Origin of the sequence: Aliivibrio sp. S4MY1 (genome assembly GCF_028765545.1) — a bacterium.
Classification (GTDB): domain Bacteria; phylum Pseudomonadota; class Gammaproteobacteria; order Enterobacterales; family Vibrionaceae; genus Aliivibrio.
Window position 1 is genome coordinate 1 of the sequence record NZ_JARACP010000013.1, and the last position, 57,671, is coordinate 57,671.

The following is a 57,671-nucleotide window of genomic DNA, read 5'->3' on the forward strand; positions in this document are numbered from 1 at the left end:
CTTTGGAGTATAATATTAACAGCGACATTTAATGCCTTATTGTTACTTTATAAGCTATTCTTATTATTACCTGTAATGTATATTACAGGCGTGTGTTATTTTTTAAAAGTAAGAGTCACATGTGACATACTTGTATTGTTAATGTAAGTAGACATGGATTTGTACGTGCTAAGTAATAATTTGTTTAATTTTTATGTGGTTTAACGTTTTATTCTTAGCGTTGATTATATATGTTGATTTTTGTAAGTATGATATTGAGTAGTGGTTATGTTAAAAAAAACAATTGTTTTCGTTTTGTTTTTATCTTCATTGTTTATGGCAGAGTTATGTGTCGTTAAAATAAATGGGGTTGATAACGAGAAACGTATTAATGATGTTATTTATGAACTTAACCAATCTATTGGTCTTGTATTTAATGATGCAGTGATTTCTTCTGAGGTGTTAAAAGAAATTGTTAGAACATCTAAAAATAGTACTATTGCATTGACTGAATTTAATCGAGTAAGTGAAATTTTACTAGCAGATTATAGTGATCTCGATTCAATACTTTTACTCCCTAATGGTGTTGTTTCCTATGTGTACCCTTATGACGAAAATAAAAATGCAATAGGTCATGATGTTCTAAATGATGAAAATCGAAAGCGAGGAAGCTTAGAGTCCATTTTAAAGAAAGATACAACTATCATTGGTCCTGTTAAGTTGGTACAAAATGGAAAGAAAGCTTTTATCATTAGAAAAACTATTTTAAGCGGAAATGATTTTTGGGGGTTTACATCCTCGGTCGTATACTTAGACTCGATTATTAATATGATTGACAATATACTTTTAAAGCATGGCTTTGTTGATTATCTTATTGTTGGTTATAATCCTGATGGTCAAAGTCTTAATGAGAAGTTAATTAGTTCTAAAGGAAACTTTAGTAATAAATCATTGAAAGGTGTAATTTATGTTTTTAATACTAGTTGGGAACTCTATACTGCTAAAAATTCGCCAAAACTTAGTATTAGAATGTTTATGTTTTTTTTAGTATCAATTGTTTTTATTATAACAGTACTGGTTTTTAGATATTTTAAAAATAATAAAAAAGAAAATAAATTGCTAAAAAATGAAACGCATACAGATTTTTTAACTGGGTTGATAAATAGGCGAGGGTTTGAATATAAACTAAAATTACTTAAGAATAACGAATTAATTTATGGGTCGATCGCTATTTTCGATATCGACTTTTTCAAAGCAGTCAATGATAAATACGGTCATGATGCTGGAGATGAAATTCTCGTTAAATTTGCGAATGTTTGCATGATGAATTTACCTGCTGAATATATCCTTTCAAGGAGTGGGGGGGATGAATTTATACTATTAATGCCAGGTTTGGATATAATAAGAGCAAAAGAGGTATGCGAATGTTTGAGGCTTGCTATATATAAAGAACGATTCACTACTAGTAAAACAGAATTAGAAATAACGACAAGTATAGGCGTGTCTTCATATTCTAATGTTGTAAACATTAGAAGTGCATTAAATATAGCCGATAAAGCTCTTTATATTGCGAAAGAAGATGGTCGAAATCGTGTATTTACTTTTTAGAATAAAGAGGATAGCGTTAATCCTCTTTATATAATTTCACTTTTCTATATTTTGTTATAGGGTGGGATATGAAAATAACAGATTTACGTTGTCGTACTAAGTTTTAATTGATGATTTTCCTATGATTAATTTGTTTGAAAATAATAAATTATAATTTTCAAGGTTAAAACCATCAGGGTAATCGAATAAGAATGTGGACACATCAATTGTATGAATGTGGCTAATTGGCATATGCTTAATATCCTCTGTTCGATATATTAAATACAATTCAGTATTGGTTAATATTAAACCTAAAGGCTCTACATTTTTGTGAATACTATGATTGTGTTTTTTTATTGTGATTAACCGTTGGCAAGTTAAAGCCAAGCAAATACGCTCAAAAATACTATAAAGTTGAACGCTTTGTAAATGTGATGAGATATCTATATCAGCATGTACCTTTCTGGTTGATAATAAAGGTGGAAGTGTTGATATTGATGAGTTCTTTATTTGAATAAATGCAGAATCAATGACGGAAGAAAGCTCATTAGGAAGTGCTGCCCTCAAATATACTTCGGCTAATCCAAGTATGATGCTTTCTCTTAGGCCTAAAACCATTTTTTGATGCAACTTTCTGCTATATCCGTATGGCTTATCTCTTGTATCTTTGTCTACATCAAAGTAATTACTGATTAGCTCAAGATTTCGTTGAATAGTTCGTATATCTCGCTCAATACCTGCCAGTGCTAACTCCTTCTGAAGTAATTGTGCTGTTGTTTTCCGTCCTTGTGGTATTCGGCAGTAAAGCTCTAATATCAACGAAAGATGTTCTTGAGTATTTGATTTTATTTTTTTCGTCATTTTAATTAATTCAAATGTACAAATAATGGGCCTTCATCCTAGCGGGGTATGTGGCAGTAGATGCCACATGGTTTATGTATAACTCAAATTGTTTAGTGGATTGGATTATTTCTTAATAAGTAAAGTATGCTCCCTATATAAATTCAATGAATAAAAGAGTGCTAGTATATAGATATTATACTTATGGTGTTCTCTATCATGTTAGGTATAGATGTTGGGTTACATCAAGTGAAACTAGTGGCTTTCCTTATTATTCAAATGATTAAATAGAAAAAAATAAGCAAAACTTCTCAATAAAGCTATTTATTGCTTGTACATACATTCTATTTTTATGACAATGGTCGTAGTTATTTATCAACTAGATGAAGTTGTGAGAAAAGTATGAAACAGAAAAAAAATATAATTCTACTGGCGTCGCTAATGTCTTCATTAGTTCTTACTGGTTGTGCTTCAAATGATGAGCTTATTGCCCAGCAAAAGAATCAGACAGAACAAATGAATGTATTAGAATCAAAAGTTAGCACGTTAGAATCTCAGGTTGGTACATTAGAAGCTGAGCTACAAAAGCAAAAAGAAACGGACAGTGAAATTTATCAAACTGTACGTAAGTTAGATGTAGCACAAGGCGAACTAAAGGCGCAAGCACAGCAACAAGCTGACAAAGCGGTGATGTACTACACAATTAAACAAGATGATACGTTATATAGTATTGCAAGAGAGCAAGGGATCGCATTAGAAGATTTACTTCAACTAAATCCTAAAATTGCTAACCCTAAGCGTTTGCTTATTGGCGATGTCCTTAATATTAAATAATTATATTTGCTTAGTTAATACTAAATCATGATAAAGGCCACTAAATGCAGTGGCCTTTTTTTGCGATAAAATTAAGTATCCTAACTATTCACTTGTGTTCTATTAGCATTATTTTAACAATATGTTGAATCCTTACTTTTTATGTGTGTTTGTCACAAAATAAGTATGGGAAAAATTAATTCCCTTGAAAGTATCATTGCATTAGTGGAAATATATCCCATAGATTAAATATTTGGGAAATAATCCCCGTGGATAAAAAAGACTTCATCGATGCAGTAAATGGATTAGGGGCGCTAACGGCGGCAGAGCAGCGTATTACCGAATATTTCATGAAACATTACACCATGCTGCCATTTGCCAAAATTGATGAGTTATGCAAACAAATAGGGGTAGGTAAGGCTACGTTAGGTCGTTTTTTACAGCATTTGGGTTTTAGTGGATTTTTAGAGTTTAAAAAGCACGTAGCAGATGATTTAGCATTAACACTTACCACGCCAGTAGAGCGTTACGAAACACTTCAACCTACTGATAGAAAAGATAATGTTTTGCAGTCGCATTATGATGAAGTGATGTCGAATATGGCTAAAACCTTTGCGACAATCTCTGAGAGTGATTTTGAATTAGCCATCGAATATATGCAAAACCCGAAAGGGAAACTCTATGTTATTGGCAGCGCATCATCAGAGGCATTGGCGAATTATTTTTACCTATTAGCTAGATACTTACGTAAAGATGTTGTTTGGTTAAAAGCCGATATATCCACGCTGCCACATCAACTGGTAGACGTAAGTAAAGACGATGTTTTATTTGCCATTTCTTATCATAGGTTCTCAACTATAACGATACGGTTAGTGAAATGGTTTCATCAATTTGGTGGTCGGATCATCTTAGTGACGGATCAACCCGTAAATCCTTTTGTCGCATATTGCGATATTCAATTCTCAGTAGAGAGTGCCAGTCAGGGCTTCTTTAATAATAGAGCATCAGGGTTTGCATTAATTGAAGCATTTATTAAGGGGTTATCAAAACAGAAGGAAAGAAATAATCGATTTAATCGCATCGAAGGATTGTTTGAAGAGTTTAGTATTTTTGATAAATAAAAATACAGTGTCATAAATAAGGGAATGTATCTATTTTAAAATAATTTTGTTTTAAATAACTCTGGTATTTTAAATTCAGATAAGAACCCGCATATTCATAATATTTATTAATTTAAGTTTGTTTATTTTTAAATGGACTTACCTATCTATAGTTATAATATATTGAGGTTGTCATGATTACTTTTTTAGCGTTACCAATAATATTGGGTGTCGGATATTTTATAGTGAAAAAATATAATACTCAGGCAGTATTATTTCTTTCTGGTTTATTAATGATTGCGTTGGGTGTTTTAAACGGAACTACGGAGTTTCTACCTAAGGGCGGTACTCCAACAGGGTCGATCATTGTCGATTTCTTTGAAGTGATTAAAGTGATTTCGTCATCTACATTAGCGAAATTAGGTCTGATCATCATGGCGGTTGGTGGTTTCTCTAAATATATGGGCCACATTGGTGCTGCAAACGCTATGGTACAAATTGCGACTAAGCCGCTTTCATACATCAAAAACCCATACTTAGTCTTAGCGCTTGCGTACATAATTGGTCAATTAATTAATATCTTTATTCCAAGTGCTACAGGCTTAGCATTATTGCTATTAGTTGCTATGTACCCAGTATTGGTAGGGGTTGGTTGTAACCCTGCGGCAGCGGCGGCGGTAGTAGCGACGACAGGTTGTCTTGATTTAGGCCCTGCCTCTTCTGCGGCAAATAAAGCGGCGGAAGTATCAGGTATTGATGTTGCGACATATTTTGCTAGCTATCAACTTCCTGTAGCTATTGCTGCTATGGCTGTTATTGCAGCTCTGCATTTTGTTTGTCAGCGTTATTTTGATAAAAAAGATGAAGAGAAGGGCGTTGTTCATGAGTTTAATCTTGATGCGAAAGACCAACGTAAAGCGCCTAAATGGTTTGCAATTTTACCTGTTCTACCATTATTACTGTTATTAACCTTCAGTAAATTTGCGGTGACATCTGTTCGCATGGATGTAGTAACGGCAATGTTTATCTCTTTATTTATCGCTATGGTGTGTGATTATCTTTATACCCGTAATGGCAAGGAAGTGGCGGCTTCTTTAAAAGTGTATTTAGAAGGTATGGGGAACGTATTTACGGGCGTTGTGAGCTTAATTATCTCGGCACAAGTTTTTGTTACCGGGTTAACCACTATTGGTTTTATCGCTCTACTACTTAATTCTGCTTCTAATATGGGATTGGGCTATATTGCTATGGTTCTTGTTCTTGTTGTGATTATTGTTTTGGTTACTATGTTATCTGGCTCTGGTAATGCTTCGTTCTTCAGTTTCTCAAACTTAGCACCAGATGTTGCAGCACAAGTAGGTACGGCTGCTGCTCATGTTGCTCTTCCTATGCAATTAGCGGCAGGTTTAATGCGCTCTGCATCGCCAGTTGCGGGTGTTGTTATTGCGTGTGCGGGTGTGGCAAACGTATCACCAATTGAATTAGCTAAACGAACGATTATTCCAATGTCTGGTGGTTTAATTACTGTTTTAATTTGTTCTCAAATTTTAGTGTAGTTTGCGGTTATACCAATTCGGATAAGTTGTTATTTACATGCTTGTTCGGGTTGGAGTTAAATATAAATTAGATCCAAGAATTGGAGTTAACTATGGATATTATTGAACGCTTTTTAAGTTATACACGTATTAATACAACGACTAGCCGAGAAAAAGGGGCAGCAGGAATAATGCCTTCTTCAGATGGTCAGATGAAGCTTGCCAAGTTATTAGCAAAAGAGCTAGAAGTATTAGGGATGGAAGAGATTGTTTTACGTGATACGGCAATTTTAACAGCAACACTACCATCAAATATTAAGGGTGAGCAGACAATACCAACGGTGTCATTTTTTGCCCATCTTGATACCAGTGCAGAGCAGACAAACGATACCAATGCGCAGATTGTGAGTTATCAAGGAGGTGATATTTGTTTGAACCCAGCATTAGACATCATTCTAAAAGAGAGTGAGTTTCCTGAGCTTGTTAATTACGTCGGTGATGACATCATAGTTACCGATGGGACGAGCTTATTAGGAGCAGATGATAAAGCGGCAATTGCTGCAATAATGAATGCACTACAGATATTGAAAGCCGACCCAAGTATTCCTCATGGCACTGTGAAAGTCGCTTTTGTTCCTGATGAAGAACAGGGTTTACGAGGTGCTAAGGCGTTTGATGTAGAAAGCTTCGGCGCTGATTTCGGTTATACGCTTGATTGTTGTGGTATTGGTGAGTTTGTTCATGAAAACTGGAATGCCGGTGATGCAATCATTACGTTTACTGGGCAATCTGCACACCCAATGTCTGCAAAAGGAAAATTAAAAAACTCTCTATTAATGGCTCATCAATTCATTAGTATGCTACCTGGTGGTGAAGCGCCTCAATATACCGAAGGTCGTGAAGGCTATTATTGGGTGAAAGAGTTATCTGGCAACAGCGCTAAAACAGTACTGAAAATGGATATCCGTGATTTTTATAAAGATGGATATCGTGATCGTATGGCATTTTTACAAAATCTTTCAGACAGCTTTGCGAAATTATGGGGTGATTCAAGTATCTCTATCAACCTAAGTGATCGTTATGAAAACGTAGCGAACAGTTTAGAAGGGGATGCAAGTTTTCCTATTACTATCGCCAAAGAAGCGTATGAGAGAAATGGCATTACAATGAAAGCCGTACCGATGCGGGGTGGCTATGATGGGGCGGTATTGTCACAGAAAGGATTGCCGTGCCCGAACATATTTACAGGTGCACATAACTTCCATTCTATTTATGAATATTTGCCTGTTAACTCATTAAAAGCGGCAAGTAATGTAGTGGTAGAGGTTATAAAAATCACGGCAGAAGGGCAAAACTAGGTAATATTTAGTGACACCGTAACCTATTTGAATAGTAGAGTATTAAAGAGTATGTTGATAATTTCAATATGCTCTTTTTTTATTATGAGTAAATGATAAATTAGTTTATAAATCTGTATGTATCGCTTGATGCGTATTAAAATACCCACCATTTTCTGTCTTCATCACTATTAAGTGTCTTTATGCTAACTAAACTTCGTGCAGAGCCTGTTTTAATTATAACCACTCTTTTGGCTGGCGCTGGATGGGTGTTCTCAAAAGAGGCAATCCAAGAGCTACCTCCGTTTGCTTTTATTGGTATTCGTTTTATTTTGGCATCATTGTGTTTATTACCATTTTGCTTTGGCGCGTTGAAAAAAGCATTATTGCAAGACTGTGTTCGTTCAATGGGGGTTGGCGTATTACTTTCTTCAGCCTTATTTTGTTGGATCCATGCAATATCAATCAGCGACACTTTGGGTGAAGGGGCGTTTATTATGAGCCTCTCTATGCTGTTTGTTCCTTTGCTTGCATGGCCACTGTTTGGTTCTAGGCCTCCAAGAGCATTTTGGTTATCTTTACCCATTGCGATTTCTGGTTTGTTTTTATTAGCATGGAACGACGGTTGGAATGTATCGGCAAGTCAAATATGGTTTATCTGTGCAGCAATAGGGCTTGCGACGCATTTTAATTTTAACAGTAAGTATTCGGCCAGTTTACCGACGATTTTATTAACGACACTACAATTATTCACAGTTGGCTGCTTAGGTGTGGTGTTGTCACTGTTTTTAGAAACATGGCCACAAGAGGTGAGCCTAATTACGTGGAAGTGGGTCGTACTAAGTGTGTTGCTTGCAACGAGTCTGCGCTATTTATTGCAAACGGTAGGGCAAAAATGGGTAACACCGACTAATGCAGCTATCCTAATGTTGCTTGAACCTATTTGGACAATGCTACTTAGTGTTTGGATATATGATGAATCGATGCCGTTAAATAAACTGATTGGTTGTGGCTTGTTACTTCTGTCTTTGGTTTTCTATCGCTTTAGCCAAGTGAGACATAAGTTGCGGTCGTAGTATTTATTACTACTCTGGAGTTATAAAAATACCCGATGAAGTTCACCGGGTATTTTGTTTAAACTAACTTATCTAAAGCCGATTAGCTACTCAGCGCAACGTTAATTCGCAGCATCGCTTGAACTAACACTTCACGAGGACAACCTAGGTTTAAACGAATAAACCCAGAGCCTTCACTGCCAAATGCAATCCCCATACTTGGAACAATGCCAGCCTCGACTAATTTCAATTCTAGCTCTTTGTCCGTTAATCCAAGAGAGCGGCAATCTACCCATGCTAAATATCCAGCTTCTGGAGGCGTAAAGCTCAGATCTGGCAGTTCGCGTTCAATAAAAGTTTCTAGGGTAGTAATGTTCTCTTGTAGATAGGTTTTTAGCTCGTTTAACCACGGGGCAGAGGTTTGGTAAGCAGCAGTGGCAGCACACATAGCCAAGCTATTATAAACATCCATACCATGAGCATCTAAACGACGAACTAAACGTGCTTTTAATTCTTGATTTGGGATCATGAAATTAGAAATACGCACAGAAGACAAACCAAATGTTTTACTCGCTGCTGTTGCTACAATCAGTTTTTGTTGCAGATCTTCTGGTAATGACAATGCTGAATGGTAAGTGTTATCTCCCATCGCTAAATCGCCCCAGATCTCATCACTTAACAACCACACATCGTATTGATGACATAGCTCTGCTACCGCAGTTATCTCTTCTTTTGACCATGCTTTACCGACAGGGTTGTGAGGATTACAGAAGATCATCACTTTAGCACCTTGTTGGAAGCAAGATTCTAAATTAGCAAGGTCAATAGTGTAGTTTCCTTGTTGCTCAATTAATGGGTTTTCAACTAATACGCGGTCATTAAATTCTACGATTTTACGAAACGAACCATAACCCGGTGTTTGCATTACCACTTTATCATTGGTATCTGTTAGCAATTGAATTGCCATTGAAAGTCCTGGTAACACACCGTGTACCGTGGTTATCCATTCTTTTTTAATACCAATATTATGCTGCTCTTGATACCAGTTGATAACGGCTTGGTAGTAGTCATTATTACGTTCAGCGTAGCCAAAAATACCATGGTCGATGCGGTTATGAAGCGCTTCTAATACTTGTGGTGGCGCTTGAAAGTCGTAATCAGACACCCACATAGGTAATCGGTCAGTGCCATCTAATCCGAGCTTTTCTTTCATGAAATCCCATTTTAATGAGCCGGTGTTACAACGGTTGTGAATGCAGTCAAAAGAAGTTGTCATGAGATAGCCTTATTTTACGTCAACTGGAGATAATGAGTCGTTGTCTTGAGTTACTGGCGCTTTTGCAATACCAAAGCCAGTGAAACCATAAATGATGGCGAAGATAACACCGGTGTAGCACTGAATCGCCCATGGTAGATAATCAAGCGTTGCTACGCCTAGTGTGCTTGCCATGTAAATACCTGCGGCAGTCCATGGAACCAGTGGTTCGATAATGGTGCCGGCATCTTCAATCGTTCTTGAAAGGTTTTTTGTGTCTAATCCCATTTTACGATAAGCGTTTTGGAATAATTCACCAGGGATTAATAGGGCAAGTTTGCCATCAGAAGTTGTGAATACCACAGTAATCGTAGCAATCACGGTTGATAGAATTAACTGGCCTGTGCTGTGGATCAGGTGTAAGAAGCGACCTAATACTACATTTAGCGCGCCAGTTAGACTTAAGATACCCGCGAAAGCGAAGGCACAAAACACAAGAAGAATCGTGCTCATCATAGAGAATAAGCCACCACGATTAAGCAGTTTTGCAATATCAGGAACCAAGCCGTCGGTTGCATGACCATTTGCATTTAACATATCGATATTGAAACCATTAACAAACGCTTGAAGTGCTTGTTGTAGGCTGAAGCCTTGTAAAAACACACCGATAAGTAGGGCAAGAGCAGAAGCCGCAAGCATCAATGGAAGTACTGGTTTTTTAGTGAATGCACCCCATAGGATCATCATTGGTGGCACAATTAATAGAATATTAAGGTTATATAGACTTTCTAATCCCGCAAGAATATCGAGTACTTTTTGAGGTTCGCTTACATTTGCCACATCACCGTATTGGCCAGCAAAGAAGAAGACAACAGAAGCGATAACAAAACCCGGTAGCGTTGTATAAAGCATGTGTTGAATATGTTCATATAAGGTTGTGCCAGAAACAATAGGTGCAAAGTTAGTTGAATCAGAAAGAGGGGAGATTTTATCACCAAAGTAAGCACCAGAAACCACTGCACCAGCTGCGGCTGCCATTGATACATCAAGACCTGCGGCAACACCCATTAGAGCAACACCGACCGTGCCTGCTGAGCCCCATGATGTACCTGTACATACAGAAACTACGCTGGTAACAAAGAAAGCGGCAATTAAAATATATTGAGGACTGATGACTTTTAATCCCCAATAAACCATATAAGGAATGGTACCACTGACCATCCAACTTGCGATTAGGCCACCAACCGACACTAAAATTAAGATAACAGGCATTGCTTTCGCCAGTTTCTCAACAATGGCATTCATTATTTCATCCCAGTTATATCCCATTTTATAAGCGATAAAACCGGTGAAGGTTGCTGAAGTAAGTAGCAGCGCTTCAATTTGTAGACTAAAGAGGCCGTATCCAATTGCTAGTAGACCAAACATGACTGCAATAGGTGCTATTGCGAGTGCAAATGATGGTAGAGGCTTTGATTGTGTCATTGTTGTATTCCTCGTAAACAGATGTAGGGTTGTTTTGTTTTTATGAGGTCATAATAAGAGTTCTATTAATTAGAATATGAGAGATAGGTAACGCACTCATGTAAGCGCTTACATGGGATTGTTACCTAAGATGTTCATCACACTTTTAGGGCTTGCTTTGTTGAATAAGGTGCAGCAGTCTGGCGCTGAACTAAGGTGGCATTAAAGCAATGTTTTTGTGGTGGAATATAACCTGTGTTTTTTATTTTTAATGCTAAATCAGCAGCATAGCTCGACATTTCATCAATAGGATTGTGCATGGTGGTTAAGCGTGGATAGAGATATCGAGCCAATAAAACATCGTCAAACCCAATAATAGAAATATCGTCTGGAACACGGATATTATTTTCATGCAAGCTTGCCATTAAACCGGCGGCCATTACATCGTTAAAGGTAACTACCGCTGTGATCTCGGGGCATTGAGTCAATAATTGTTCACCAGCCAGTTCTCCACCTTGTTCGCTAAAGTTCTGATTAATAATCCAATTAGGCTCAATAGTAATGTTGGCCTCTTTCATCGCATCACGATAACCGTTCAGTCGCTCTGTTCTGTCTTCAATAGGGAGATCACTGGTGACACAGGCGATCTTTCGATGGCCTTGCTCAATTAAGTGAACTACAGATTCTTTTGCTCCTGCTCTATTATCGATATAGACAGAGCGGTTGGATATTTGCGGTATAGTGCGATTAAGCAATACCATTGAGGGTAATTGGGCGCTGTATCTAAGTAGGGTGGCATCGTCTAGCATTTTGGCGTGAACCACCATGGCTTCACATCCTTGGCTGATTAAAAAATCCAATCCTTCTTTTTCTCTTTGTGCGTCATGGCCGCCGCTTACTACAACTAATTGGCATTTATGTTTACGGGCGACTTCTTCTACGTTTTTGGCTATTAGGGCAAAGAAAGGATCAGCAAGATTACCCGTTAATAACCCAAGCGTGTTATTGGTCTTTTTTGCTAGCGCACTGGCTCGTGCATCTCGTTGGTAATTGAGTTCACGAATAGCATTTTGTACTCGTTCAAGAGTGACAGGCTCAACATAAGCAGAGTTATTGATTACGCGGGAGACGGTAGCAGTAGAAACCCCTGCTAATTTTGCAACGTCACTGATTGTCGCCATGATTACAACTTAGGTGGTTAACATTAAGCCGGAGTGTAGCGCGGATTTATCGGTAAAGATGTTAGGAGTATCAAATTCTGTGGAGCATGTTGCTTATAATTACTTTCTTATCAATAGTATTAAATATTTAATACTCCATTCATTTATCTCATTGTATTATCTGACTGAGCACAAGGGTGTGCGACTTTATTAAGGTTAGCTATGTTTAAAAATAAATTAGCAGTGTTATTTACGTGTTTGTCTGTGTTTTCTTTTTCGGCTCAATCAGCGGTTTTTGATACCGTTACGTTAGGGAGTAAAGGGGGGATTCAAGATGGCAATTTAACGGCTTTTTTAATTAAAAGTGAGGTGGATTCTAATTTTGTTATGCTTGATGCAGGCTCTGTTGTTAATGGGTTAATTGTGTCAGAGCAGAAAGGAGCATTTAAAGATATTACTGTGCCAGATGACTCACCCTATACCAAAGTAGGTTACCTATTAAAGGATAAGATTAAGGGTTACTTTATTAGTCATGCGCATTTAGATCATGTTGCCGGTCTAATTATCTCTTCTCCTGATGACAGTAAAAAACCGATATATGGATTAGAGGCGACAAATAAAGATCTCATGAAGAATTACTTTAATTGGTCAGCATGGCCTAATTTTGGTAACAAAGGTGAAGGCTTTAAGCTGAACAAATACAACTATGTGGATCTTCAACCGGGTGTTTGGAGTCCGATAGCTGAAACAACAATGAGTGTGATGTCATTGCCTTTGTCTCATTCTGGTGGGCAATCTACGGTCTTTATTCTAAAAGATAGTGAAGGGGATGTATTTGCTTATTTTGGTGATACAGGGCCTGATGAAGTAGAGAAAAGTTCGGCAATGAAAACGGCGTGGTCTGCTTTAGCTCCTTTTGTAAAACAAGAGAAGTTAAAGGGGATTATTATTGAAGTTTCTTTTACCAACGAAACTCCTGATAAATCTTTGTTTGGACATTTAACGCCAAACTGGTTAGTTAAAGAATTAAGTGTGCTTGAAGGAATTAATGGTAAAGGCTCTTTAAAAGATCTAAACGTAGTCATAAGTCACATCAAATACAGCTTAAAGAATAGTGAAGATCCTAAAGTGATTATCAAAAAGCAGTTAGCAGAAGCAAATAATCTAGGTGTAAACTTTATTTTTCCTGAGCAAGGTGATTCATTGCAGTTTTAAAAAAGTCATTGTAAAAATGGATATGGTCAATACAAAGACCATATCCACGCATTTGTTTTTTATCTCTTAAATCGTCGTCTCTATCTTTTTAAGCACGGCGATCTCATTGGGTACATCAATGTTATAAATATGTCCTTGGTCAGTATAAATAGTAAACCCTGTTTTATGTGGGAATACTTTATCAACTTTTCCAGGTAATTTTATATTTGTTAAACCAGCACCAAGCTCTTTAAATCCCCATGAGTTAAGGATAAAGTGAGGAGAGGATTCTCGCTTTGCTTTTTCTGTTAATAAATAAGCGCCTTCATTTGATGTGAAAGAGGTAACATTATCTGGAGATGCTTTTATAAATGCATCAGAGAACCCTACATGACTCGGTCTATTTTGGTCATAATAATAATATTTAATATATTCACCAAATTGTATCTCGGCTGCAATATCCCATATTCCTTGCCATGAAGTAATATCACCATCTTGTCGTATGGTTGAATACCCGCTTGTGTTTGTTTTTATATCTACGATATTGGTTAATTCATTTGCATGGTTAACTTTATCTGAGTAAATATTACCTCCACTGAAGATAGTTCCCCATGTAATAACATCACCATCAAGAGTTAAGGCCGCAAAAGAACCAGACGCGCCAACGATTTTTTTAACATTGGTCAGTTCAGTATCTAATTTATGCTCAGAGTGTTTTTTTTCTGGTGAATAATACGCAGGAATAGACACTTGCTCATAACCTCGGCCACATATCGGATCATAAGCTGGTTCATAGTCAGGATCATATATATCGCTTGAGTCATAGTCTGGTTCATTATTTTTTACAGGTACGCATTTCTTACTGGCTTTAAAGTAAGTTTGCTCAAAACTATAATAATCATAGATGAATTCACCACCTTGAGTTCTGCTTCCCCAAGCACCAACGGTTCCATCTAGTCTAAGAAAAGCAAAAGCACTATCATTTGCAATAATATTCGCTACATTTTGGCTAACTAATTCGCCTTGTGCTTTTGCTAGTTTTCCCCATCGATATAGATTACCTTGTTCAGTTAAAAGCGCGTAGTTACCTTTATAATCGTATTTTAGCTCTACAAGATTCTTTATATCGCCTTGTATATCACTGCATGATATTTTTCCGCTATCTTCAATTAAGCAAGCTTTGTCTTCTTCTGTTTGAATAATAGTACTGCTTTCACTCGTTAACATATCAATACCATTATCGATAGTTAACTTTTTAGTTGTGCCTTTAGTATTACCAATAATATAAACATTACCTGTATTTGTTAATATTGAAAAATAGTTAGTTGCTGCAGTGACTTGTTTAACGCCTTCAGCGTTGATTGCATCAATTAAATCAACATTATCTTTTATTTTTGGACCCCAAAGGTAGAAGTCACCATTATTTTTTATACCAGAGAAGGCATTAGCATGTGCATAGATGGCGATAAACTGATGATTATCCATTGATGGGATTTTTTCAAAACGTCTTTCTGCTTGATAAGCGTATTTTCCATCAAGAATATGGTTCCATTCTATAACTTGACCAGTATTAAGCAGAGTCACTTTACTATAACTATTTTCTACTTGTTGAATAGGAAATGCCTTAGTAAATGTTTTAATGAATGGCTCGGTTACTTGTTCTTTATAATTAAGTTGAGCTGATACAACAATAGGCGAAAGGTGTTCATTTTCTTTCAACTGATATTCACAATCATTTGAAACAGTAATGTTATCTATCATCCAATTGCAAGATATGGTTTCTGAACCATCTGTAATATTATCTGTAGAAAATACGACTTTTAAATGGTCTTGGTTAGAGTAATCATTTATTTTGTCTGGATAAATAATTGACTTTAAACTGATGCCATCAAGATTTACTGTTTTTTCTGGCGTTGTTACATGATTAACTACGGTTTTATTGTCGGAGGAGCTGTCACCACCACACCCAAATAAAGATAAAGCAAGCAAAGCAGTTAAGGTATATTTCATAATATGTAATTCTATTTTAATTTATATAAGTATATGTTCATATTGTGAACAAGCAGCGTTATTATCGACATGCTACATTAAGGCTATTATTTATAAGTGCCTTTTGGTGAATAGTATTTTATAAGCGAGGTAAATGCTAGGTATAAATTACTTCACTTGGTGAATGTAAAAGTAATTGAAAAATGATAATACAAAGTATTGATAGATTTGGGTTAAACCAATTAAAGAGGACGAAGTAAGTCACCGTTTCCAAGTGTGTGAAGCAACCTTTAATTACGTAGCAATTGATTCAAACGGAAAACCACGCGCAATTCCAAAGCACTCTTAATGGGTATTGGTCTTAAGTAGAGCTTACACATGCAGTGGTGATCTCTATTTAATATCAAAAAAAATAACAGCCTGCTCAATGAGGATTGAGCAGGCTGTTTTTTATTAATTATGCGTGTTTTTTATTATGCTCAATCACTAGTAATGATATAGAGATAAACACAATGTCTTTAAGTAAAAAGAAGTTGGTTGTTAATACGCCATCAACGACTTTCCATGTATTCGGTGTAGTTGCTAAGAAGCTAAGTGTCGCAATAAATGTAAGTAAGGCAAGGATCCCTGAATAGTAACCAATTTTAGGATTAAAAAAGCCTGCGATAAGTCCTATTGCAATTACAATTTCAGTCAATCCAATGATATTCGATACCATTTGTACTGACATAAATCCGTATATCCAGCCCATTAAAGGGTGATTTGCAACTAACGGCTCTATAGCTGCCGCTTCTGTTGGGGTAAATTTAAAAATACCTATCCAAAGTAGGGTAAGTACGACACCAAAGACCCCAATTTTATAACCTAACGAGGTTTCTGCTGAGATGGCTTTATAATTTTGAGTATTCATTTTTATCTCCTGATTAATAAACTAAACTGTTTAGTTTAATTTAGCGTTTATTTTGATACTGTCAATCAGTTTTTGAACTAAACAGTTTATTTTGCTAAAATCACAGCATTAATGGAGAGTGATGTATGAAAGAAGAAAAAAGAATAAACGCACTTAAAAAGACGATAGAACTGTGCGCATTACATGGTTTTCATGGTACGAGTATGGATAAAATTACCGCAGCGACGGGGTTATCTAAAGCGACCATATATAAGTATTTTCAATCTAAAGAGAATTTAATTGCCAACGCATTAGAGTTGTTTAGCCAACAATCTCTTTCTCATGTTCAAGCTTTGTTTGAAAATACAGAACTAACATTAGAAGAAAAAATTGCGTTTCGTTTTGAAGGTCTTGCTGGCTGTATTGATATCGAATCATTTAATGGTTGTTATTTTCAATTGGCATACAGTGAATACAGCAGTGAAGATAAAGGTATTACTGAGGTAAGCGCACAATACAAACAACGCACACAAGAGCTATTAATCGAGTTATTTAAAAGACACTATATTAAAGATGCAGAATTGAAGGCCAAAAAAGCAGGGTTAGTTTATAACGGATTATTGGCATCGTTACAGTTAACAAAAGATGCAGAGCTTATTGAATTAGCTCACCAAATGTTTTTAGGGATCATCTTTAAATCTGAATAATGTTTTACGTTTTTGTTTCATAGGGAATGAATAATGAAAGTTGCACGTTTAGATCATCTTGTTTTAACGGTTAACAACATTGAAGTGACGAGTCAGTTTTATTCAAACGTACTCGGAATGGATATTGTTACCTTTGGTGAGGGCAGGGTTGCTCTTACTTTTGGTGAGCAAAAGATAAACCTTCATCAATTAGGAAATGAGTTTGAACCCAAAGCCGTAGAGGTTCAAAGCGGCAGTGCGGATCTGTGTTTTATTACTCATACACCCATCGATGAAGTTCAAAGTCATATTGAGTCACAAGGCGTGGCTATTATTGATGGCCCAATTCAACGAACAGGTGCGATGGGCAAGATAATCTCAGTCTATTTGCGAGATCCTGACGGTAATTTAATTGAACTCTCTAATTATTTGTAACTCTTAAATTAGCAAGAAGCATTACAACACCTCAAAACTATTTTTCTTAGCATATACTTATATCGTGTAACACTAATCAATCGTAGTAAATAACGGATCATAAAGGTTGACTTAAATTGAAATTCGACTAAATTAAACTAAACGGTTCAGTTTAATTTTGATAAATCAGTTTGCTGATAGGGGAAGTCGCAATGAAACCAATAAAAATCACATTATATCGTTGGGCTGGCAGTTGGGGGCCATTTAAAGTTAACATTCCATGTGGAGAATGCACCTTAACGAAAGACATTCTGGAAGATACATTTAACACCGAGCTTGATGGTATTCCTATTGAGCTTGAAGTGAAAGATTGGCTGTCTTACTGGTGGGAGCCTTTAAAGCTCAAAGCTTGGCACGCACCGATTATCATTGTTGAAGATAAAGTGATAAGCCAAGGTGAAGCGCTAAATCGTGGTGTTTTGGTTCAAGCTGTTATTGCTCAAGTTGCTAAGCGTGATGATATCAAAGGCAATGTAGTGTTTGGTAAAGCAACATGTCCTTATTGTATTAAAGCGAAAGCTGCATTGGATGAGGCAGGTGTTGAATATACCTATCACGATGTGGTGAAAGACAGTGCGGCTCTATATCGAATGATCCCAGAAGTTAAAGCCATTATTGGTGAGAAAACGCCTGTGACAGTGCCTCAAATTTGGTTGGATGGTAAATACGTTGGTGGTTTTGATGATTTATCAAAACAGATGAACACTGATGTGAATGCGGGGCATTAATATGAATAAAAAACTGATTTTATTACTTATTCTTCTTGCGTCATTTGCTGCTGTCTATGCTAATTTCGGGCATTTATTAACACTTGAGCAGGTGAAAGCATTTCATCAAAACGTGCAAAATGACATACAAGCCAATTTGTTTGTATACAGTGTCGTTTACTTTATCTCTTACGTTGTTATTACGGCTCTGTCTATTCCTGGTGCAGCAGTTGTTACTTTGCTTGGCGCTGCATTGTTTGGTTTTTGGTGGAGTTTATTACTGGTGTCGTTTGCTAGCACTATTGGGGCAACCATTGCGTTTTTAAGCAGTCGTTATTTATTAAGAGAGTGGGTAGACAGTAAGTTTAAAGATAAGTTGGTAGCGATTAATGAAGGTGTGGAAAAAGACGGAGCGTTTTATTTACTGACGTTGCGATTAATCCCTGTGTTTCCGTTTTTCTTAATTAACTTACTTATGGGATTAACCAAAATATCAGTAGGTCGTTTCTATCTGTTTAGTCAGCTGGGTATGTTACCGGGGACAATGGTGTACTTAAATGCGGGTACACAACTCTCAGAAATAACTTCGTTGTCTGGGTTAATTTCACCACAAATTTTAGGCTCACTCGCTTTACTTGGTTTGTTCCCAATTATCATTAAATTTATTATGGGACAGATCCAAAAGCGTCGCTCTCAAGTAAAAGAGTAGTCGATAGAGAGACCTATCCCACAATCTTATCTTTTGGTGGGCAGAATCATCTCGTAATCGTTATATTTATCAATTAAATTAATTAAGAAGAAGTATTTTCCCCAATGCTTCTTTTTTTATTTTCGGGGGCATGATTAAGGTTTAGGAATGAAGCTTAAAAGCTTGGTATTGAGTATTAGCGCTGTCTTGCTATCTGGTTGTGGAACAATGGCAAAACAACAAGAATATAATGCAGATTTGATCATTAATAACGGACAAGTGTTAACCGTAAACGCCGATATGCAAGTGATTAATGATGGTGTCGTGGTGGTTAAAAACGATAAAATTATTGCTGTTGGTGACGAAAAACTACTAGAGCAATATTATGCACCAAAAAATATTGATGCTAATGACGGTATTGTAATGCCGGGAATGATTAATGCTCACAACCATCTTCCGATGATCGCATTTCGTGGTTTAGGTGAAGAGGGTATTTCTAATCGATTATTTGCTTACTTCTTCCCATTAGAGGCGCAGAAGTTAAGTCGTGAGCTGATTTATAACGCAACCAAACTTGGTGCTATCGATTTGGCACAGAGTGGCGTTACCACTTATGCCGATATGTATTATCACATGGATGAAATGGCCAAAGCGACCAAAGAGGTTGGGTTAAGAGCCGTATTGGGTGAAACTGTCATTAAGTTCCCTGTGGTGGACGCAAAACAACCGTACGGTGGTATTCAATATGCACAGTCATTTATTGAAGAATATCAAAATGATCCATTAATCACGCCAGCTTATGCACCTCATGCCGTGTACACGGTAAGTAAAGAAAAGCTTCAAGAGATCAATCAACTTTCTGAAGATTATGATGTGCCTGTTTTAATTCATGTGGCTGAATTTCCAAATGAAGAGACAAGAATTAAAGATCCAACCAAAGCGGAATCTCCAGTTGAATATCTAGAAGAAATTGGTGTTCTGGACGAGCGAATGGTGATTGCTCATGGCATTCATTTATCTCAACATGATCAAGCGTTATTAAAACAAGCGGATGCGGGAGTGGTTTATAACCCAATGGCGAATGCGAAAGGGGCAACAGGCATTGCTCCTGCTTGGGATATGTTTCGTGCGGATATGCGAGTTGGTTTAGGAACGGATGGACCAATGAGTTCAAACCAAGTGGATTTATGGCGCACCTTAAGTTATGCCGCAAATATGCAGCGTTTAAAACACTCAGATAGAACCATTATGATCCCAGAACAAGTGATCGAGATGGCAACTATTGGTGGTGCAAAAGCCTTGCACATGGAAGATGAAATTGGCTCTTTAGAAGTTGGGAAGAAAGCGGATATCATTATTGTTGAAACTCAATCAGCGAATATGATGCCAAGTTATGATCCTTACGCTACGCTGGTTTATCAAGCTAACCCAAGTAACGTAGAAACAACGATTGTAAATGGCAAAGTAATCATGGAACAGCGTCAGATGCAGACCGTTCAACTGGATGATATTCGACAAAGTGTTGAAGCGTTTGAATCAGATATTGCTGGTTTTGCCAAAGAACTGTCTAAAAAAGCGATAAAATCAAAAAGTTTGATGGATTAGTTTTATATAAAAATCTTAATTTTTAGATGCTTAGTTAGGCTCTAAAATATTATTATTTTATGAATAGAATAAGATGATTATTTCCCTTATTATTCAACTTTAAATCGGTTATCGGATAAATAGGGTGTTTAAGTATTTATTGTTAGTAGGTGTACTTTTTAGTAGTACTTCTTTTAGTGATGAATTGTTTGAAAAAGAAGCTGAGATATATCGAGTTCAGGCTTATGCTTTTTCATCCATGCCAGAGCTAAATTATAAAGTGTGCAGTAGTAATATATTGACGCTATATAAAATAGAAGATACGTATTATTTAGTGACTGATTTTACTACCTATGAAAATGCAAAAGACATAGTAAGTTCTTTAAGAGTAGAGTGCGGATTTAAATCATGGATCCGACCTCAAGCGATGGATTTGTCATTTACTCAGGATAACCGAGCTTACTAATAAAATGGGCAAAGGTATTTATTTACTTTTGCCCATTTTTATTTGTTACGATTGGTATTAGATAAGATTGAACTTGGTCCAGACTTTAGATCGCCAGCGGCGAGCCATAATGATCCCACGGACCCATTCATCTGCTGCAAATGCTAGCCAGGCACCAAGTACACCGAATCCAAAATGAACACCAAGCAGATAAGTGAGGCTAACGGCCACTCCCCACATGCTCAATATTCCCATTTGAACTGGGAACTTAATATCTCCAGCACCTTTAAGAGCGGATATAAAGACAAGGTTAAATACCCGTCCCGCCTCCACTAAAATAGAGCCTGCGATTAATCCTGCGGTTAAGGTTATAACCTCTGGATCCTGTGTGAATAGGCTAAGTAATTCATAGCGAAAGAAAAAGACGATACAAGTAAGGGTAACAGACACGGCAAGAGAGACCAAAAAATAGAGTTGTACGCGAGTAAGAATTTGTTCAATCCATTTTTTTCCTACGTAGTAGCTCGTTTGTATTTGGCTTGCTTGACCAACAGCTAATGCAAAAGCAAAAGAGACGCGAGCAATATTTTGGGCGTAAGTAAAAGCGGTTAACGAAGCGGTACCCATTCTTACTACTAAGTAAACAATGACCATTTGTGACAAGTTATATGAGAGCATCTCACCTGCGTTCATTACTCCAATGTGCATTATTTTTTTATAAGTCGTTTGCGGTATCTTCTTAAAATTCAGCATTGGTAATGCGATGTGTTTTCTATGGATCATTATCCATAAAATAATCGTATTAATGACTTGGCTAAATGCAGTCGCAACGGCTACACCTTGCACACCATAAACAGGTAATCCAAAAGGTTGATATAACGCACAATAGTTACCGACAATATTAAGTCCACCAGTGAGAAGGTTCACTATCATTGGAGTACGAGAGTATCCATTACTACGTAATATGGTAGAAAATACGATACCAAGGGTTACCGTTAAAGTGAAAGAGCCAGTAATGATTAAATAATCGTGTGCAAAAGTTGCAACGTCACTTTCTAGTCCATACATGATGACAATAGGATTTGCGGCAAAAAAGGCAAATAAACTGAGGCCAAGTCCTAATATTCCACCAAGCACAACACTGGCTACTGCAATATCGGTTGATTGTTGAGTTCGTCCAGAACCATTGTATTGACCAATAAGAATGCCAGTACCAGTACTCACCATCATCGAAATGATCATTAAAAAGAAAATGATTTGAGAGATAACCCCAATAGCAGATACTGCCAAATCAGAATAGCCACTTAGCATGAATACATCACTGGTACTAATGGCTGTACGAAGTAAAATTTCGACTAGGATCGGCCACGCTAATGTAGTGATCTGCATTCGGCGTTCAATCGGGTTGCTTTTATCAAGCATAGTTTGTCCTTAAAAAAGGGAAGAGAGGATGTTCTTCACCATACTGCTGGGAAGGAAGTTTAGATTTAAAGGTGCCTACTTTGAATAATTTCATTCTCCCAATCTGGGAGCTAGAACTCGTTTTTGGATAGTATACTAATTTAAGTAATTATCGATAAAAATAGTTGATAGAATTAGTATCAATTATAAAAATATTTGTTTTTAATATCACTGCTTTTTATTTATCAAATTAACTAACAAAAAAACATCGTTTTGCAAACAAATCAATCAAGTTACTTTAAAAGTAACAGTAAAAAAACATAAGTATGTAATATTTAAAGATGATATTTATGTTTGTAAATTAAATAAATCCACTTTATAACAATTAAATGTAAAAGAAATGAAGTTATTGTTATCTATTAAATCGACGGCAACTTTAGTGCATAAGGGGGATCTGGTTTTTCTCACTAATCTGAATTACTATCCCCGACATTATTTCAGCTATGTGATGTATCAATGACTGTTTTATTATTTTTACAAATAGGCCTTATTATTGGAGGCCTAACATTCCTTTTTATGCTGGTTTTATTATGGCTTAAGAAAAAGGATTCAGAAAAAGACACTAATATATGGGCTGTTGGTCTAATTGGTGGTTTCGCAAACTTTTGTGACACTCTTGGTGTGGGAAGTTTTGCTATTAAAACGGCTGGTTATAAGCAGTTTAATTTAATTGATGACAAAGTATTACCTGGCACCTTGAATGCTCAAGCAACCATGGCAACGGTTTTTCAATCTTTGATTTTTCTGACAGCGATTAATGTCGATCTAACGACGTTAGTGAGCTTGATCATTGCCGCTTGTGTTGGAGCAACAGTAGGAGCTCGATTGGTATCTGGTTTTGACCGTCAATTGATCCGTTTGATTATGGCAGGGGCTTTGTTGGTTGTTGCGTTATTAATGTTTGCTGGGCGTCTAGATTTATTCCCATTAGGTGGTGAAGCGTTGGGATTAAGTGGCGAAAAATTGGTTATCGGGATAATTGGTAACTTTATTTTTGGTGCATTAATGACTGTAGGGATTGGATTATATGCGCCGTGTATGACGATGATTTACTTGCTAGGTATGAATCCATTAGCGGCATTTCCTATTATGATGTGTTCATGTGCATTTTTATGTTTCTTCTCTGCTGGTGGCTTTATCAAACAGAAAGCGGTGAACTCAAGAGCATCTCTGGTGGTGGCGATTACAGGACCGATTGGCGTGTTAATTGCGGCGTTTATTGTTAAGTCTCTTGATGTGGATATGCTTGCTTGGTTAGTGGCATTTGTGGTTCTTTATACTGCAGTTATGATGTTACGTTCATGGCAGCAAGGTCGAGTGACAAATAAAGCGCTATAAAATGCGAGTTTCTGTCACATAGTTATTGGAGATATAAAAAGTTCGTGGTATTTTCCACTTACCAATTATTTATGGATTTTTTATCATGCCAAAGGCAAGTGACATCAAAAAAGGTTCAGCAATTGAACACAACGGTAAAGTATTTTTCGTTAAAGAAATCAGCAAGCTAACTCCAAGTGGCCGTGCAGGTGCAACATTATTCCGTATGCGTATGTACGATGTAGCAACTGGCTCAAAAGCAGACGAAAGCTTCAAAGCTGATGACATGATCAATTTAGCTGACTTTAGTCGTCGCAGCGCAACGTTCTCTTATGTTGATGGTAATGAGTATGTATTCATGGATTCTGAAGACTACACTCCATATAACTTTAACAAAGAAGCGATTGAAGAAGAGTTACTTTTCATCACTGAAGAAACTCAAGGTCTTCAAATTCTTATCGTTGATGGCGCACCAGTTGCGATTGAATTACCGTCTGCTGTTGATCTAGAAATCGTAGAAACAGCACCGTCAATTAAAGGCGCTTCTGCAAGTGCTCGTACAAAACCTGCAACAATGTCAACAGGTTTAACTGTACAAGTTCCTGAGTACATCGCTAACGGCGAGAAAGTGAAAATCAACACGACTGAACATAAGTTCATGAGCCGTGCTTAATTGTTTTAAATAGTATTATTTAATACTGTTAAAAACATAAAGAAAAGGCCAGTTATTATTTAATAGCTGGCTTTTTTTATGTTTTTTATTTGGCGTATTACAAGTCTCGTTCGATTTTTGGAGAGTAAATTGAATAAGCGGTAATTTGTCCTGCAACAATAGCAGAGAACATAAATAGAGCAGATAATCCAATGCTAGGAATTGGAAGTATGGATTGCTCAAACACACTTTGACTTGCACTCACTAAGACACGACTTCCCGGAACAAGAATAATGATCCCTTGTACTATGAATATAATCCCAGTTAGGTTTAACTGTCTAGCAATCCAAGTTCCATAAAGGGTGATTAATACGGTTGTAACCCATGTACCGACAACCCAACCACCATCAAATCCGAGATAAAATGGTCCCCACATACCTAATACCGCTACAGGCAAGCTATAAACGGTATCAATAGGGCGGGCTTTAAACATTACGCCTAATGAGAATGAAATAATCGGTAAACCTAGTATTTGTAGCCATATTGGAAATTCATTTTGATAATCAATGGATTCGGCTGTGCCAAAAATAGCTTCGCCAATGTGTAAACCAATAATGATCCCAATAAGAAGTTTTATTAAAGTGAGAAAGCACTGGCCAAGTAAGCTGGTACCAGAGACGAGATCATTAAAAGCCAAACACTCTAGAGCGTTTGAGATGGAGAGTCCGGGAACAAAAAGAACCACGGCGGCGATACAAAGTCCAAGAATAGGAATTGGGACACCAAGGCTAGCAATAAACGCAACGCTAAAGGCAACAATTAAGGCACCAAAAAACTCAACAGCAATACTACGGCGTTTACTACAAAAAACTTGAGACAACCAAACTAAAAATCCAAGTAAAAAGCTCACACATAAAGCTTCGTATGTTGATCCAACTAACATAAGAAAGGCAGGGGGAATACACATGTTTGCTAAACAAACCGCCCAGGAAGGATAAGAGATCCCTTCGGCTGGAGCGAGTGGGACAGGGGTTAATGGTTGTTGTAATTGAATAATAGTATTTGCGAGTAAACCCAAATCAATACTTGCGGGTTTATGACGTTTCATGATGACGGCGTTATTATCATCAGGAAATTGATAGTTAATGGAAGTTGGTGTTGCTTGGATCATACAATTAACGCCATATTTATTGGCGTAAAAGGTAGTGTAACGTTCTACTTTATAAGGAGCACAACCGCAACGGTGCAGTGTATCTCCAATCTCTACAATTCGATTGATACGATATTGTGAAGGCATATCCTTATTCCTACAGCTTGATGTATGGTACCAATCTAAGTGTGTGTACGATTTACTTAGATTGGCACTAATTTAAAAACGTATTATTTAAAATAAGTTTCCATCACGAACAAGTTCACGAGGTAATCCATTTTTAATTCGGTTACCCACCCATTTCCCTAAGCCAATAACTGCGCCTTTATAAGTAACAATTGTCTCACCTTTTCCTGAAAAATCAGGACGTACATCTCGTCCCATATACCACTCACGTGCTTGTTCTGTGTTCAGTTCTGCACAAGTAGGGTTATCAGCTGTCGCCAATGCCATGATAGCTTCATGTTGCCAGCGATATCCTTTTTTATGAGTTTCAGCAAGTTTGAATCCAATTCGATGATAGCGCATTTCGCCAATTAATGGCTTCATGCGTTTAGGAAAAGCCCAGACTTCTTTATCTCGGATCCAAAACTCATTATCTTCAGGAATTTCTAATTGTAATGTCGATTTTAATTCTGCTTCAATAGCCTGTGCTTCTTTATTTGAAGCCGGTGCGAAAGGAAATTTTCCTAAGCGTTTTTTCACTTCAGGGGGCGTAGTTGAGCTATTTTTACGGATCTTAGCAACAAAGAAGCCTTCACTATCAAAAATTTGTGGGTAGATATGTAAGAAACCTTCTTTGGTTAATGCTTTTTCTGCATTCTCAAAAAGATCGCCTAACGGTTCAAACGTGACCGCGTCACCAAATTGTTCTACTAAGTGATGGCAGATATTCTGGTTTTCTTGGTGATTCAATGTACAAGTTGAGTAGACCATGACACCACCTGGTTTAAGGGCATGAAAGGCACTTTCAATTAGGTCACGTTGAGTATCACCAATTTCGATAACTGATTCAGGGCTCCAGTTATGCATCGCATCAGGATCTTTACGAATCGTTCCTTCACCTGAACATGGAGCATCTAAGAGAATAGAATCAAAAGTTTCTGGCAACCAACCACCAAAAACACGACCATCAAAGTGGGTAAGTGCCACATTACTTACACCGCAGCGTTGGATATTAGAGCACAGCACTTTCACGCGACTTGAAGAAAACTCATTAGCGACTAATGCACCTTGATTTTTCATGCCTGCGGCCAGCTGTGTTGTTTTAGAGCCCGGTGCAGAAGCCATATCTAAAGCCATTTCAATACTGTCATTGTCTTTTAATAATGCTGTTACAGGCATCATTGAGCTAGCTTCTTGAATATAAAATAACCCTGACATGTGTTCGGCAGTGCTGCCTAATTTTACCGTGTCGGTTTCTGGTCTTGTTATCCAAAACCCAGTATCACACCAAGGTACTGGTTCTAGTAACCACAGCTTTTCATCTGCACGTTGTTTGAATTCTTCTACACTGTTTTTTAATGTATTAACGCGAATACTACGGCGTAAAGGGCGTTTACAGGCAGCAACAAAATCTTCCATTGAAAGATGGGAAGGCATGGTTTCTTGCACTTGTGCTAGGAAGGCTTCAGGTAGAAAAATATTATCGTGCACGGATGAATCTCATAGGATGATGTTATGGCAGGGAGTGTAAACGCAATTAGTGCTGTTGTCTAAATGGAATCTGTAGTTATAGGGCAAATTAAGGACTTAAATTAAAAAAGGCAGCCAATGTGAAGATTGACTGCCTGAATTTGATTATTTGTTTGGATTAGGAATCGCGGCATTCCACAAAGGCCAATCTTCTTCTGCTGTTTTATACAGCAGGTATGATTTATTCTCTTTTGCTTGTGGCTTTAGCTCTTCGTCATCAGGAGTAGAGAATGCAATACCGCCACGTAGAATACTATCTACAGTACCCGCTTGAACTTTTGCTCCACTTAATCCTATAGACATATTTACACCAGAAACATTCCAAAAAACCGTATTTTGGCGAACAAGATAGCTAAAGTCTGGATTAATACCAATAGTGAAAATAACACGGTCTGATAAATCGCCTAACTTAACATCTGTCACTTCACCCACTTCCATTTCTCTAAACAGAATAGGGGTTCCGACTTTAACTGAACCTCGAGTGATGGACTCGAGAGTATAAGTGGTTAACTTATCACCTTGAGATTGGTCAGTGAGTAAAAATTGAGTTTTTGTTTTTCCATTCCCAGGCGTTACTTGAATGTAGCTACCTAATAATGTATCAAGGTTTTCAGCACCTGATAGGCTAATACTTGGTTTTACTACCCAGAAATGACTGCCTGAAATTGCTATTTGGTTAACGTATTCAGGGTAAATACGTGCTTGTATGTAAACATTACTCTGTTTAAAGTTTGGTGATACTTTACTGACTTCACCAACAGAGACACCTTTATATTTAATGAGTGTTCCTTTAGAGATTGAATCGCTGTCTTTTGCAGTAAATGCGATAATTCGACCAAACTCTTGAGCTTCAGATAGATTAGAGTAGAGCTTCCATTTTTTACCTAATTTATTTTCTACACCTTGCATATTATCAAAGCCAATACCACCGCGGATCATCGACATTAATGGAGCCGCTTGAATATTAACGCCACTTAAACTAGCTTCAACATTCACTCCCGAGTAATTCCAAAATACGGTGTTATCTTCGATTAGATGTGCGTATTGTTTTTCAATATTGATCTTAATGTTTACACCATCATTACCTAAATCAAAGTCCGTCACTTTACCAACAACGAGATTACGATAGAGAATAGGACTATTTTTGGTAATAGGAGGGAGCTCTGGGCTAAACAGGGTAAGTTCAGTACTTTTTACTGTTTTGAATTCCGCTAATTCAGCCAATGAGCTGTTTTTAAATAAAGTATAGCTTTTTTGTTTATAGCCTTTACCTTCGCTAGTAAAGCTAATTGAGCCTGAAATTAGGGCTTGAGTTGGTGGAATATCAATATTTAAGCCAGAGTCAGTTAACTCTGCTGAAACACTGCCAGAAACAAAGAATTTGTTCTTTGATTTAATGAGATGTTTGTACTTCTCAAGGATCATGGCATCAAATTTAACTCTGTCATTAACTAACGCGACATGAGTAACTGAGCCGACTTTAATGCCTTTGTATGAAATAGCGGTATCTGGTGTTAAACCAAAAGATTGATCTGCATATAACGAAAAGGTGAGCGCTTTTGTATCTTGTTTAATCAGTTCTTGTTTTCGTATGGCTGTAAATGTTCGAGATTTATCTCCTTCACCTGGGATTAAGGTTAAGAAGTTACCGCGAACAAGGTTGCCAATATTTTCGACACCAGATAAACCAAGTTTTGCCTCTTCTAGAACAAATCGAGAACCATCGTTTAAATAATCGATAAATGCAGGCTCAACCGTTGCTGATGCAAGAATATCTTTCTTATCATCAGACAGTTTTAAACTGTTAATCTGACCAATTTCAAGGCCTCTATACATAATGGCCGAGCCGTTTGGGCTGATTTGGTTATTGTCTGGTAGAGTAATTTTAATTGAAATACCGCGGCCAGCGGTTTTGATATTACTGTATAGCCGGAATTCTTTCCCATTTTCAATGGCTTTACCGTCATCAGGAGAGTCTACCGCGATAGCTCCTCCAATTAAGGCTGATAAACTTTCCAGCTGAACATCAACACCATTAAATCCAATACTTGCCCCAACGCCACTGGCATTCCAAAAACGGCTTTTAGAGGTAATTAGATGAGCATATTCTTCTTGGATAAGTGCTTTTATTCGTACATTATCGGTTTTTTGGTCTAGCTTGAAATTGTACACTTCACCGATAGGGATCTTTTTATAGTAAATCTTTGAACCAACAGAAATAGATCCTAAGTCTTTAGAACGTAAGGTAACGCTTAACCCGCTAGAGTCAGGTTGAATGGCCGGAGAGTTGGCAAGAGCCGTGAATTTTGTTTTTAGATCGCCATTTCCAGGTAAAATAGCAATATAGTTACCCGATACCAAAGCATCTAGTCCTGAAATACCCGTTAACGAAGCTTGCGGCTTAACAAGCCAAAATTGAGTATTGTCTCTTAATAAGTTAGAGGCTTCTGGGTAGATGTCAGCATCAACATAGATATTAGAAAGGTCTTCAGATAAAGTGATGTTTTTCACCATACCGACTTCTAGACCCTGATAACGAATGGTTGTGCGGCCTGCGATTAGCCCTTGAGCATCCTCAAAATAGATTTGAACGCGTTGGCCCGCTTCAATAATAGCGGAATAGACGAGCCATCCACCAAGGCAAAGTGCAAGAAGTGGTAATATCCAAAGTGGGGATATCCCTTGTTCATTTTTGATGTTTACTTGTTCAACAGTAGAATCAAGATTTGTCGGTTCGCTCATAATTATCCCAAATTAGACGAGAATCAAAACTTTCAGCGGCCAGCATGGTAAATACCACAACTAAACCAAAGGCAACGGCACCAAGGCCTGGGGTAAAATCTAAAATTTGTCCGCGATCAATCAATGTCATCATAATAGAAATTACGAATAAATCCATGACTGACCATTTTCCAATCCATTTGACAGCACTATATATCGCCATTCTTTGCTGATGGAATACACTGCGTTTGAATTGAACACACAATAACAAGTAACCTAAACCAAGAATTTTAGCGACCGGAACTACGATACTTGCTACAAAAATGATAATGGCTATACCGTACATATCCGTTTTAATTAATCCTGCAACGCCGGAAAAGATTGTATCTTCTAGTCGCTTGCCGTTGGTTAGCAGAATCGAAATAGAAAGTACGTTAGCTGGTATGATAAAAATGGTTGCAGTTAATAAATAAAGCCACGTTTTTTGTATCGACTTTGGCTTTCTTGAGTGAATAGGTCGCTTACAACGGATGCAGTGAGTGCCACTTTGTTGAGTGAAGTGACAATGTTCACAATGGATTGATGTTTCAGGTCTAGTAATAGGTGCTTCAATCTTTTGTTGATGCTTTCTTTGCCATGCGCGCCAATAGCGTCGTGCGCTTACATGAGTCAATAAAAGTGAGGTAACAAAAAGAAGTAAAACAAGGCCATAAAGACCTGACCCAACGAAAATATCAGCATGGTCTTGAATTTTAAAGCAAGCGATAGCCAAACTAACTAAAAAGACATCTAACATCATCCAATCTTTTAAATGTTGAATAGTCGATACGCTTAGCCGAAAGAGAGTAAACCACTTTCTTCGTAAAGCTAGATGCGCAGATACCACTGAGCCACATACAAGAAAAGGCACAATAGAGCTGCAAAATAAAATTAATAAGCCAAGCATAGGGAAGCCTTCACTCATTAAGGTAATTGTCCCAGAGGGAAGTGTTGCAGGGATCATGACACCAAAAAGTTGAATGGTGACCATAGGAAAAAAATGGGATGGTATAAATAACAATAACGCAGCAACAGCGATAGCTAAATCGCTATTTAATGAAATACGGTTACCACGATAGAGTTGAGTATTGCAGCGAGGGCAGTGAGCATTTTGCTTTTTAGCTACCTTCGCTACTTCTACGACCAGATCACAGCCGTGGCAGCGACGAAACTTAGCGTCTTCCACGGTTGTTGTCCGATTGATTAACTTTGAATTGATCCATATAGCGTTTGATACAGTCCTTGCTGTGTAACCAGTTCATGGTGTGTGCCAGATTGAGATACTTTACCATCGTTCAGCACATAAATAGTATCTGCTTGTTTTACTGCACTTAAACGATGCGCCACAATTAAGGTGGTTCGTCCAACTAAAAAATCACTTAATGCTTTGTGCAAAGCAGCTTCTGTTGCGGTATCTAAAGCAGATGTCGCTTCGTCTAAAATAACAAATTTTGGATCCGTTAATACCATTCTAGCAATGGCTAAACGTTGTCTTTGACCACCAGATAATTTTACACCTTGGCGACCAATTTGAGTATCTAATCCATCAGTCAATTGAATTACAACGTCTTGCAGTTGGGCTACATCAAGCGCATTCCATAGTGCATCATCTGAATAATCTGAACCTAGTGTTAGATTATGCCTTAATGTATCGTTAAATAGTATAGGTTGTTGTAATACCACCGAGATTTGATTGCGAATTTTTTCAAATCCTACGTCTTGTGTATTGTGACCATTAAATAATATTTCACCATTAGTAGGTCGATATAACCCTAATAGTAGCTGAATTAATGTTGATTTACCGCCACCACTGGCACCGACAAGGGCAACTTTCTCACCACCACGAATGGTTAATGATAAATTATCTAAAACCTGTCGTTCCTCGTTATAGCTAAAATTAATATTGTTAATTTGTATTTCAGTTGCACTATTTGTAGCAAATGGGTTGATTGTAGATTCTACTTTTGGCTCTTCATCTATGTGTAATAAATGATTGATACGCTTAAGCGCCGCCGAGGCACCATACCAAGAAAATTGAATACTTAATAATTCTTGTATTGGCGAAAGCATTACCCAAAGATAGCTAAATATGGCAAACATTTGACCAATACTTAAATCACTAAGCAATACCATGATCATGGCTGCGGCTCTAAATAATTCAAAACCGAGTAAAAATAGAAGAAAGGAGAGTCGTCCAGCCGCTTCAGACTGCCATGTAAATTGGTCGGCACTGTGTCTTATGTCATCGGCTTGGTTTTTTAATTGGTCCAAAAATGCACGTTCACGGTTTGATGCACGTAATTGATAAATTCCATCTAAGGTTTCAATTAAGCGTGTTTGAAAACGTTCATAAGACTGGTTCTCTTTTCTTTTAAGATCTTTTACCCGGTTACCTAATTTTCGAGAGAAGTAGATAACAATAGGGTTTACTAAAAGAATAAAGAGACCAAGTTGCCAATTAATCCAAAGAAGGACGCCAGCGGTGCCAATAACGGTTAAAAAAGAGACAATAAAACGGCTTAATGTTGGGCCAAGGAACTTATCGATCGTATCTATGTCTGTAATAATATGAGAGTTAATGCCACCGCTACCGCGTGATTCGTATTCTTTCATACTGATGCGGCTTAATTTATCGAGTAACTGAAGTCGTATTTGATAAGTAATGGTTTTGGACACTAAGCTAAATTGTCGTCCTTGATAGATATTAAGTACTTGGCTGACAATGCGCATTAAAATGACCATGACGAGGACTAATAGGATATAACCTATAGGACCTTGCCAATGGGTGGGCAGTATTACATTTAATAGTTCAACACCCGTTGACGGTTTGTGTAATAACACTTCATCTACCATCAATGGCATGAGTAATGGGATAGGTACACTGATAAGCGTCGCGACAATGGCGATGATATTTGCTACAACCAAACGGCTTTTATAGGTTTTTGCTTGCCTAAATAGCCAATTCCAGTTAATTGTAGGGAGAGTAGTATTGCGCATGGTGAGAATGATTCCTATTATTATCTTTTCCATCGGCATTGTACTCAGTATAAATAGAGTCGCAAGTGATTGGTATAAATAGAGGAAAAATATAAAGATGGAATTGAAGCATTACGAGCGATTAACGCAGCAAGCGATAGGCTTGATTGATGGTGAAACGGATTTTATCGCTAACCTAGCAAACCTTAGTGCGTTATTAAATATGGAACTGGACGACATTAATTGGGTAGGTTTTTATCTATTTAAAGAAAATGAGTTAGTCTTAGGCCCATTTCAAGGTAAACCCGCTTGCATTCGAATTAGTGTAGGGAAGGGAGTGTGCGGTACTGCTTTTGCTACAGAATCCGTCCAACGCATTGATGATGTTCATCAATTTTCTGGTCATATTGCTTGTGACGCAGAAAGTAATTCTGAAATCGTGATCCCATTTTATAGAAATGGCGTATTGACTGGAGTATTGGATATAGATAGTCCAAATATTGCACGATTTAGCGAAATTGATGAAAAAGGTCTGGTTGATTTCATGAAAGAAGCAGAAAAGAGACTTTAATTGTCTTTCAGTAGTGGTTTTTCACGCTTAAGTATCTATAATAGCGGAATATCTTTACTAGAAATAAACCGAAATACGGCTTGAACCGTACTATCAGGAAACTACATGGAAAACTCTGAAAAATTAGCGAACAGCAAAGAAGTAATTGCATACATTGCTGAGCGTTTCCCGAAATGCTTTATTTTAGAAGGCGAAGCTAAACCTCTTAAAATTGGTATCTTCCAAGATCTAGCTGAGCGTTTAAGCGATGATCCTAAAGTAAGTAAAACTCAGCTACGTGCTGGTTTACGTCAATACACATCTTCTTGGCGTTACCTACACGGTGTTAAGCCGGGCGCATCTCGTGTTGATTTAGATGGTAACCCTTGTGGTGAACTAGAAGAAGAGCACATTGAACACGCTAAAGCTACTTTAGATGAGAGCAAATCAAAAGTTGCTGCTCGTCGTAAAGAACAAGCTAAAAAAGCAAGAGAAGAAGCAAAAGCTAAGAAAACAGCTCGTGCTGCTACTCCACCTAAGCGTCGTCCTCAACCAGCTGCTGCTAAGAAAGTAGAAAAGCCAGTTGAAACTCGTGCTCTAAACGCAGATGAAGTTACTGTTGGTAACAACGTAAGCGTTAACATGGGTAAAGGTAATATGCCTGCGACAATCGTTGAAATTAACAAGGATGATGTACGAATTCGCTTATCAAACGGCCTTTAAATGGTTGTTAAAGCGGAGAATCTTCGTTCATAAAGGAGCACTCCCGACGCATGAATTGTCGATTAAGAGTCTCGCTGATTGCTGCTGGCGTTATGCTAGCAGCTTCTGCGCACGCACTTGAAGCTAAGGTATTAGACGCCAAGTATTCTGAAACTGACTTACCAGTATTAACCGCAGAAACACAGCATGCTACTGCTAGTAAGCGTGTTACTTCTCGCTTTACGCGTTCTCATTATAAGCATTTCTCATTAGATGATGACTTTTCAGTTGCCATTTATGAGCGATACTTAGACATGCTTGATTATAATAGAAATATTTTTACTCAAGCTGATCTTACTTCATTCGCCCCGTTATCAACTAAGTTAGACGATCAATTAAAGATTGGGGACTCCCAAGCGGCTTTTGATATCTATAATTTATCATTGAAGCGTCGTTTTGAGCGTTATGTCTACGCACTTTCTCTTTTAGATAAAGAGTTTGATTATACGATTGATGAATCTCTTGAGTTAGATCGCTCTGAAGCGGCTTGGCCAAAAGATGAAGCTGAGTTAAATGAACTGTGGCGTAAACGTGTTAAATATGATGCTCTAAACTTGTCAATGACAGGGAAAGACTGGCCTGAAATCCAAAAGATGCTAGGCAAACGTTATAATAATGCACTTAAGCGTTTGACTCAGAGTCATAATGAAGATGCGTTCCAACTTTACATTAACGCGTTTGCACGTGAAGTTGACCCTCATACCAGTTATCTATCTCCACGTAATGCTGAGCAATTCCAATCAGAAATGAATCTTTCATTAGAAGGGATTGGTGCGGTATTACAAGCAACCGATGATTACACTGTAATTCGTTCATTAGTTGCTGGTGGACCAGCATTAACAAGCAAACAACTTTCTGAGGGCGACCGAATTATCGGTGTCGGTCAAGACGGTAAAAAAATTGTTGATGTGATTGGATGGCGTTTAGATGACGTTGTTCAACTTATTAAAGGACCAAAAGGGACAAAAGTGAACCTTGAGATCTTGCCAGAAGGTAACGATTCAAAAAGTCACACTGTCACAATCGTTCGAGATAAGATCCGCTTAGAAGATAGAGCAGTAAAATCTGAAGTGATTGAGCAAGATGGCAAGAAAGTCGGGGTATTAGAAGTACCTAGTTTCTATGTCGGTTTAGCTGAAGATACGAAAAAGCAGATTGATGAGCTGAAAAAACAAGATATTAGCGGCATTATTGTTGATTTACGTAACAATGGTGGTGGTGCATTAACTGAAGCTACTGCATTATCTGGATTATTTATTACTGGTGGCCCAGTAGTTCAAGTTCGTGATAGTTACGGTCGAGTAAATGTGAATGCTGATACTGATGGTGAGATCTCTTATACTGGTCCAATGACAGTATTAGTGAATCGCTACAGTGCATCTGCTTCTGAAATTTTTGCTGCAGCAATGCAAGATTATGGCCGTGCTGTAATCTTAGGTGAAAATTCTTTTGGTAAAGGAACGGTTCAACAACATAGATCGTTAAATCATATTTATGATCTTTTTGATAAACCGCTTGGTCATGTTCAATACACGATCCAAAAATTCTATCGAATCAATGGTGGTAGTACGCAAAATCTAGGTGTTGTGCCTGATATTGCATTCCCTACAGCGATTGATCCAAAAGAAACTGGTGAAAGTGTTGAGGATAATGCTCTTCCTTGGGACAGTATCAAAGCTGCCGAGTATGCACAAACCAATCAGATTAAAAATACGATTGAGCCATTAGCGAAAAAGCATGCAGAACGAATTAAAACGGATGAAGAATTTGGTTTTATTCAGGAAGACATTGCCCGCTATCAAGCTGAAAAAGACATTACAACTATTTCACTGAATAAAAAAGTTCGTGAGAAAGAAGGTGATGAAGCAGATGAACGCCGTCTTAAACGAGTGAATGAGAGACAAAAACTTCTTAAAGAAGAAGAATTTAAAACTCTTGATGATATTCCAAAAGACTATGACGTTCCTGATGCGTATCTTGATGAAGCCGTCGCAATTACGATTGATTTGGCGTTAATGAATCAAAAATAATGTGTTAATAAGTAATATTTATTAGCCATCTTAAACAGAAATCTATTTGGATTTCTGTTTTTTTTTGCCTAAATAAAAGCAAAGTATGGTTTTTCATCTAGGCTTATATTATGCCAATCAAAATAATACTAATCTTGATATCTAGTTAAGTCTTCTTTTTTATTGCCGATTTTTACTACGAAGTATTAGTGAGCAGATTTTCCGTTTGGTGTTATGCAAGTATTCATTCATAAGTTATACCGATTTTGAATGCTAAATTAGTATGAAATGGAGCATTGTATGAAAACAATAATTTTATTTTTCATTTTATTTTTCATTTTATTTTCTGTTACGTCTTTTGCTTCAGATGAAAGTATGACAATAGAAGAACGTAGGTCACTGACTTATTTTTCAAATCCTTTTCTAATTGGTGATTGGTATTTCTTCAAGCCCGCACATGTAGAAAATGATTATGATGTTTTACATATATCTTTAAGCTCAAATAATCAATTTCGTATTGAAATGATAGAGATGGCATCGAATACGGCGGAAGAGTGGGAAGGAAGTTTTGAGATCTCTCAAGATAGTATTCGTTTTAAAGGAAACGAAGATGAGTCTCAAATTTATCATTATCAAGTCAGCCATAATCGACTTTATCTTAATGGGGTTGAATTTTTTAAGGTAGTACCTGAACGCATTATCGGTTCTTGGAATTCGGAATTGGTGTCTGGTGAAGATATTATGGTAAGTAATGTGAAATCGTTAAACTTAAAGTTACGTTCTGACTTTATATTTTCACTTGAAGTGATCTCACACACCGGACAATCGAATCATCATATTGGCTACTATTATTTTGAGAATAATGATTTAGTTTTACTTTATGAAGAGGGTGAACAAGAATCAACTTTTCATATAACGGAAGATCTACTAGAGATTAAAAATGAACAGTTTGGTATGTACGCATTATTAGTAAGGCAGTGAATTATAAATGAAAGAATAATGTGACTCTAAGGATAGAAATATGAGACTAAAACTCTTTTTATTAACAAATCTATTAGATCTTATGCGAGAATAAGAGGGTTAACTAGTAACTATCACTAATCCTGTTTTTAAAGTGATAGACATCATAAGGATATATTATGAGCCAACAACCTCAGGCTAAATTTCGCAGTGATTACCAATCTCCAGAATTCACCATTTCAGATATCGATTTAGTTTTTGATCTTGATGATACAAAAACATTTATTTCCGCGACTTCAAAAGTACAACAACTAAAACAGTCAACGGATCTTCTTCTTGAAGGGGAAGGGATGACATTGACGTCTCTGAAAATAAATGATGTTGAGCATAAAGATTATACGTTAACAGATACACAGTTAACCATTCATAATGTAAGTGGTGATTTTACGCTTACCATTGTGACCGAAGTGAATCCACAAGAAAACACAGCCCTTGAAGGTTTGTATAAATCAGGCGATGGTTTCTGTACTCAATGTGAAGCAGAAGGTTTCCGTCGTATTACTTATTATCTTGATCGCCCTGATGTATTAGCGCGTTTCACAACAAAAGTGATTGCAGATAAAGAGGCATACCCACATCTGCTAAGCAATGGTAACCGTATTAGTCAAGGTGATCTTGATGGTGGAAAACACTTCGTTCACTGGGAGGATCCATTCCCAAAACCAGCGTATCTTTTTGCATTAGTTGCAGGTAATTTTGATGTACTCACTGATACGTATAAAACAAAATCAGGTCGTGATGTTGCACTTGAAATTTATGTTGACCAAGGTAATTTGGATCGTACTCCTCATGCAATGACGTCATTGATTAACTCAATGAAGTGGGATGAAGATCGTTTTGATCTTGAGTACGATCTTGATATTTACATGATCGTAGCGGTTGATTTTTTCAACATGGGTGCAATGGAAAACAAAGGCTTGAACGTCTTTAACTCTAAGTTTGTACTCGCAAAACAAGAGACAGCAACAGATACTGATTATCTAGGTATTGAAGCGGTAATCGGTCATGAATATTTCCATAACTGGACAGGCAACCGTGTTACTTGCCGTGATTGGTTCCAATTGAGTTTAAAAGAAGGTTTAACTGTTTTCCGTGATCAAGAGTTCTCTTCAGATCTTGGTTCTCGTTCAGTAAACCGAATTAATAACGTTCGTATCATGCGTGGTCCACAGTTTGCAGAAGACGCAAGCCCAATGGCACACCCAATTCGTCCAGAAAAAGTAATAGAAATGAATAACTTCTATACGCTGACTGTGTATGAAAAGGGCAGTGAAGTTATTCGTATGATGCACACATTATTGGGTGAAGTGAATTTCCAAAAAGGGATGAAACTTTACTTTGAACGTCATGATGGTACCGCGGCAACGTGTGAAGATTTTGTTTTGGCAATGGAAGATGCATCAGGGGTAGATCTTACTCAATTCCGTCGTTGGTACAGTCAGTCTGGTACGCCGACATTATCGGTATCTTCTTCTTATGATGCTGCAGCTCAAGAGTTTACTTTAGTTGTTAAACAACAAACTCCAGCAACAGAAGACCAAACTGAAAAGCTGCCATTACATATTCCATTGGACATTGAGTTATATGCTCAAGATGGAACGGTTATTGAGTTACGTTGTAACAATGAAAAAATTGATAACGTACTTAACATTACACAAGAAGAGCAGGTATTTGTATTCCAGCAAGTTTCTGAAAAACCAGTTATTTCTTTACTTCGTGAGTTCTCTGCGCCAGTTAAATTAAACTATGCATACACAGATGAAGAGCTGATTTTCTTGATGGTACACGCACAAAACGATTTTGCTCGTTGGGATGCCGGCCAAATGTTATTGGCGAATTATATTCGCACGAATATTACTAATGTACAAAATGGTCAAGCACTTGAATTACCAGAAGCGGTAGTCGATGCTTTCCGTGGCGTATTGCTAAATTCCGAGCTAGAACAAGCATTTATTACAGAGATGTTTGTGTTACCAAACCATAATGAAATCACCGGCTGGTTTGATACTGTAGATGTTGACGCGATTGATAAAGCGCTTGGTTTTATTAAACAGACATTGGCAGGGGAACTTCAAGATGAATTTTCAGCGACCTATCATAGTTTAAAGCAGGGGGATTACTCGGTTGATCATGATGCTATTGGTAAGCGTGCATTGCGTAATTGCGCATTAAGTTATTTAGCAAAAACAAACATTGGTGAGGCGTTAGTTCAAGCGCAATATCAAACTGCAGATAACATGACAGATACTATGGCTGCCATGGTTTCTGCGAATGCGGCTGAGCTTCCAATTCGTCAAACGTTAATGGATGATTTCAGTGCCAAGTGGTCTCACGATGGTCTAGTGATGGATAAGTGGTTCATTTTACAGGGTTCTAATCCAAGTACTGATGTTTTGAACATTATCAAAGAGACGATGAATCATAACGCATTTAGCTTGAAGAACCCGAACCGAACTCGTAGTTTAATTGGCTCGTTTGCTGCAAATAATGCCGTAAACTTCCATTCTAAATCAGGCGAAGGCTATGCTTTCTTAGGTGATATATTACTGGAATTAAACGAAAGTAACCCACAAGTGGCTTCTCGTTTAATTGATCCATTATTGAAGTTTAAGAAGTACGACAGTGATCGTCAGGATCTAATGAAAGCTCAACTTAAACGTTTGGCTGATCTTGATAACCTGGCAAAAGATCTGTTTGAGAAGGTAACCAAAGCATTAGCATAATATGCTGGGCTTATCGTTATAGTGAAATCAAAATGGTCAGTTTTTTACTGGCCATTTTTTTATTTCAGCGCCACAATATGCACTTCAACTATTAAAGATATTAAGTAAATGAACAAATTTTATTATTTTAGAATGAATGTGACGTATCAGGCTTTTCTAAGTCATTATTCAGGTGTTGCAAGTACTGTTGTGGTAATGACAGAACAGGGACTAAAGCTGCAATTACCCGCATCTCGATTTCGTTCATTTTTAACTCAATTAGGCGTCAAAGGTCGCTTTCGTTTAACGGTTGATCAACATAATCGTTTTGTAAATCTTGAGCAAGTAGGATAAACCTCTACCTTAATCACATTTCTAACTATAAAGCCTCTAGCACGCAAAAAAGTCATAACGTTTTATCCATATTATCCTTACAATATGAGGCGTATAAGCAGTATCAACTGCTACACTATATAAACCAATCGTAGTAAATAACAGGTCATCCTAGCTTGTTAAAATACTCGATAACTGCGTTGAAATTTTTGATTGTAGAGTAACTACTTATCGAAAAATTCCGTCTTGTTCTCAAGTATTTTTCCTTCGCTATTTCTGAACTCTTACTTACTGTGATTGGTAAAATAATTCTAAATCATAAGAAACGGAGCATTCGCTTTATGACGACGCGTGATCCTATCGTTCCAGTACTACTTGAGAAAGTGTACGCTCTAATTGCTGAAAAGCTTGTAATGCCTCAACAATCCCTAGTAACGCAACTTGCTCAGCGTTTATTTGCCAACATTGATGATGATGATTTACAGCAACGTAATGAATCGGATATGTACGGTGCAACCCTTAGTCTTTGGAACCATTTATCTGATGTGAATCTTTCTGATATCTCGGTTCGAGTTTTTAATCCAAAATTAAGCCAAGATGGCTGGCAATCAACCCATACAGTGGTAGAAATTGTTGCACCTGATAGCCCATTTTTAGTCGATTCGGTTAAGATGGCGCTAACCCGTCTTGATATGACAAGCCACTTTATGTTGCATGGACCACACTGCTTTACTCGTGATGAGAGCGGTGAGATTATTTCGGTATGCAGCAGTGATGGAAAAATGCAACAAACGTTATTTCATTTCGAAGTTGATCACATGAGTGATCTTTCTGAAATGGACACGCTTCAAGCTGAATTACTGTTGGTACTTGAAGATATTCGCCGTGTAGTAAATGAATGGCAACCAATGTCAGATAAATTAACCTCGGTAATTCAAGAACTTAAAGATAGTAAGTCCCCAATAGCAAAAGAAGAAGTGAATGAAGCAATTGAGTTTTTAACTTGGCTTCAAAATCATAACTTTACCTTAATGGGGTACAAGAATTTTGATTTAACGGCAGTGGAAGGCGATCATGAATTAACACCAACAGCAGATGTTGGTTTAGGATTATTCTCACTGGCTTCTCGTATTCATATGACAAAACTGTCAGAGATGCCATCTTCAGCACGCGCTGCAGCGAAAAAATCAGATTTATTAATCTTAACAAAATCAAATACTAAATCACGAATTCATCGTCCCGCCTATACAGACTACATTGGCATTAAGCGCTTAAATAAAGAAGGCAAGGTGATTGGTGAGCATCGTTTCACAGGGCTTTATACTTCAACAGCTTATAACCAAAGTGTGTCTAATATTCCGCTATTAAGCAATAAAGTAGAACGTATTTTAGAGACTAGCCAATACATTAAAGGCTCGCATTCTTATAAAGCACTTAGCAATATCCTTGAAACTTACCCTCGTGATGAGCTCTTCCAAGCAACAGAAGAAGAGATGTTAGAGGTGGGTACCGGTGTTGTTAAAATGCAAGACCGTGACTTGTTACGCTTATTTGTTCGTCGTGACCCATTTGGTCGTTTCTTCTCATGCATGGTGTATGTAACTAAAGAGCGTTATAACACAGAGCTTCGTCGTCAAACTCAACGTATTCTTAAAAACTATTTTGGTTCTAATCAAGAAGTTGAATTTACGACGTTCTTCTCTGAGAGTGCATTAGCGAGAACGCATTACATTATTCGTGTAGATAACAATAACGGCGACATTAATGTGAAAGATATTGAAAATAATTTAATGGAAGCTGCCTCAACATGGGATGACCGTCTATGTGATGTGATTGTGGCTAACTTAGGTGAGAGTAAAGGAACTGCAATAGCGAAGAAATACCAAAGCGCATTCCCTCGCTCATACAAAGAAGCAACACTTCCAGGTTCAGCAGTGGCGGATATTGAACGTCTTGAATTATTAAGTGATGATAATAAACTTGGTATGTTATTTTATCGTCCGCAAGAAGAGAAAAAAGGCTCTGCGAACGTTAAATTGAAACTGTTCCACCGTGATGAGCCAATTCACTTATCAGATGTAATGCCAATGCTTGAAAACTTAGGTTTACGAGTCATTGGTGAATCTCCATATGCCGTTAAGAAGAGTGATGGCTCGGTGGATTGGATTTTAGATTTCTCTATGATCCACAATGGTTCTGAAGAGGTAGATCTTCGTCAAGCTCGTGATCGTTTTCAAGAAGCGTTTGCACAGATCTGGAATGGTCAATTAGAGAGTGATGGCTTTAACCGTTTAGTACTTGGCGCTGGTCTTTCTGGCCGTGAAGTGACTATCTTACGTGCTTATGCTCGTTATATGCGTCAAGTGGGTTTCCCATTCAGTCAGCAGTACATCGAAGATACATTATCAACACATACCAAATTAGCAGTATCTGTGGTTGAGCTTTTTGAATTACGCTTTGATCCAAAAGCTGATTGGTCTGAGAAAAAAGAACAGAAAGCCCTTGATGCTATCTATGCAAGCTTAGATAAAGTAGAAAGCTTGGACGATGACCGAATTATTCGCCGTTATGTTGAGATGATTGTTGCAACGCTACGAACAAACTATTATCAACAAGATGAAGACGGTCAGCCTAAACCATGGTTATCGTTGAAACTGCAACCATCAAATATTCCTGAAATCCCAGCACCAGTTCCTGCATTTGAAATTTTTGTTTACGCACCAGATATTGAAGGTGTGCATTTACGTGGTGGTAAAGTGGCTCGTGGTGGTTTACGTTGGTCAGATCGCCAAGAGGATTTCCGTACCGAAGTACTTGGTTTGGTAAAAGCACAGCAAGTGAAAAACACGGTTATTGTTCCTGTTGGTGCAAAAGGCGGTTTTGTTTGTAAAAAGCAACATAACTTCACAACCCGTGATGATATCTTTGCTGAAGGTCAACGCTGTTACAAACAGTTTATTCGAGCGCTGTTGGATGTGTCTGATAACATTATTGAAGGTGAGGTTATCCCACCACAAAATGTGGTTCGCCATGATGATGATGATCCGTATTTGGTTGTAGCAGCAGATAAAGGTACGGCAACTTTCTCTGATTTAGCGAACTCAGTTTCAGAAGAGTACAACTTCTGGCTAGGTGATGCATTTGCTTCCGGTGGCTCAAATGGCTATGACCATAAGGCCATGGGTATTACTGCAAAAGGGGCTTGGGAATCGGTTAAACGTCACTTCCGTGAAATGGGAATTGACTGTCAAACGACTGATTTCACCGTTGCTGGTGTTGGTGATATGGCAGGGGATGTGTTTGGTAATGGTATGTTGCTATCAAAACATATTCGCCTTCAAGCGGCATTTAACCATATGCATATCTTTATTGATCCAAACCCAAACTCTGAAATTACATGGTCAGAACGTGCGCGTCTGTTTGAACTGCCTGGTTCTAGTTGGGAGGATTACAATAAAGATCTGATTTCTCAAGGTGGTGGTATTTTCTCTCGTCGAGCTAAGTCGATAGATCTTTCTCCTGAAATTCAGAAGATGCTAGGTACTCGTAAACAGTCTTTAGCTCCGAACGATTTGATTCAAATGATCTTGAAAATGGATGTTGATCTGTTGTGGAATGGCGGCATAGGTACTTACGTTAAATCAAGTAAAGAAACCAGCGCTGATGTAGGTGACCGTGCGAATGATTCCTTACGTATCAATGGCTCAGAGCTGAATGCAAAAGTAATTGGTGAGGGCGGTAATCTAGGTATGACTCAGTTGGGTCGTATTGAATATGGTCTAAAAGGTGGCCGTGTTAATACTGATTTTGTTGATAACGTAGGCGGCGTTGATTGCTCAGATAATGAAGTTAACATTAAGATCTTACTAAATGGTTTAGTGGCTAATGGTGATCTAACTTACAAGCAACGTAATGTTCTGCTAGAGAAAATGGAAGATGAAGTTGGTGAGATTGTTCTTGATGATGCGTATTGCCAATCAGAGTCGATCTCTGTGACTGAGCAACAAGGCATTTCATTAGTTAAAGAGCAGATCCGTTTTATTCATCATCTCGAAAAACAAGGCCAATTGGATCGTGGGTTAGAATTTATCCCTGATGATGAAACCTTGATTGAGCGTGAGAAAATGGGGCAGGCGTTAACTCGTCCAGAGCTTTCTGTTCTTGTTGCTTATGGAAAAATGGTACTTAAAGAGCAATTGGCTTGCGATGACATTGCAAATAACCCATATCATGCTGAGTTACTAACCACGTATTTCCCAACTGAGTTACAACGTAACTATAAAGCAGAGATGGATAATCACCCATTGCGTTCAGAAATCATTGCCACGTGTCTAGCAAATCAGATGGTTAATGAAATGGGTTGTAACTTCATCACTCGCTTGCAAGAAGAAACGGGTTACAGTGTCACTGATATTGCTAACGCATACTCTGCAACAAGAGCTATTTTTGAGTTTGGGGATTTATTTAAGCAAATTCGTAGCTTAGATAATATCTCAACCGCTGAAGCACAATATGAAGCTCTATTTGCAATGCGACGAACTATCCGTCGAGTGACTCGTTGGCTACTCCGTAATGGTTCACAAAATATGACGATTCAGCAGGTTATTGAAAAATATAAGCCAGCGGTTAATGACATTAAAGTGAACCTTGACAGTTACTTAGTAAAAGATGAGGTAGTGGAGCATATTGAACAAGCTAACCACTATTTAGAGATGGGTGTGCCATGTGAGCTAGGTAATGTACTGGCACGTTTAAGCAGCTTATATTCAGCAATGGATATTTCAGCAGTTGCTGTAGATATGGAACAACCGGTATCAACAACAGCACGCTTATATTATGTTCTAGGTGATAAGTTATCTCTGCATTGGTTCTTAACACAAATTAATAACCAAGGTGTTGACAACCATTGGCAAGCACTAGCACGAGCTTCTTTCCGTGAAGATTTAGATTGGCAGCAACGCCAACTAACACAATTGGTTCTGACTGAATATAAAGATGCAGAATCGGTGGAAAGTGCAATTGAAGAATGGTGTGAAAAGAATGCGGTTTCAATAGGGCGCTGGGATAATATTCTTAATGAATTTAAAGTCGGTTCTGTTCATGAATTTGCTAAATTCTCGGTTGCGTTAAGGGAGCTTACTTTACTAAATTTGAGTTGCACATCAAACGCAAATAAATAACCAATTGTTTGATTACTAAGCTCAGACAAACGTTTGCATAATAAATGGGAAAGTGGGTAAAAATTCACTTTCCTTTTTTATTACCCCGATAATTTTCTTATTAAGCTATATTTTTAATCTTTTTTAGTGAATTTTTATTCTATACTTTAATGTTGGTTTATTTTATTGCGATAAATAATGATGAATAAAGTACGATTAAGTTTGAATTGTGAATAAAATCAGTGAATAATGACTCCCCGTTCATACGGGACTTATTTTGGAGTTACAATGTTATACCGCATCGCCAGAGCTGGCATTTTCAAACTTGATGCTGAAAAAGCACATGACCTAGCAATTCAAAATTTCAAACGTTTCACCGGCACTCCTCTCGATTTATTCTATCGTCAAAAATTGGCTTCTAAACCTGTTGAAGTCATGGGCATTCAATTTAAAAACCCTGTTGGTTTAGCCGCTGGCCTTGATAAAAATGGCGAATGTATTGAAGCATTTGGTGCAATGGGCTTTGGGTTTGTTGAAGTAGGAACCGTAACTCCACGTCCTCAATCTGGTAATGATAAACCACGCTTATTCCGTCTTATTGAAGCGGAAGGCATTATTAACCGTATGGGCTTTAATAACCTAGGCGTTGATAACTTAGTTGAGAACGTAAAGAAAGCAAAATTTGACGGTGTTATCGGTATTAATATTGGTAAAAATAAAGACACCCCAATCGAAAAGGGTACGGAAGATTACCTAATTTGTATGGAGAAGGTATATCAATACGCGGGTTACATTGCGATAAACATTTCATCTCCAAATACTCCAGGACTGCGCACTCTTCAATATGGCGAAGCATTGGATGATCTTCTTTCTCAGTTAAAAGATAAGCAAAAAGAGTTAGCTGAAAAATACGGTAAGTATGTTCCTATCGCATTGAAGATTGCCCCAGATCTTGATGATAATGAATTAACTCAAATTGCTGACTCTTTAATGAAGTATAAAATTGACGGTGTGATTGCAACAAACACTACCTTAGATCGTTCTATGGTTGAAGGTATGAAGCATGCAGAAGAAATGGGAGGTCTAAGTGGTCGTCCTGTTCAAACTCGAAGTACTGAAGTGGTTCGTCGTCTTAAAGAGCTGCTTGGTGATTCTTTACCAATTATTGGGGTAGGTGGTGTTGACTCTTATGTTGCGGCAAAAGAGAAGATGATGGCTGGTGCAGATCTGGTTCAAGTTTACTCTGGCTTTATTTATAAAGGTCCAGCATTAGTTAAAGATATTGTGAATAATATCTAATTGTTATAAAAAGTAGCGAAAGTTGCTTACAGACTGTTCAAACGGAAGGGGGAATGAAAATTTCCCCTTTTTTTATTGCTAACCTCTTGTAAAATTAACGATTAATTACACCAGTATTATTTTGACTGAAAACACACATGAATTTTCAGCATAATTTGCAGTCATTGGTGATTGGCTATCGAAGGGATTCTTCCCATTTTTTCAAGAGAGAAATGATAATGCTTAAACCAAGTGATACATGGAACTGGTATTACGACAATAAAGCACAATCTCTAATGCTCGATTTAGGTATGGACATGGTCTTCCGTGTAAACCTTCCTTCTAAAGTGCTTATTGACGGTGCTTTTGATGCGTGCAAATTTTCTGTTGATGATGCCTCTGCCTATCAAATGTTCGTAGAACACATTTCTTATCTTCCATTATCAGAACCTCGCAAAGTAGAGCTTGCGCTTAATTGTGTTGCTGCTAAACGCTTTCACAAGCCAATGTTACCTAAGAGCTGGTTCTTTGAGCCTCAAGGCCAAGGTTATTTCCCTCAAGAGGGGGAAGTAGTGTCTCTAAAGAACGACTTAGGAGAAGGGCATTTCATTATTGTTGAGAATTATGAGTGTGCCAGTATGTGTATGCTTGTCGATATGGACTCATTTGCTCTAAATCCAACAAAATACATGGCATTTTGTGAACCGATTAAAGTGATGCATGATCGTATGGCTCAGATGCAGGTGGTCAACTCCGCTTATTATGCAATGGTAGGGTAGATAGTTAATCATTTCTTAATAAAAGCTCTGTAAAACAAAGGTCAGTGACTTTCTAGCATTAATCCCTCTTCAGTACCTATTTTTATCTTATTTCTCCCTTACTTCTTCTGTGTTGTTACCTTCCTAAAATCGCGCTATGAGCAAGATTATTCATTTCAATTCTTAGTTAAACACTTAGCATTCAATTAAAAACACCTCCAACACTGGAGTACTGTCATCTTAAAATTGAGAGGTTGAGCTAAGAATAATAAAAAAATACCATCCCTATATCAGTACTATTACTTAAATTTCGCGCCGTAATAACCTTAAAAATTCCGCATTTACCTCATTATGTAATAAACTTTCATGTAACTAAAGTTCTTGGTCTACTCCAGATTTCGCATGCAAACTGGCGTGCTTCATTGTCTTCTCACGGAAACGTATTGGTTTGATGTTAATTTATTAACTCTAAAATTAATTATTAAGCTTTTGTTTTAAAAGGCTTATGTACGGTGTTTGCTTGGGTATTTATCTGTAATCTATTTATCCTCTTTCAGTCAGATTCATGTATAATGCGAGGCAATTTAATAACGAAAAGAATCCCATGAAAAAATACTTAGCCATTACTTCTAAAGGCCTTGAAAACTTACTTGCAGATGAACTTATTGCGCTTGGTGTGACTGACCCTAAAGTGGTTCACGCTGGTGTTAAGTTTGAAGCGCCAATCGAGGTCGTTTATCGTTGTTGTTTGTGGAGCCGTATCGCTTCACGTTTCATTCAAATTCTTTCTGAGTTCGATGTCCGTGATGATATGGACTTATACCTAGGCGCATCTTCAATTAACTGGCCTAGTTATTTCTCTGCTGATAAAACGCTAGTGGTGGACTTTAACGGTACTAACCGTGAGATTCGAAATAGCCAGTACGGTGCTCTAAAAGTAAAAGATGCGATTGTTGACCGTTTTACAAAGGCTGATTTAGCGCGTCCAAACATAAGTAAAGTAGAACCAGACTTACGTGTTCATATGCGTTTATCAGGCGAGAAAGGGATTCTTGGTTTTGATTTAGTAGGTTCAGGCTTACATCAACGTGGCTACCGTACTGAAGCGGGTCGCGCACCACTTCGTGAAACGTTAGCCGCTGCGCTTGTTATGCGTAGTACATGGGATGACTCAAAACCTCTATTAGATCCAATGTGTGGTTCTGGTACCTTACTGATTGAAGCGGCACTAATGGCTTGTGAAATGGCTCCGGGTGTTAAACGTGAGAAATGGTGTTTTGAAGCTCTGACTGATTTTGATCCAGAAGTGTGGGCTGAGATTCGTTCTGAAGCTCGAGTTAAGAGCCGTCGCGGTGTTAAGAACGTTGATGCTCGTTTTTACGGTTTTGATCGTGATTATCGTGTTATTCAAACGGCTCGTGAAAACGCACGTCGTGCCGGTGTTGAAGATTTAATTACGTTTGATGTGGGTGATGCAACCAAAGTTGAACGTCCAGAAGGGTTTGAAAACGGTGTTATTCTTTGTAACCCTCCTTATGGTGAGCGTCTAAGTACAGAGCCTGCATTGATTGCATTGTACAGTGAGTTTGGTCGTCAACTTAAAGAAGAGTTTGGTGGTTGCACCGCATCTATCTATTCAAGCAATGATGATTTACTTGCTTGTTTACGTATGCGTGCAGATAAGCAATTTAAACTGAACAATGGTGCATTACCGTGTGTTCAGAAAAACTACTCAATTACTGAATCAGCTGAACGTAAAGAAGCGGTAAGTGTAGAGGTTGCTCCTGAATTCATGAACCGTCTTAAAAAGAACATGGGTAAGATTGGTAAATGGGCTCGTAAAGAAAAGCTAGATTGCTACCGTTTGTATGATGCTGATTTACCAGATTACAACGCAGCGATTGATGTATATAAAGAGTTCATCATCATTCAAGAATACGCGGCACCAAAAACGATTTCTGAAGATAAAGCGCGTCGTCGTTTAACCGATATGATCCGTGCAACAGTTCTAGTAACGGGTGTAGAAACAAACAACGTTATTTTGAAAGTTCGTCAAAAGCAATCAGGCAAAAATCAATATCAAAAACTGGCAGAGAAATCTCGTTACTTTGATGTGGAAGAGTACGGCGTAAAACTGATTGTTAACCTGCAAGATTACCTAGATACCGGTTTATTCTTAGATCATAAACTGACGCGTAAAATGTTAGGTGAAATGGCCGCAGGAAAAGATTTCTTAAACCTATTTGCTTACACAGGTTCAGCAACGGTTCACGCAGCTTGTGGTGGCGCGAAATCTACAATGACGATTGATATGTCTCGTACCTACTTAGAGTGGGCACAAAAGAACATGAATACTAATGGTCAGACGGGTACACAGCACCAGTTCTTACAAGCTGATTGTTTACAATGGTTACAACAAGCGGACGGTGAATTTGATCTAATCTTTATCGATCCACCAACGTTCTCTAACTCTAAGCGTATGGAACAAACGTTTGATGTACAGCGTGATCACATTATGCTGCTTGAAAACTTAAAACGTATGCTACGTGAGAACGGAACTATTGTATTCTCAAATAACAAACGTAACTTCAAGATGGATGATGCGGCACTAGAGAAAGCAGGCCTTAAAGCTAAGAATATTTCTAAGCAAACTTTGCCTCTTGATTTTGCACGTAATAAGCACATTCATAACTGTTGGATTATTACTCACAAGGAAGACTAGAGACGAATGATTACTCTCTATAGCACGGAAGGCTGCCACCTTTGCGAGCAAGCGTTTGACTTGCTTGTTGAGGTGGGTGTAGACATAGAAAAAGTAGACACGGTAGACATAGCGTTCAACGATGAGCTTTTCTCTCGTTACGGTGTCACAATACCAGTAGTGGCCAATGGCTTATCTGAGCTCAATTGGCCATTCAATATATCGCAATTAAAGAATTGGTTAGAAGACAATGGCATTACTTACAATTAATAATGGGCAATTAGCGTTTGGTGATCATCCGTTATTAGATAAATCTGATTTCGCTTTACAAGAAAACGAGCGTGTGTGTTTAGTTGGCCGTAATGGTGCAGGGAAATCAACGCTTATGAAGGTTATTGCTGGCGACATCATTATGGATGACGGCAAACTTCAAATTAATCAAGATGTGGTGGTTTCTCGTTTAGAGCAAGATCCTCCACGTAATGAAAGCGGAACAGTATTTGATTATGTATCAGAAGGTTTAGCTGAAGCGGGTAAATACTTAAAAGAGTATCACCGTCTTCTTGATTTGTTAGAAACTGATCCAAGCGAATCAAACATCAATAAGCTTTCTCGTGCTCAAGAAAAAATTGATCACTTAGGTGCTTGGCACTTTGATACGCGTATTCAATCAGTACTCGAATCATTAAAGCTTGATGGCCATACGTTATTAACGGATTTATCGGGTGGTTGGCAACGTAAAGCGGCATTAGCTCGTGCTTTGGTTTCTGATCCTGATGTATTACTTCTTGATGAACCAACCAACCACTTAGACGTAACGACGATTGAATGGCTTGAAACTTTCTTAAAAGATTTTAAAGGTTCAATCATCTTTATCTCGCATGACCGTGCGTTTATTCAATCAATGGCGACACGTATTGTTGATTTAGATCGTGGCAACTTATCTTCTTACCCTGGTAACTATGAAGAATATTTACTTGCAAAAGAAGAAGCGCTGCGTGTTGAAGCCGAGCAAAATGCTCAGTTTGATAAAGTGCTTGCTCAAGAAGAAGCATGGATCCGTGAAGGCATTAAAGCACGTCGTACTCGTAATGAAGGTCGTGTTCGTGCATTAAAACAATTGCGTCGTGAGCGTTCAGAACGCCGTGAAGTGATGGGTAAAGCCAATATCCAAGTGGATGAGTCAAATCGTTCAGGTAAAATTGTATTTGAAGCTGAAAACCTTCATTACTCAATTGATGGCAAAAACATTGTTAAGAACTTCAGCTTCAATGTTATGCGTGGCGACCGTATTGCACTGATTGGTGCGAATGGTTGTGGTAAGAGTACACTGCTTAAACTGATGCTTGACCAACTGCAACCTGATTCAGGTAAATTGCATTGTGGTACGAAATTAGAAGTGGCGTACTTTGACCAATATCGTGAAGCGTTAGATCCTGAAAAGACAGTAATTGATAACTTAGCAGATGGTAAACAAGAAGTAACTGTGGGTGGCCGTGAGCGTCATGCATTAAGCTACTTACAAGATTTCTTATTCTCGCCAAAACGTGCTCGTCAACCTGTGAAAGCATTGTCTGGTGGTGAGAAAAACCGTCTATTACTTGCGCGTTTGTTCCTTCGTCCAAACAATTTATTGATTCTTGATGAACCAACCAATGATTTAGATATCGAAACATTGGAACTTTTAGAAGAATTACTTGCCAACTATCAGGGTACATTATTATTAGTGAGCCATGACCGTCAGTTTGTTGATAACACAGTAACGACAAGTTGGATCTTCGAAGGTGAGGGCCAGATCGAAGAATTCGTAGGTGGTTATCACGATGCACAGCAACAACGTGCTAATGTACAGGCCACTCGCGATGCAATGGCACCTAAAGTAACAAAGAAAAAATCTGAAACTGTTGAAGTTAAAGAAACAGCAGTGCAAGCGAAGCCAAAGAAATTATCTTATAAGTTACAGCGTGAGCTTGAACAGCTGCCTGAAATATTAGAAAAATTAGAAAACGAAATTACTGAACTTCAAGAGAAAGTGAACGACGCGTCTTTCTTCCAGCAAGATCCTAAAAAGACAGATGAAGTCTTAGGGCGTTTAGCACAAGCTGAGCAAGAGTTGGAAGTTGCATTCGAGCGCTGGGAAGAACTTGAAGCTCTACAATAGGAAGTTAAATGAGTAGTAAATTACAATTAACCACATTAGCTATTTTGGTGTCCGCTGCGCTTCCTGCGCAAGCGGCGCTTTATAAAGTGGTGGAAGTAACAGAAGCTGAAGCTGGTGTTTCAGGTGCTGAGTATTACGGGACGGCTATTCAGCCATCAGTTGCAGGTGTGAATTGTTTTGATTCAGGGGCTTCATCAGCTACATGTGAAGGTTATAAACTAGCGGGCGAAACTCGTAACCGAGCTTCTGGCTTCTCTTATCGTGAAGAAGTACCATTTGCGATGGATAATTCGTTTGGTTATATCGAAGATAATTATGATGGATTTGAAGATTACTGCTTCTATCAATTAGGTTACTCAACTTGTGAATACTGGGCTTCAACTCAGTGGAGTGGTTGGAATAATGAAGCTTATGGGAATAATACGGCCAATTCATTAGCATTTGTTACTGATGGTGGAACTATTACCGCTAGCGGAATTAATACTGTTATTAATTCTCTTGATTTATCAGGGAATGCTATTGGTAATTACAGTACTTCAACAGTTCGAAATACTCCGATAAGTGGAGACGTTATCATTGGCTGGAAACAAGGCCGTCAGTGGGCAAGTGATGGAACTTATACTGTAGGTAGTGTTTCTTCTAAAACGGGCATTGGTAGTGAGAGATATTATTATTACTCAAAGCCAGCAGTCTGGAATGGTACAGCGTTAACTGTGATTAAGTGGGCACATGATGATGCACAAGATGGTGATTATTATGCTCAGGGTAGCATGCGTGATTTTTATGTAGATGGTACTACATCTGATTTTTATGGTGTTGGTTATAACAACTATAAAGATCAGCACATGAACGCAACTATTTTTAAAGGCACTACAGCTTTAACTGATATCAGTTCAGTACAAATCAATAACGCCCAAGTAGATGCTGGAGATGATAATACAAATTCAAATTCAGTTGCTACGAACATTAATAGTAACTTAGTTGTTGTCGGTCAAGCTAAGCGTTCTGGTAACTACCCTCAAAATGGTGCAGCTGCAAATCGTTTATTTGTTGTTCCAGATGCATCAGCTGCTTCACCAAATGCCATTTTCTTTTCTAGTGATATTTTCTTTAATGGTGCTGGTGGAGATATGGGTGGAATCAATAACTATAACGAAATTGTTGGTCGTGTAGATGTTGAAAACAACCGTGAATATGAAGGGAAACAACGTCGTCAACGTGCGTTTATTTATCCTTATGGTGTTACAGCTAAAGTTCCGGATCAAGTAACAAAAAATGCTATTAATGACCGTAGAGCTATATTCCAAAACCAAGCTTGGATTATTGATAACCTAACTAACGGTGGTTCAGTAAGCTCTCATAATAACCAATATCGTATCTACGATGCAAGTGACATTAACGACGCTGGCGTTATCTCAGCAACGGCACTTAAATGTGCTGGGGGCTATGATTCTGTTGCTAGTGATTCATATTGTGGAAATGGGAGTACAAATGAAACAGTAGTTGCAGTGAAATTGGTACCAATTTCAGATCCTGCAGAGCGTAGTATTGAATCTCGTCCCTTTGAAAACAGCACTATCGAACGTCAGGGTGGTTCACTTGGCTTTGGTGCTATGACACTGCTTGGTTTATTTGGTTTCATGCGAAAGCGAATTAAATAACAGCAATGTGTAAGACTAAGCCCGAAGTCACAAACTGAGACTTCGGGCTTTTTTTATACTTGAAAAACAGCTCAAATTGTCCGATTCTTAATATTGTCATCATGAGATGTTCATGATGAACCCTAACGGAATAAAGGGTATCAGTAGTAAAGTAGTATATTTATTGAAGCATTATGCCTTCCATCTATGAGGACTGAACTATGAAGAGACAAAAGCGTGACCGTTTAGAACGAGCACAATCACAAGGTTATAAAGCAGGGTTAAATGGCCGTTCATCAGAGAATTGCCCATATCAATCAATGGATGCTCGTTCATGTTGGCTAGGAGGCTGGCGGGACGCAAGAGATGACAAACATTCCGGTTTGTTTAAATAGTTTCCTATATAAAATAGAATTTTAATTGAAGCCTCTTTATGAGGCTTTAATTTTATTTAGATGATAGAGATTAATTTAAAATACTCTAATGCACTATAACTTATTACTAGTATTTAAAAATAAAGCCAGCACAAAGCCAGCTTTATTTAAATATTGATTCTTTAATTAGAACTTTGATGTGTCTTGGAAAAGACCCACTTTAAGATCTTTAGCAACGTAGATTTCTTTACCATCAACTAGAACACGGCCATCAGCTAGACCCATTACTAACTTACGGTTAATAACACGTTTAAAATCAATTTCATACGTTACTTTTTTCGCAGTAGGAAGTACTTGGCCTGTGAATTTAACTTCACCTACACCTAGAGCACGACCTTTACCTTCGCCACCAATCCAACCAAGGAAGAAACCAACCAGTTGCCACATTGCATCAAGACCAAGACAACCAGGCATTACTGGATCACCTGGGAAGTGACAGTCAAAGAACCAAAGATCTGGAGTAATGTCTAGTTCAGCAACAACTTTACCTTTACCAAATAGACCTTCAGTTTCAGACATAAGAGGGATGCGATCCATCATTAACATATTTGGTGCAGGAAGTTGTGGGCCGTTTGGACCAAATAATTCACCACGGCTTGATGCTAGTAAATCTTCACGATTGTATGAACTAGGTTTATTTTGCATTAAAGTATTACTCCTAAATAAGTTGCTGAAATTCTAGCTAACACTTGTACGCTTATCAAGTCGGATCAGCGCTGGTTAAACCAGTTCTTAATACGACAGAATAAAGCGGAACACTGATTCGGATTATGTTCAACATCTTCGATATGCTGAGCAATTAAAGAGAAAATCGATTCGTGCTCTTCAGATTGTAATGGTAATCCTGTTAATAATTCTACAGCTTCTTCAACATGACTAACAAGATGAATAGTAAACTGTTTTTCATTAACTGCTTGAATTACCTCATCGGAAAGTACAAGATTAATTCCATTTGTTTCTGGGATAATAACACCTTGCTCGCCAGTTAACCCGCGTTTTTCACACAGCTGGAAGAAGGCTTCAATTTTTTCGTTTACACCGCCAATAGGTTGAATCATACCAAACTGATCGACAGAACCCGTAATAGCCAAACTTTGATTAATTGGCTTTATTGCAAGGGCACTTAAAAATGCACACAGCTCTGCTAAGCTTGCACTGTCGCCATCAACTTCACAGTAAGATTGCTCAAATACCATAGAGGCAGTAAAAGGCAGTGGTTCATGAGTTTTTAATTGGCTAAGTATATAAGCTTGCATTATCAACATACCTTTAGCATGAAGATCACCACCTAATTCAACTTTACGTTCTACATCCGATAATTCACCGTCGCCCACATGTACGACACATGTAATTCGAGAAGGTTCACCGTAAGAAATAGGGTGCCCGGGTACAGATACAACGGTTAAGCCATTAATTTGACCGACTTGTTCACCTTGAGTCTCAATGAAAATATTTTGTTCTAAAATATCATCGAGAGCTCGTGATGGTAAATAGGATTCAAGGTGATACTTTGTTTTAAATGATTGGTTAAAATCATCAGCTGTAATGTATTCTTTTGACAACGAAGCTAAAGAGGCGTGCGCCAAAATAGAGTTTAACCATAACAAGCATAAGTTAAGTCGAGTCTGATCTTCACATTCTCTTGCACCAGCTTTGAGTAATGGTAATACAGCAGAACCATTTTCTAGTGGTAAGTGTTTATGTTTAATTGAGAGTGAGCTAATCAACTTCACATACTCAGTTACAGTGTCACTTTCTAGTGTAGTGTCAAATTCATACTCGGCAAACATTGACATACCAGCAAGTAAATCGGGTTCCAATTGTTCGATTTCACCAAGTAGAGCGCGATCACTAACAATGACTAATTTCACATTAACCATTAAGCTGTGTGCATGCAATATAGGTGACTTTGAATCACTGGCTGGAATTGTTACAGGGTGACCTTGTAATAAGCTTTTTAGCTTTGGCCAAAAGTGAGGGTTTGCAAGCAGGAGACTTGGTGAAATAATTAGAAAACCACCATTGGCTTTTTGTAATAAGCCATGTTCAAGTATGTCACTTTTATTGTGATAAATACCGAAAAGCTCAGCTTCAGAAGCACTTTCGGTGATAACCACAGGAACCGTTTCATTATGTGTTAAACGATTCGAGGCATTCAAGCATAACCAGTTTGCGATATATTCACGGTATACGTGATTATCTAATGCATTGATTTGCAGTATATTAACGCCATTTATATGAGAAAAGACCTCTAAAGCTTGAGCCAATCTTGGCTGCAGAGAATAGGGTGATTGTACGTCAATTGAGTGAGATTGGTTCAAGGCATCTTGAACATGATCGTATTGAGGTTCGATTAAAAATGGCGAGTCTAACTGCATGCTTACTTATTAATAAAAAATAAAACTGATTATACATGACATAATTACACACGTCTGATTTTTCAGTAGTTACATTATCAATTAGATCTTAATCTCATTATACGCGAAGAATGTTGATGATAATGTAAAGTAGAGTTACACTGTCACCCAAATTTATTCTCTTTAATATGAGTGCGTTAATATGAAATACCAACAACTTGAAAATCTAGAAGCCGGTTGGAAATGGATGTATTTATTTAATAAGCACCGTATGGGAGAGTCAATTACTTGTTATATCGATTCTAGTGAACAGCAACAATGGGTTAATGAGTTCTTAAAGTTAGAGCATGAGCCGGTTAAATCACTCGAATGGATTCAAAAACACATGAATCCTGATTTAGAGAATAAATTAAAGCAAGCTATTCGAGCTAAAAGAAAACGTCACTTTAATGCAGAACAAGAGCATACCCGTAAGAAATCAATCGATTTAGATTATCGTGTGTGGGAAAAACTTTCTCTGCGTGCTCAAGATCTTGATTCTACGCTTTCTGATACGATCGAGTATTTATTGAGTGAAGCATCGAGAACTGAAAAGGCCAGCCAAACGGTGTCATCGCTTAAAGCCGATCTTCATGAGTTATTAAAATAAGAAATATTTTACTTAAAGCTAATCTGTATATAATGACAATATACAGATTAATATCACACAACCTAATGCACTATAACTAAAATGGCTTATTTATTTTAATCAAACAACTCAATCACTAACTTATTGTTTTTTATCACTAAATTAGGTTTGGCTGATTTGATAAGAGATTCTTTTAGTTTATCTGCATTTAACTTATAAGCTGGCTCATTTGATAGAGCATAACCAATGATTGATACAGCAGGCTTTAGTAATGAAGTTAACTCTGGTGATAATTTCTGGTTTTTATCTTCAAACTTTTCTAACCGTAGTGATTTCAAATAAATCTCACCAGTTTCTTTATCGTATTCTGGCACAGCGCTGAATTCT

At 37.8% G+C, this 57,671-nt stretch carries 45 protein-coding genes and 1 pseudogene (1 of these 46 running past the window's edge); 31 read left to right on the plus strand and 15 right to left on the minus strand.

Annotated elements, in window-relative coordinates; translation table 11 throughout:
• Positions 1–267: 267 nt before the first annotated feature.
• Positions 268–1,587, plus strand: a complete 1,320-nt coding sequence (locus tag PVK71_RS14760; RefSeq protein ID WP_274419713.1) for a sensor domain-containing diguanylate cyclase — start codon at positions 268–270, stop codon at positions 1,585–1,587.
• Between the two features lie 96 nt (positions 1,588–1,683).
• On the opposite strand, the gene PVK71_RS14765 is transcribed toward PVK71_RS14760, so the two are convergent.
• On the minus strand, positions 1,684–2,427 hold the full coding sequence (locus PVK71_RS14765; protein ID WP_274419712.1) for a hypothetical protein: 744 nt from the start codon (positions 2,425–2,427) through the stop codon (positions 1,684–1,686).
• Between the two features lie 420 nt (positions 2,428–2,847).
• Here PVK71_RS14765 and PVK71_RS14770 point away from each other — a divergent pair, with 420 nt between their 5' ends.
• From PVK71_RS14770 to PVK71_RS14790, 5 genes are all read left to right on the plus strand, one after another.
• Complete coding sequence (locus tag PVK71_RS14770; RefSeq protein WP_274421846.1) at positions 2,848–3,240, plus strand: LysM peptidoglycan-binding domain-containing protein; 393 nt, start codon at positions 2,848–2,850, stop codon at positions 3,238–3,240.
• 248 nt (positions 3,241–3,488) lie between these two features.
• A complete protein-coding gene (locus PVK71_RS14775) occupies positions 3,489–4,340 on the plus strand; it encodes a MurR/RpiR family transcriptional regulator (protein ID WP_274419709.1) in 852 nt (283 codons plus the stop codon).
• Between the two features lie 173 nt (positions 4,341–4,513).
• Positions 4,514–5,875, plus strand: a complete 1,362-nt coding sequence (gene dcuC / locus PVK71_RS14780; RefSeq protein WP_274419707.1) for a C4-dicarboxylate transporter DcuC — start codon at positions 4,514–4,516, stop codon at positions 5,873–5,875.
• Positions 5,876–5,967: 92 nt separating this feature from the next.
• Entirely contained in the window at positions 5,968–7,212 is a 1,245-nt protein-coding gene (pepT, locus tag PVK71_RS14785) for a peptidase T (protein WP_274419706.1), read from the plus strand.
• A 182-nt stretch (positions 7,213–7,394) separates the two neighbouring features.
• On the plus strand, positions 7,395–8,267 hold the full coding sequence (locus PVK71_RS14790; protein WP_274419705.1) for a DMT family transporter: 873 nt from the start codon (positions 7,395–7,397) through the stop codon (positions 8,265–8,267).
• Positions 8,268–8,349: 82 nt separating this feature from the next.
• Here the strand turns inward: PVK71_RS14790 and PVK71_RS14795 are convergent, their stop codons facing one another.
• The 3 genes from PVK71_RS14795 to PVK71_RS14805 all read right to left on the minus strand — a co-directional run bounded on the left by PVK71_RS14795 (position 8,350) and on the right by PVK71_RS14805 (position 12,146).
• On the minus strand, positions 8,350–9,522 hold the full coding sequence (locus PVK71_RS14795) for a MalY/PatB family protein (protein WP_274419704.1): 1,173 nt from the start codon (positions 9,520–9,522) through the stop codon (positions 8,350–8,352).
• 9 nt (positions 9,523–9,531) lie between these two features.
• Complete coding sequence (gene nhaC / locus PVK71_RS14800; protein WP_274419703.1) at positions 9,532–10,986, minus strand: Na+/H+ antiporter NhaC; 1,455 nt, start codon at positions 10,984–10,986, stop codon at positions 9,532–9,534.
• Positions 10,987–11,123: 137 nt separating this feature from the next.
• Positions 11,124–12,146, minus strand: coding sequence for a LacI family DNA-binding transcriptional regulator (locus tag PVK71_RS14805; protein ID WP_274419702.1), 1,023 nt, complete (start codon positions 12,144–12,146; stop codon positions 11,124–11,126).
• 201 nt (positions 12,147–12,347) lie between these two features.
• On the opposite strand from PVK71_RS14805, the gene PVK71_RS14810 reads away from it, so the two are divergent.
• A complete protein-coding gene (locus tag PVK71_RS14810) occupies positions 12,348–13,340 on the plus strand; it encodes an MBL fold metallo-hydrolase (RefSeq protein ID WP_274419701.1) in 993 nt (330 codons plus the stop codon).
• A gap of 66 nt (positions 13,341–13,406) precedes the next feature.
• Here PVK71_RS14810 and PVK71_RS14815 read toward each other — a convergent pair whose 3' ends face one another.
• Positions 13,407–15,329: a hypothetical protein gene (locus PVK71_RS14815; protein ID WP_274419700.1), complete on the minus strand. Its 1,923-nt coding sequence runs from the start codon at positions 15,327–15,329 to the stop codon at positions 13,407–13,409.
• Between the two features lie 205 nt (positions 15,330–15,534).
• On the opposite strand from PVK71_RS14815, the pseudogene PVK71_RS14820 reads away from it, so the two are divergent.
• Positions 15,535–15,657, plus strand: a pseudogene (locus PVK71_RS14820) (acyl-CoA thioesterase); the annotation flags it as partial.
• Between the two features lie 108 nt (positions 15,658–15,765).
• Here PVK71_RS14820 and PVK71_RS14825 read toward each other — a convergent pair.
• Entirely contained in the window at positions 15,766–16,218 is a 453-nt protein-coding gene (locus PVK71_RS14825; protein ID WP_274419699.1) for a DUF417 family protein, read from the minus strand.
• A gap of 125 nt (positions 16,219–16,343) precedes the next feature.
• Between PVK71_RS14825 and PVK71_RS14830 the strand changes: the two genes are divergently transcribed.
• The 6 genes from PVK71_RS14830 (at position 16,344) to PVK71_RS14855 (ending at position 20,802) form a co-directional block, all read left to right on the plus strand.
• Positions 16,344–16,904 (plus strand): TetR/AcrR family transcriptional regulator, encoded by a 561-nt coding sequence (locus PVK71_RS14830; RefSeq protein ID WP_274419698.1) that lies wholly within the window; start codon positions 16,344–16,346, stop codon positions 16,902–16,904.
• 33 nt (positions 16,905–16,937) lie between these two features.
• Positions 16,938–17,318, plus strand: a complete 381-nt coding sequence (locus tag PVK71_RS14835) for a VOC family protein (protein ID WP_274419697.1) — start codon at positions 16,938–16,940, stop codon at positions 17,316–17,318.
• Positions 17,319–17,509: 191 nt separating this feature from the next.
• Positions 17,510–18,085 carry a glutaredoxin family protein gene (locus PVK71_RS14840; protein ID WP_274419696.1) on the plus strand — a complete coding sequence of 192 codons (576 nt, stop codon included), beginning with the start codon at positions 17,510–17,512 and terminating at the stop codon, positions 18,083–18,085.
• A gap of 1 nt (position 18,086) precedes the next feature.
• Positions 18,087–18,773 carry a TVP38/TMEM64 family protein gene (locus PVK71_RS14845; RefSeq protein ID WP_274419695.1) on the plus strand — a complete coding sequence of 229 codons (687 nt, stop codon included), beginning with the start codon at positions 18,087–18,089 and terminating at the stop codon, positions 18,771–18,773.
• 147 nt (positions 18,774–18,920) lie between these two features.
• On the plus strand, positions 18,921–20,357 hold the full coding sequence (locus PVK71_RS14850) for an amidohydrolase (protein ID WP_274419694.1): 1,437 nt from the start codon (positions 18,921–18,923) through the stop codon (positions 20,355–20,357).
• Positions 20,358–20,496: 139 nt separating this feature from the next.
• Positions 20,497–20,802, plus strand: a complete 306-nt coding sequence (locus tag PVK71_RS14855) for an SPOR domain-containing protein (RefSeq protein ID WP_130047386.1) — start codon at positions 20,497–20,499, stop codon at positions 20,800–20,802.
• Positions 20,803–20,859: 57 nt separating this feature from the next.
• Here PVK71_RS14855 and PVK71_RS14860 read toward each other — a convergent pair whose 3' ends face one another.
• On the minus strand, positions 20,860–22,203 hold the full coding sequence (locus tag PVK71_RS14860; RefSeq protein ID WP_274419693.1) for an MATE family efflux transporter: 1,344 nt from the start codon (positions 22,201–22,203) through the stop codon (positions 20,860–20,862).
• 495 nt (positions 22,204–22,698) lie between these two features.
• Here PVK71_RS14860 and PVK71_RS14865 point away from each other — a divergent pair, with 495 nt between their 5' ends.
• Both PVK71_RS14865 and efpL read left to right on the plus strand, forming a co-directional pair.
• On the plus strand, positions 22,699–23,580 hold the full coding sequence (locus PVK71_RS14865; protein ID WP_274419692.1) for a sulfite exporter TauE/SafE family protein: 882 nt from the start codon (positions 22,699–22,701) through the stop codon (positions 23,578–23,580).
• An 85-nt stretch (positions 23,581–23,665) separates the two neighbouring features.
• Positions 23,666–24,232, plus strand: coding sequence for an elongation factor P-like protein EfpL (gene efpL / locus PVK71_RS14870; protein WP_155649736.1), 567 nt, complete (start codon positions 23,666–23,668; stop codon positions 24,230–24,232).
• A gap of 97 nt (positions 24,233–24,329) precedes the next feature.
• Here efpL and PVK71_RS14875 read toward each other — a convergent pair whose 3' ends face one another.
• The 5 genes from PVK71_RS14875 to PVK71_RS14895 form a co-directional block, all read right to left on the minus strand.
• Positions 24,330–25,508 (minus strand): threonine/serine exporter family protein, encoded by a 1,179-nt coding sequence (locus tag PVK71_RS14875; protein ID WP_274419691.1) that lies wholly within the window; start codon positions 25,506–25,508, stop codon positions 24,330–24,332.
• An 87-nt stretch (positions 25,509–25,595) separates the two neighbouring features.
• Positions 25,596–27,017 carry a 16S rRNA (cytosine(1407)-C(5))-methyltransferase RsmF gene (rsmF, locus tag PVK71_RS14880; protein ID WP_274419690.1) on the minus strand — a complete coding sequence of 474 codons (1,422 nt, stop codon included), beginning with the start codon at positions 27,015–27,017 and terminating at the stop codon, positions 25,596–25,598.
• 144 nt (positions 27,018–27,161) lie between these two features.
• Entirely contained in the window at positions 27,162–29,798 is a 2,637-nt protein-coding gene (locus PVK71_RS14885) for an MlaD family protein (RefSeq protein WP_274419689.1), read from the minus strand.
• A complete protein-coding gene (locus PVK71_RS14890; RefSeq protein WP_274419688.1) occupies positions 29,776–31,002 on the minus strand; it encodes a paraquat-inducible protein A in 1,227 nt (408 codons plus the stop codon). Before PVK71_RS14890 ends, PVK71_RS14885 begins: the two co-directional genes overlap by 23 nt.
• A gap of 17 nt (positions 31,003–31,019) precedes the next feature.
• Entirely contained in the window at positions 31,020–32,813 is a 1,794-nt protein-coding gene (locus tag PVK71_RS14895) for an ABC transporter ATP-binding protein (RefSeq protein ID WP_274419687.1), read from the minus strand.
• Positions 32,814–32,910: 97 nt separating this feature from the next.
• On the opposite strand from PVK71_RS14895, the gene PVK71_RS14900 reads away from it, so the two are divergent.
• From PVK71_RS14900 to rmf, 14 genes are all read left to right on the plus strand, one after another.
• On the plus strand, positions 32,911–33,363 hold the full coding sequence (locus PVK71_RS14900; RefSeq protein ID WP_274419686.1) for a GAF domain-containing protein: 453 nt from the start codon (positions 32,911–32,913) through the stop codon (positions 33,361–33,363).
• 105 nt (positions 33,364–33,468) lie between these two features.
• Positions 33,469–34,065: an RNA chaperone ProQ gene (gene proQ / locus PVK71_RS14905; RefSeq protein ID WP_274421850.1), complete on the plus strand. Its 597-nt coding sequence runs from the start codon at positions 33,469–33,471 to the stop codon at positions 34,063–34,065.
• Between the two features lie 50 nt (positions 34,066–34,115).
• Entirely contained in the window at positions 34,116–36,134 is a 2,019-nt protein-coding gene (gene prc, locus PVK71_RS14910) for a carboxy terminal-processing peptidase (RefSeq protein WP_274419685.1), read from the plus strand.
• A gap of 279 nt (positions 36,135–36,413) precedes the next feature.
• Positions 36,414–37,094 carry a hypothetical protein gene (locus tag PVK71_RS14915; RefSeq protein WP_274419684.1) on the plus strand — a complete coding sequence of 227 codons (681 nt, stop codon included), beginning with the start codon at positions 36,414–36,416 and terminating at the stop codon, positions 37,092–37,094.
• 158 nt (positions 37,095–37,252) lie between these two features.
• Positions 37,253–39,856, plus strand: a complete 2,604-nt coding sequence (gene pepN / locus PVK71_RS14920) for an aminopeptidase N (protein WP_274419683.1) — start codon at positions 37,253–37,255, stop codon at positions 39,854–39,856.
• Positions 39,857–39,964: 108 nt separating this feature from the next.
• Positions 39,965–40,189, plus strand: coding sequence for a DUF2835 domain-containing protein (locus PVK71_RS14925; protein ID WP_274419682.1), 225 nt, complete (start codon positions 39,965–39,967; stop codon positions 40,187–40,189).
• Between the two features lie 320 nt (positions 40,190–40,509).
• The gene (locus PVK71_RS14930; protein WP_274419681.1) at positions 40,510–45,348 is read left to right on the plus strand and encodes an NAD-glutamate dehydrogenase; all 4,839 of its coding nucleotides are present in this window, start codon (positions 40,510–40,512) and stop codon (positions 45,346–45,348) included.
• A gap of 267 nt (positions 45,349–45,615) precedes the next feature.
• Entirely contained in the window at positions 45,616–46,626 is a 1,011-nt protein-coding gene (gene pyrD, locus PVK71_RS14935) for a quinone-dependent dihydroorotate dehydrogenase (RefSeq protein WP_274419680.1), read from the plus strand.
• Between the two features lie 218 nt (positions 46,627–46,844).
• On the plus strand, positions 46,845–47,384 hold the full coding sequence (locus PVK71_RS14940; RefSeq protein WP_130087079.1) for a cell division protein ZapC: 540 nt from the start codon (positions 46,845–46,847) through the stop codon (positions 47,382–47,384).
• A gap of 583 nt (positions 47,385–47,967) precedes the next feature.
• Positions 47,968–50,085: a bifunctional 23S rRNA (guanine(2069)-N(7))-methyltransferase RlmK/23S rRNA (guanine(2445)-N(2))-methyltransferase RlmL gene (gene rlmKL, locus PVK71_RS14945; RefSeq protein ID WP_274419679.1), complete on the plus strand. Its 2,118-nt coding sequence runs from the start codon at positions 47,968–47,970 to the stop codon at positions 50,083–50,085.
• 6 nt (positions 50,086–50,091) lie between these two features.
• Positions 50,092–50,334, plus strand: coding sequence for a glutaredoxin family protein (locus PVK71_RS14950; protein WP_065591114.1), 243 nt, complete (start codon positions 50,092–50,094; stop codon positions 50,332–50,334).
• The gene (locus tag PVK71_RS14955; protein WP_274419678.1) at positions 50,315–52,225 is read left to right on the plus strand and encodes an ABC transporter ATP-binding protein; all 1,911 of its coding nucleotides are present in this window, start codon (positions 50,315–50,317) and stop codon (positions 52,223–52,225) included. Before PVK71_RS14950 ends, PVK71_RS14955 begins: the two co-directional genes overlap by 20 nt.
• An 8-nt stretch (positions 52,226–52,233) precedes the next feature.
• Positions 52,234–53,886: a DUF3466 family protein gene (locus PVK71_RS14960; RefSeq protein WP_274419677.1), complete on the plus strand. Its 1,653-nt coding sequence runs from the start codon at positions 52,234–52,236 to the stop codon at positions 53,884–53,886.
• Between the two features lie 200 nt (positions 53,887–54,086).
• A complete protein-coding gene (gene rmf / locus PVK71_RS14965; RefSeq protein WP_060990978.1) occupies positions 54,087–54,260 on the plus strand; it encodes a ribosome modulation factor in 174 nt (57 codons plus the stop codon).
• Between the two features lie 165 nt (positions 54,261–54,425).
• On the opposite strand, the gene fabA is transcribed toward rmf, so the two are convergent.
• Complete coding sequence (gene fabA / locus PVK71_RS14970; RefSeq protein WP_130047348.1) at positions 54,426–54,944, minus strand: bifunctional 3-hydroxydecanoyl-ACP dehydratase/trans-2-decenoyl-ACP isomerase; 519 nt, start codon at positions 54,942–54,944, stop codon at positions 54,426–54,428.
• 65 nt (positions 54,945–55,009) lie between these two features.
• Entirely contained in the window at positions 55,010–56,677 is a 1,668-nt protein-coding gene (locus PVK71_RS14975; protein WP_274419676.1) for an AAA family ATPase, read from the minus strand.
• Between the two features lie 181 nt (positions 56,678–56,858).
• Here PVK71_RS14975 and matP point away from each other — a divergent pair, with 181 nt between their 5' ends.
• Entirely contained in the window at positions 56,859–57,305 is a 447-nt protein-coding gene (gene matP, locus PVK71_RS14980; protein WP_274419675.1) for a macrodomain Ter protein MatP, read from the plus strand.
• 95 nt (positions 57,306–57,400) lie between these two features.
• Here the strand turns inward: matP and PVK71_RS14985 are convergent, their stop codons facing one another.
• Positions 57,401–57,671, minus strand: the 3' end of a protein-coding gene (locus PVK71_RS14985) for a DUF1439 domain-containing protein (protein ID WP_274419674.1). 284 nt of this gene lie beyond the right edge of the window; 271 of the gene's 555 nt are visible here — the last part of the coding sequence; its start codon lies off the right edge, out of view; the stop codon is at positions 57,401–57,403.

Bases quoted from the DNA above. Each gene is read 5' to 3' on its own strand.
- PVK71_RS14765 (WP_274419712.1), bottom strand. From the start codon at position 2,427: ATGACGAAAAAAATAAAATCAAATACTCAAGAACATCTTTCGTTGATA.
- PVK71_RS14795 (WP_274419704.1), bottom strand. From the start codon at position 9,522: ATGACAACTTCTTTTGACTGCATTCACAACCGTTGTAACACCGGCTCA.
- PVK71_RS14940 (WP_130087079.1), top strand. From the start codon at position 46,845: ATGCTTAAACCAAGTGATACATGGAACTGGTATTACGACAATAAAGCA.
- dcuC (WP_274419707.1), top strand. From the start codon at position 4,514: ATGATTACTTTTTTAGCGTTACCAATAATATTGGGTGTCGGATATTTT.
- PVK71_RS14960 (WP_274419677.1), top strand. From the start codon at position 52,234: ATGAGTAGTAAATTACAATTAACCACATTAGCTATTTTGGTGTCCGCT.
- PVK71_RS14770 (WP_274421846.1), top strand. From the start codon at position 2,848: ATGTCTTCATTAGTTCTTACTGGTTGTGCTTCAAATGATGAGCTTATT.
- PVK71_RS14865 (WP_274419692.1), top strand. From the start codon at position 22,699: ATGACTGTTTTATTATTTTTACAAATAGGCCTTATTATTGGAGGCCTA.
- PVK71_RS14835 (WP_274419697.1), top strand. From the start codon at position 16,938: ATGAAAGTTGCACGTTTAGATCATCTTGTTTTAACGGTTAACAACATT.
- pyrD (WP_274419680.1), top strand. From the start codon at position 45,616: ATGTTATACCGCATCGCCAGAGCTGGCATTTTCAAACTTGATGCTGAA.
- PVK71_RS14825 (WP_274419699.1), bottom strand. From the start codon at position 16,218: ATGAATACTCAAAATTATAAAGCCATCTCAGCAGAAACCTCGTTAGGT.
- PVK71_RS14850 (WP_274419694.1), top strand. From the start codon at position 18,921: ATGAAGCTTAAAAGCTTGGTATTGAGTATTAGCGCTGTCTTGCTATCT.
- PVK71_RS14900 (WP_274419686.1), top strand. From the start codon at position 32,911: ATGGAATTGAAGCATTACGAGCGATTAACGCAGCAAGCGATAGGCTTG.
- PVK71_RS14950 (WP_065591114.1), top strand. From the start codon at position 50,092: ATGATTACTCTCTATAGCACGGAAGGCTGCCACCTTTGCGAGCAAGCG.
- PVK71_RS14955 (WP_274419678.1), top strand. From the start codon at position 50,315: ATGGCATTACTTACAATTAATAATGGGCAATTAGCGTTTGGTGATCAT.
- PVK71_RS14930 (WP_274419681.1), top strand. From the start codon at position 40,510: ATGACGACGCGTGATCCTATCGTTCCAGTACTACTTGAGAAAGTGTAC.
- PVK71_RS14925 (WP_274419682.1), top strand. From the start codon at position 39,965: ATGAACAAATTTTATTATTTTAGAATGAATGTGACGTATCAGGCTTTT.
- PVK71_RS14975 (WP_274419676.1), bottom strand. From the start codon at position 56,677: ATGCAGTTAGACTCGCCATTTTTAATCGAACCTCAATACGATCATGTT.
- fabA (WP_130047348.1), bottom strand. From the start codon at position 54,944: ATGCAAAATAAACCTAGTTCATACAATCGTGAAGATTTACTAGCATCA.
- nhaC (WP_274419703.1), bottom strand. From the start codon at position 10,986: ATGACACAATCAAAGCCTCTACCATCATTTGCACTCGCAATAGCACCT.
- proQ (WP_274421850.1), top strand. From the start codon at position 33,469: ATGGAAAACTCTGAAAAATTAGCGAACAGCAAAGAAGTAATTGCATAC.
- PVK71_RS14810 (WP_274419701.1), top strand. From the start codon at position 12,348: ATGTTTAAAAATAAATTAGCAGTGTTATTTACGTGTTTGTCTGTGTTT.
- PVK71_RS14840 (WP_274419696.1), top strand. From the start codon at position 17,510: ATGAAACCAATAAAAATCACATTATATCGTTGGGCTGGCAGTTGGGGG.
- rmf (WP_060990978.1), top strand. From the start codon at position 54,087: ATGAAGAGACAAAAGCGTGACCGTTTAGAACGAGCACAATCACAAGGT.
- PVK71_RS14895 (WP_274419687.1), bottom strand. From the start codon at position 32,813: ATGCGCAATACTACTCTCCCTACAATTAACTGGAATTGGCTATTTAGG.
- PVK71_RS14860 (WP_274419693.1), bottom strand. From the start codon at position 22,203: ATGCTTGATAAAAGCAACCCGATTGAACGCCGAATGCAGATCACTACA.
- PVK71_RS14875 (WP_274419691.1), bottom strand. From the start codon at position 25,508: ATGCCTTCACAATATCGTATCAATCGAATTGTAGAGATTGGAGATACA.
- pepN (WP_274419683.1), top strand. From the start codon at position 37,253: ATGAGCCAACAACCTCAGGCTAAATTTCGCAGTGATTACCAATCTCCA.
- rlmKL (WP_274419679.1), top strand. From the start codon at position 47,968: ATGAAAAAATACTTAGCCATTACTTCTAAAGGCCTTGAAAACTTACTT.
- PVK71_RS14845 (WP_274419695.1), top strand. From the start codon at position 18,087: ATGAATAAAAAACTGATTTTATTACTTATTCTTCTTGCGTCATTTGCT.
- PVK71_RS14815 (WP_274419700.1), bottom strand. From the start codon at position 15,329: ATGAAATATACCTTAACTGCTTTGCTTGCTTTATCTTTATTTGGGTGT.
- prc (WP_274419685.1), top strand. From the start codon at position 34,116: ATGAATTGTCGATTAAGAGTCTCGCTGATTGCTGCTGGCGTTATGCTA.
- efpL (WP_155649736.1), top strand. From the start codon at position 23,666: ATGCCAAAGGCAAGTGACATCAAAAAAGGTTCAGCAATTGAACACAAC.
- PVK71_RS14790 (WP_274419705.1), top strand. From the start codon at position 7,395: ATGCTAACTAAACTTCGTGCAGAGCCTGTTTTAATTATAACCACTCTT.
- PVK71_RS14830 (WP_274419698.1), top strand. From the start codon at position 16,344: ATGAAAGAAGAAAAAAGAATAAACGCACTTAAAAAGACGATAGAACTG.
- PVK71_RS14805 (WP_274419702.1), bottom strand. From the start codon at position 12,146: ATGGCGACAATCAGTGACGTTGCAAAATTAGCAGGGGTTTCTACTGCT.
- PVK71_RS14760 (WP_274419713.1), top strand. From the start codon at position 268: ATGTTAAAAAAAACAATTGTTTTCGTTTTGTTTTTATCTTCATTGTTT.
- PVK71_RS14885 (WP_274419689.1), bottom strand. From the start codon at position 29,798: ATGAGCGAACCGACAAATCTTGATTCTACTGTTGAACAAGTAAACATC.
- matP (WP_274419675.1), top strand. From the start codon at position 56,859: ATGAAATACCAACAACTTGAAAATCTAGAAGCCGGTTGGAAATGGATG.
- PVK71_RS14915 (WP_274419684.1), top strand. From the start codon at position 36,414: ATGAAAACAATAATTTTATTTTTCATTTTATTTTTCATTTTATTTTCT.
- pepT (WP_274419706.1), top strand. From the start codon at position 5,968: ATGGATATTATTGAACGCTTTTTAAGTTATACACGTATTAATACAACG.